Genomic DNA, 55,831 nt, shown 5'->3' with positions numbered 1-55,831 from the left:
GGCCTCGGCCCGCTCGCCGTCGGCCAGTTCGACGAGGAGGGCGTGCGCCCCGGCAGGCAGAACCCTCACCTCGCGCACCTCCATACCGTCGCCGTCCCCCTGGCTCACGTGAACGCCTCCACCCGCACGCCCGCCTCCTCCAGCGCGGCCCGTACCCGGCGCGCGAGGGCCGCCGCGCCCGGGGTGTCGCCGTGGACGCAGAGCGAGCGGGCCTCCACGGCTATCCGGCCGCCGTCCGCCCCGGTGACCGCGCGGTCGAGCGCCAGGCCGACACTCCGGCGTACGACCTCGTCGGCGTCGTGCACCACCGCACCCTCCTCGCCGCGCGGGACCAGCGTGCCCCGCGCGGTGTACGCGCGGTCGGCGAAGGCCTCCTCCACGGCGGGCAGCCCGGCGGCGGAGGCGTGCGCGAGGAGATGGGAGCCGGGCAGGCCGAGGACGGTGAGGCCGCCGCCCGCGAGCCGGACGCCCGCGACGACGGCGGCGGCCTGCTGCTCGTCGTGGACGGTCCGGTTGTAGAGGGCGCCGTGCGGTTTGACGTACGAGACGGCCGAGCCGGCCGCCTCCGCGAACACCCGCAAGGCGCCGATCTGGTACGCGACCTCGGCGGCCAGCTCGTCGGCCGGCACATCCATCGACCGCCGCCCGAACCCGGCCAGGTCCCGGTAGGAGACCTGCGCCCCGATCCGTACGCCGTTCGCCGCCGCCGCGTCGCAGACCCGCCGCATTATGGAGGCGTCGCCCGCGTGGAAGCCGCACGCCACGTTGGCGCTGGTGACACAGGCGAGCAGCGCCTCGTCGTCGGTCAGGGTCCAGCGGCCGAAGCCCTCGCCCAGGTCCGCGTTCAGGTCCATCTTCACCGGGCGCACGCTATTGACTGCGCCGGTGGTCGACAAGAGCCGGTCCGAGGAGCGGAAGGCCCGCCGCCGCTTCCGGTCATCGGCCGTCCGGCTTCGGCGGCCGGTCGAAGAGGTGCAGGTCCCCTTCCCGTACGCCGTGCAGCTCGTACCGCGTGCCGACCAGCGGGCGGTTCGCGTACAGGCGGATCAGCGTGGGCCCGTCGCCGTGGTACCGGCCCGCCGGCCGCCCGTCGGGTGCGGGCACACCGAGCGGGCGCGGCACTCCCCAGCCCTCCCCCTCCCCCTCCACGTCCGCGAAGATCCGCGGCATCTCCTTCCGGTACGCCGAGCCCTCCAGCAGGCCCAAGGCGTACGGCAGTCCGCGCCCGGCGTACGCCCCGTCGAGCCCCCACGCCTCGCGCACATCACCGGCGTGCACCCACTCGCCGAGCGCGACCCCGTCCAGCTTCCCGCCGGCGGCGGCGATCACCGGACCAGCCTCGGTCATCCCGCGCTCCAGCTCGTCGAGGAGCGCGGCCAGCGGCAGACCGGCCCGCTCCGCGATGTCCCGCTCGTTGGACTCGGGCGAGAACACGCCGTCCTCCAGCCGGTCCTCCACCACCCGGGTCAGCGCGGCGGCGCAGTGCGCGAGGACATGGCGGACGGTCCAGCCGGGACACGCGGTGCGGAGGTCGTACGCGGACTCAGGAGTGGCGCGCAGGAGCGGGAGGAGCTCGTCGCGCTCGGTGCGCAGGAGCAGGCCGGGAAGTTCGGGATCGCGTACGGGAGCGGCGGAGTCCATGGTCGTCATGGCTCTCAGCCAACCGCAGGGAGGCCGCCGGCCGGAGCGGGATGCCGGAATCCGTGCGGGAGTCAGCCTCTAAGGTCGTGCCATGACGGACAGCCCGCTCCCCCGCGACCCCCGTACCGCCCTGGTCGACCGCTGGCGGGACACGCTCCTCGCCGCCCGTTCGGGAGCGCCCGGCGACGGCCCCGGCGTCGGCCCCGGCCCCGACGCCGGCCCCGACGCCGGACCCGATCCGCTGCCGTACGCCGAGAACCTGCTGGACCGCTGGGACGAGCCGCAGCGGCGGTACCACACCACCGCCCATCTGACGGCGGTCCTGGACCGGATCGACACCCTCGCTCCGTACGCCGCCGATGTGCACGCGGTGCGGCTGGCCGCCTGGTTCCACGACGCGGTGTACCGGCCCGACCGCACGGAGAACGAGGAGCGCAGCGCCGCCCTCGCCGAGCGCGCGCTGCCCGAGGCGGGGGTGTCGGAGGCGGTGACGGCGGAGGTCGCGCGGCTGGTCCGGCTCACCGTGACGCACGACCCGGCCGACGGGGACCGGAACGGCGAGGTGCTGTGCGACGCGGACCTGGCGGTGCTGGCGGGCGGCCCGGAGGAGTACGCGGCGTACGCGGCGCAGGTACGGGAGGAGTACGGGTTCGTGCCGGACGAGGCGTTCCGGGCCGGGCGGGCCGGCGTACTGCGGCAACTCCTCGCGCTGCCGAGGCTGTTCCGTACGCCGCACGGGGCGGCCGCGTGGGAGGCGCGGGCCCGGCACAACCTGGCGACGGAGCTGGAGCTGCTGAGGTCGTCGTCCGATCCGCGGTGATCGTCAGGTGCGCGGCGATCGGCGAATGTTCCGGTTCCTTCACGGAGTTGTTCCGGTCATGATCCGCCCCGGCCTGGGGCATCTGACGACCGCTAACGTCTGACATCGCAGTTGCACACACTCTGATAACTCCACGGGGGGCGGCAGAATGTCCAAGGGATCCGCGGTATACGGCATGACGGCCGGCAGGACTTCACGGCGGCGAATACTGCGACTGGCCGGCGGCGGGCTCACGGCGGCGGCGCTCGGCGCCGGGCTGACCGGCTGCGAGGACCCGTCCGAGACCGGCGGCGAAGGCAGCATCCCGCCGCCGCGCACCGCCTCCCCGGAAGACGGCGGCAAGGCCCGCGAGGACGGCCGGGCTCCCGCGCCGCTGTGGACGCGGACGACCTCGGCGCAGACGTACGGGGACAACGACGAGCTGGTGGCCGTGGACGGTGTGGTGATCGCGAGCGGCGATCCGCTGGCCGCGCTCGACGGCGCGAGCGGCGAGGAGCGGTGGTCGCTGCCGGGCGGCGCGATCCCCGGCGCCCCGCTGCTGCTCGGCGCCGGCACCTTGTATCTGGCCAGCGGCAGGTACGACGGCGCCGTCATCGGGTACGCCCCGGCCGCCGGCAAGGAGACCTGGCGCAGCCACCTGGGCAAGGAGTACCGGCAGCCGAGGCCGGTCGCGGTGGACGAGACGCAGGTGTACGTCATCGCCGAGATCCTGGAGGCCGACGGCTCGTCCCGTACCAATGTGATCGCCGCCCTGAGCAGCGCCACGGGCAAGCTGGTCTGGAAGGAACAGCGCGACCTCGGCACCCAGCAGAACGGGGTCCACGCCGCCGTCCAGGGCCGCCACCTCGTCTACACCGACTTCAGGAAGAACCTCACCGTGCGCGACACCGCCACCGGCCGGCAGGTGTGGACGCAGAAGACGACGAAGACGAGTTACGGCCCCTTCGCGATCCACGAGGACCTGGTGATCGTCCCGCAGGGGCGGAAGCTCCAGGCCTTCGCGCTGGCGGACGGGTCCGAGAGGTGGTCCGTACAGGCCGAGCAGTTCACCACCTTCCGGGAGCCGGCCGTCCTGGACGGCGTCCTCCACATCGCGGACAGCGGCCGGACGCTGTGGGCCCTCGATCCGCGGACCGGAAAGAAAGTCTGGCAGTCCACGGCGCTCAAGGACGCGGGCGCGCAGGTGCCCCGGCAGTTCGTCAGGGTCGGCGGCACTGTTTACGGGGCGACCGACCTGGACGAGAAGGGCGGCGTCCACGCCATCGACGCGAGGACCGGCGCGCTGCGCTGGACGTTCAACGACGGGTCCGGCGACCACCACGCCTGGCTGGTGGCCACCGACGGCAAGCGCGTCTTCGCCCTGCACGGCAAGAAGCTGCACGCCCTGCCCGCGTAACGGCTGCCCACCGTGACGGTTGTCCACCGCCCTGACGGTTGTCCACCGTGACGGCCGTCCACGTACCGAGAGCCGGGAATGCGGATACGTTCTCCGGCGTTGGGACGAGTCATGCCCGACTCCACCTCCCGCCGCCGCACACCCATGCCGCTGGCCGTATACATCCTCGGCCTCTCGGTCTTCGCTCTCGGCACCAGCGAGTTCATGCTGTCGGGCCTGCTCCCGCCGATCGCCGACGATATGGACGTCTCGATCCCGCAGGCCGGCCTCCTCATATCCGCCTTCGCGATCGGCATGGTGGTCGGCGCCCCGCTGCTCGCCGTGGCCACGCTGCGGCTGCCGCGCCGGACGACCCTGATCGCGCTGATCTCCGTCTTCGGCCTCGGGCAGGTGGCGGGCGCGCTGGCGCCGACGTACGAGGTGCTCTTCGCCTCCCGGGTGGTGAGCGCGCTCGCCTGCGCGGGGTTCTGGGCGGTCGGGGCGGCGGTGGCCATCGCGATGGTCCCGGTGAACCAGCGGGCGCGGGCGATGGCCGTGATGATCGGCGGGCTGTCCATCGCCAACGTGCTGGGCGTGCCGATGGGGGCCTTCCTCGGCGAGCACCTCGGGTGGCGGTCGGCGTTCTGGGCGGTGGGCCTGGCGTCGGCGGTGGCGCTGGTGGGGGTCGTCACGCGCATCCCGTACATCCCGCTGCCGGAGAAGAAGCCGCAGCTGCGGCAGGAGCTGGCGATCTACCGGGACCGGCAGGTCTGGCTGGCGATCGTGATCACCGCGCTGGCGGCGGGCGGGGTGTTCTGCGCGTTCAGCTATCTGGCGCCGCTGCTGACGGACGTGGCGGGCCTGGACTCGGGGTGGGTGCCGTGGATCCTGGGCCTGTTCGGGGTCGGTGCGCTGATCGGTACCACGATCGGCGGCCGGGTCGCGGACGCGCACCTCTTCGGGGTGCTGCTGAGCGGAATCACGGCGTCCACGGTGTTCCTGGCGGCGCTGGCCCTGTTCGCCTCCAGCCAGGTCGCGGTGGTCGCGCTGGCGTTCCTGCTGGGCCTGTCGGCGTTCTTCACGGCCCCCGCGCTGAACGCCCGGATGTTCAACGTGGCCGGTGCGGCCCCGACGCTGGCCGGCGCCACGACGACGGCCGCGTTCAACCTGGGCAACACGAGCGGCCCGTGGCTCGGCGGCACGGTGATCGACGCGGACTTCGGCTTCGCCTCCACGGCGTGGGCGGGCGCGGCGATGACGGTCCTGGCGCTGGCGGCGGTGACGGTGTCGCTGCGGCTTCAGCGGGACGGCCGGGGCGGCGTCTCACGTTCGCGGCTGATCGCGAAGAGCGCTGCCACCGGTACGGGGAGCGCGTCGGGCGCGGACCGTGCGGTGCCGGCCCCCGCTCACGGTGAGGGGTCTTCGGCGCGGTCCGGTGGTTCGGCGGCCGGGTCGGCGTAGACACCGCGGAGCATGCCGGTGGCCTGTCCGACCTCGATCAGGTAGCCGTCCGGATCGCGCAGGTAGCAGCGGATCTCGGCCTTGCGGTCGATCGGTCCGGTGACGAATTGGGCGCCCTTGGCGCTCCAGTCGCGGTGAACGGCCTCGATGTCCGCCACCCGGATGTTGAGGAAACAGGACGCGCTGGAGACGTCCTCCGGTGGGCGCAGGGTGATGCCGGGTTTGTCGGGGGTGGGCCCCCCGCCGGGGTTCATGATGATCCAGCTGTTGGCCAGCCGGACCGTGCACGGGTTCTCGGCGAGAACGACCTCACCGCCGAGGACGTCCGTGTAGAAGGCACGCGAACGGGGCACGTCGGCGACGCTGAGGAAGTAGGTCAGGAGCATCCCCGACTCGGGTGCGGGAAAGCCTTCCATGGGCATGGTTCACATCCCTGCTTCGTAGTCGTCCGATCTGGTCGGCGGCCGGAGTCATGACCGTGGCCGACCGGAGTCATGACCGTGGCCGGCCGGTTTCCGGGTCATGTTCCCGGCCGGGGATGTGCCGTGGCCGGGGCCGCGGCCTGGGGGTCGGTCACTCCCCCCGGACAGAGCCGGTCGGTGTCCCAGCCCGCCAAGCGTGCGCCGGCCGCGTACGCGGAGTCGTAGAACCGGAGGATCTCGGCCGACGCGTCCGGCCGGGTGCGCACGTCGTCGTAGGGCAGCAGGGCCAGGTGCGAGCCGTTGCTCTCCGTCCACCGCGCGGCCGCCGGTTCCAACGGCTGCCGCCCCAGTCCGTCGGGTTCCGGCGCCGTGTACGAGTAGAAGGCGGGTTCCGGATAGGACCGTTCGTCGCCGAACCAGAAGCCGCTGCTGATCACCTCGCGCGAGTACGCCTCCCGGGTCACCGGATCGACGGACCGCCCCTGCTCCACGTGCCGGTCGGAGAACCGGGTGACGGCGATGTCGAAGGTGTGCCAGAAATGGTGGACCGGGCTGGTCTTCCCGGAGTACCCGGCCGCGTACCTCTCCAGAATCAGCATGACCTGGGTGAGGATCGTCCAGTAGCGGTTCACGGCGGCCGGGTCGTAGGTGGCGTGTTCGTCGTCCTCGGCGAACGGCCGGGTGGCGTCGGGCAGGTCGAAGGGGTACGGGTGCTCCGGAAGCACGCCGATGCGCAGGTGGGCCAGCGCGCCGGTGAACTCGCGGTAGAAGTCGCCGACCGACAGGCCCATCAGCGGGAACGACACCCGGCGCCCGTCGAGGGTCGACACGCGGAGTCGGTGGGCGATGAAGTCGAAGTCGGCGGTGAACACGGTGCCGTCGCCGAGCGGGCCGCTGGGCCGGGTGGTGATGCCGTCGCCGGTCAGGTGGAAGGGAACGTTCCACCAGTGGTTGCGCCGGACACCGGCCTCAAGCCGCACCTTCCCCACGATCTGGAGGAACCGGTGCAGCGTCTCCTTCGTCGGGTCCCAGGACTCCCTCGGCAGCGGGGGAAACAGATCCATCGGAGGCGCCTCCCGGAGGCCCGCCCCGGCCCGGACGGCCGAGGGCACATTGGTTCCACTCTCCCGCCCGGTGCCCCGGGCCGCATCCGCTGGGTACCGGGCGCTGAGCGCCGGGGTGACCGGGCGGGAGCGCCGGCGTGCCGGGGCGCGTACCGCGTTCGCCGCGCTGCGATGGCCCTTACCACTGCGGTCTTCCAAGCTCGTGGCATCAGCCACCGCGAAAGGACACGCACCCGTGCCGTCCACCACTGCGCCCCGTTACGACGACCTCAGCGCCCTCTACCTCAACTGCACCCTCAAGCCGTCACCGGAGACGAGCAATACCGAGGGACTGATCGTCCGCAGCACCGCCGTGATGCGCGCGGCCGGCGTGCGGACGCAGGTGATCCGCCCCGTCGACCGGGACCTCGCGGTCGGCGTCCAGCCCGACATGACCCAGCACGGCGCCGCCACCGATGCCTGGCCGGAGCTGTACGCCGAAGTGATGGCCGCCGACATCCTGGTGCTCTGCGGACCGATCTGGCTCGGTGACAACAGCTCGGTGATGAAGCACGTCATCGAACGGCTCTACTCCAACTCGGCCGACCTCAACGACGCGGGCCAGTCCGCCTACTACGGGCGGGTCGGCGGCTGTCTCATCACCGGCAACGAGGACGGCCTCAAGCACTGCGCCATGAACATCCTCTACAGCCTCCAGCACATCGGCTACGCCGTCCCCCCGCAGGCCGACGCGGGCTGGATCGGCGAGGCGGGCCCAGGCCCCAGCTACCTGGATCCCGGCTCCGGCGGCCCCGAGAACGACTTCACCAACCGGAACACCACCTTCGCGGCCTGGAACCTCATGCACCTCGCCGCACTCCTGAAACGCGCCGGAGGCGTCCCCGCGTACGGCAACCAGCGCCCCGAGTGGCAGGCCGGCTGCCGCTTCGACGCCCCCAACCCGGAGCACCGCAGCTGACGAACACCCGCCCGGGGCGACCGAGCCGCCGTGCTCCCCCGGCTGGCCTGCCACCAGGACCGGGCGCAGCCTGGAAGGGCCGGCCGTCCCGCACCGCGTGGGGCACCGCCCGGCGAGGAACCGAGCAAGGAGCACCTCCATGGCTGACCGAGCGATTCCCGGTATCGACCCGCAGGCCGCCCCGAGCGGCCCGGGCTGCGCCGACTGCCTGGCGGGGGACGGCCCCGGCTGGTGGTTCCACCTCCGCCGCTGCGCCGCCTGCGGCCGCATCGGCTGCTGCGACTCCTCCCCCTCCCAGCACGCCACCAGCCACTCCCGAACGGCCGGCCACCCCTTCATCACCAGCTACGAACCGGGCGAGGAGTGGTTCTACAACAACGAGACCCAGCAGTTCTCCGAGGGACCGCAGCTTGCCCCGCCCGCCTCCCACCCGGCCGACCAGCCCGTTCCCGGACCGGCCGGTGCGGTGCCCGAGGACTGGCAGCAGCGGTTGAAGTGAGCGCAAGCCCTCCAACGCCCACGCGACCCTTCAAGCCGTTGCGTGCCCCGTCAAGCTGTCGCGCGCCCTTTAAGCCGTCGAGTGCTCCTTACGCCGTCGCCCGCCCCTTAGGACGCCGGAGCCCCGCAGCCGTGAGCCGGCGGACCAGCTCCTTCGAGCCGATCTCCCGCGCTCCGGCCCGTACCGCGTCCGCGTAATACGCCTCCGGTACGTCGTAGTGGTCGCGCTCGAAGGCGCGTGGCGGGCAGCCGATCGCGGCGGCGAAGGCGTGCAGCTCCTCGAACGATTCGTCGCTGACCAGGTGCGACCAGAGGCGGCCGTGTCCGGGCCAGGTGGGCGGGTCGATGTAGAGGGTCACCGCCGCAGCGCCTCGCCGAGCGAACCCACCGGCGCCACGGCCACGGCCGCCTTGACGCACACCCAGTGCGGGTCGGGCCCGAGCTCCGGTTCGATGTCCAGCGCGTGCGGCTCCTCCTCGGCGCAGGCGGGGCAGAGCGGCCACCGCCCGTACTTCTCCAGCAGCGCGTCCTGCACGTCCTGGGCGACCAGCCCGGCGACGAACTCCGCGCCCTCCGGCCACTGCTCGACCCACCACCGGCGGTGCGTCACGGCGTCCTCGACGAGCGAGACGACATCCGCCTCGGCGACATCGCCCGCGACGAGATCGGCCATGACCAGCGCGCGGGCGGTGTGCAGTGCCTGCTCCAGGGGGTTCAGCTCCATGCCCCCATTGTGCGCCCGCGTATGTGCGGGGCGGCGCCAGAGGTAGGGACCACCGGGGGTCCACAGGGGGTTGACGGGGCCCCGGGTTGAAAATATCTTTCAGATGTGACCCAAGACGTGAAGGAAATTTTCAGCGGCGACTCCCCGCCCGCCCCCGCGGCCCTCGCCGCGAAGGTGCGGACGCTCGCGCCCTCCATGACCCGCTCCATGCAGCTGGTCGCCGAAGCCGTCGCGGGCGACCCGGCCGGATGTGCCGCCCTCACCGTCACCGGTCTCGCCGAACTGACCGGCACCAGTGAGGCGACCGTCGTCCGCACCGCCCGCCTCCTCGGCTACCCCGGCTACCGGGACCTGCGCCTCGCGCTGGCCGGGCTCGCCGCGCACCAGGAGTCGGGCCGCTCGCCCGCCGTCACGGCGGACATCGCGGTGGACGACCCGATCGCCGAGGTGGTCGCGAAGCTCGCCTTCGACGAGCAGCAGACCCTCGCGGACACGGCCGCCGGGCTCGACACCGTACAGCTGGGCGCCGCCGTGGCCGCCGCGTCGGCCGCCCGCCGCATCGACATCTACGGCGTCGGCGCCTCCTCCCTCGTCGGCCAGGACCTGGCGCAGAAGCTGCTCCGGATCGGCCTGATAGCCCACGCCCACACCGACCCGCACCTCGCGGTGACCAACGCCGTGCAGCTGCGCGCCGGTGACGTGGCCATAGCGATCACGCACTCGGGCTCGACCGGCGACGTCATCGAGCCGCTGCGGGTCGCGTTCGACCGGGGGGCGACGACGGTCGCGATCACCGGACGGCCCGACGGGCCCGTATCGCAGTACGCGGACCATGTGCTGACCACGTCCACCGCCCGCGAGAGCGAGCTGCGGCCCGCCGCCATGTCGAGCCGGACGAGCCAGCTGCTGGTCGTGGACTGCCTGTTCATAGGCGTGGCGCAGCGGACGTACGAGACGGCCGCGCCCGCCCTCGCCGCCTCCTACGAGGCGCTGGCCCACCGCCACAGCCCGCGCACCACCCGTTGATCCAGCACCACCCGTACGCGTACGAGCACGAGAAAGCAGAGCCGCCCTCCATGACCTCCACCACCGACACTCCCGCCTCCCCTGAGGGCTACGGCGAGCTCCGCGCCCAGCTGGCCACGCTCACCACCGAGGCGTTCCGTCCCGAGCTCGCCGAGATCGACCGGCTGGCCACGCCGGAGATCGCGCGGATCATGAACAGCGAGGACACCACCGTCCCCGCCGCCGTCGCCGAGCGGCTGCCGCAGATCGCCGCCGCCATCGACGCCGCCGCCGAGCGGATGGCCCGTGGCGGCCGGCTGATCTACGCGGGCGCGGGCACGGCGGGCCGGCTCGGGGTGCTGGACGCCAGCGAGTGCCCGCCCACCTTCAACACCGACCCGTCCGAGGTCGTCGGCCTGATCGCGGGCGGCCCGTCCGCCATGGTGAAGGCGGTGGAAGGGGCCGAGGACAGCAAGGAGCTGGCCGCCGCCGACCTGGACGCGCTGAAGCTGACGGCCGACGACACGGTGGTCGGCATCTCCGCCTCCGGCCGTACGCCGTACGCGATCGGCGCGGTCGAGCACGCGCGGGACCAGGGCGCCCTCACCATCGGCCTCTCCTGCAACGCGGGCTCGGCGCTCGCCGCCGCCGCCGAGCACGGCCTGGAGATCGTCACCGGCCCCGAGCTGCTCACCGGCTCGACCCGGCTGAAGGCGGGCACGGCGCAGAAGCTCGTGCTCAACATGATCTCGACGATCACCATGATCCGGCTCGGCAAGACGTACGGGAATCTCATGGTCGACGTCCGCGCTTCCAACGAGAAGCTGCGGGCCCGCTCCCGGCACATCGTCTCCCTCGCCACCGGCGCGTCCGACGCCGAGATCGAGGCCGCGCTCGCCGCCACCGACGGCGAGGTCAAGAACGCGATCCTCACCATCCTCGGCGGAGTCGACGGCCCCACCGCCGCCCGGCTCCTGACCGAGTCGGACGGCCACCTCCGCGCCGCGCTCGCGGCCGTACGCACCACCTGACCCACCCCTGGGCCCCCCACGCCCCGCACAGCAAGGCACCTCGCACCATGGCCACTGAAGACAAGAACCGCGCCACCGCCGCCGCGATCCTCCCGCTCGTCGGCGGCGCCGCGAACGTCAGCTCCATCGCCCACTGCATGACCCGGCTCCGCCTCGGTCTGCACGACCGGTCCCTCGTCGACGACGAGGCGCTGAAGGCCCTGCCCGCCGTGATGGGCGTGGTCGAGGACGACACGTACCAGATCGTGCTGGGTCCGGGCACGGTCGCGCGGGTCACGCCGGAGTTCGAGCGCCTGGTGGAGGAGGGCCGCGAGGCGGCACCGGCCCCCACGCAGGCCACCGTGTCGGCCGAGGAACTGGCGGCACAGGGCGCGGCGATCAAGGCGCAGCAGAAGGCGAAGAACGCCACCCCGTTCAAGCTGTTCCTGCGCAAGATCGCCAACATCTTCGTACCGCTGATCCCGGCGCTCATCGGCTGCGGCATCATCGCGGGCCTCAACGGGCTGCTGGTGAACCTGGGCTGGCTGCCCGCCGTGACACCCGCGCTGGCGGCGATGGCGTCCGGCTTCATGGCGCTGATCGCGGTGTTCGTCGGCTACAACACGGCGAAGGAGTTCGGCGGTACGCCGATCCTGGGCGGCGCGGTCGCGGCGATCATCGTCTTCCCGGGCGTCGCGAACATCGACGCCTTCGGCCAGACCCTCTCCCCCGGCCAGGGCGGTGTGCTCGGCGCGCTGGGGGCGGCGGTCCTCGCCGTGTACGTGGAGAAGTGGTGCCGCCGCTGGGTGCCGGAGGCGCTGGACGTGCTGGTCACGCCGACGCTGACGGTGCTGATCTCGGGCCTGGTGACGATCTTCGGCCTGATGTACGTGGCGGGGGAGATCTCCTCCGCGATCGGCACGTTCGCCGACTGGCTGCTCGCCACCGGCGGCGCGGGCGCGGGCTTCGTGCTCGGCGGCCTGTTCCTGCCGCTGGTGATGCTCGGCCTGCACCAGGCGCTGATCCCGATCCACACGACGCTGATCGAACAGCAGGGCTTCACGGTCCTGCTCCCGATCCTGGCGATGGCGGGCGCCGGCCAGGTCGGCGCGGCGATGGCCGTCTACTTCCGCCTCCCGCGCAACGAGTCGATCCGCCGCACCATCAAGTCCGCGCTCCCGGCCGGCCTGCTCGGCGTCGGCGAACCCCTGATCTACGGCGTCTCGCTGCCGCTGGGCCGCCCGTTCATCACGGCGTGCGTGGGCGGCGCGTTCGGCGGCGGCTTCGTCGGCCTGTTCAACCAGCTCGGCGACACGGTCGGCTCGACGGCCATCGGCCCGTCCGGCTGGGCCCTGTTCCCGCTCCTGGACGGCAACCACGGCCTGGGCTCGACGATCACGATCTACGCGGGCGGCCTGCTGGTCGGATACGTGGCGGGGTTCGTCGCCACGTACTTCTTCGGCTTCAGCAAGGACCTGCTGACGGAGTTCAACGTCTCCCAGGAGCCGCCGTCGTCGACGGTCGCGGCGACGGGAGGCCCGCACCCGGCGACGGACGCACCGGGCGCCGGCAGCCCCGGTTCCACGGACCCTGGCTCACCGGAGAAGGCACCGGCCGGGGTCTGAGGACCCGGGAAAGTGGAGGAGTACGCGGGCCTGCTCGCTTCGATGGGAACGAGCACTCCGATGCCGTTCAGCCGCCCTTTGCGGGACGGGGTGCACGAACTGCGGCCGACGCTGAACGGCGAGGCCACCAGGATCACGTACTGGTTCGCCCCGGATCGTCGCATCGTGCTCCTCACCGTCTTCCGCAAGACGCGGATGCGGGAGTCGGCGCAGGTGGATCGAGCCGTGCGGGCCCGTGCGCTGTGCGAGGCCGAGCACGGCCCGGCCCACGCGACGTACACACGTGGAGAGAGCAGGGAGGCACCATGAACCACAGCCGCTGGAAGCTGAAGCGCGAGCAGGGACTCGGCACCGACCACGGCGAGAGCGAGGAGACCCGCGCCGAGCGCGCGGAGATCCGGCTTGCCATGGCTTTCGCCAAGGCGGTGTACGACCGTCGCAAGGAGCTCGGCCTCTCCCAGAGCGACGTCGCCGAGCGGGCGGGGCTGACCCAGGCGAAGATCTCCCGTATCGAGGGAGCTGATGCCGTGCCCACGCTCCCCCTGCTCCGGCGACTGGCTCGCGCCTTGGACGCCTCCCTCAGCATCGCCCTGGACGAAGATCAGGAGAAGGTCGCCTTCGTAGCCCGCACAGCGGCCTGACCAGCACGGAGCCAGGCGCTCCAGGGTGGCTCGGCGGCCTGAGGACTACGCCTCAGGTCGCGTCCCGGTCCCGCCTCCCGACCGATCCGCCTCCTCGGCCCCGCTGGATAGCGTCGGGCCATGCGTATCGGACTGCTCGGCACCGGACATGTCGCCCGCTCCCTGGCCCACGGCTGGCGCGCCGCTGGACACGACGTCCTCCTCGGCTCACGCCACCCGGAGGAGCGCGCCGGCCTCGGACTCCCCGTCGCGGGTCTCGATGAGACGGCCGCGCACGCGGAGGTGCTGGTCAACGCCACGCCGGGGGGTGTCTCCGTGGAGTTGCTGCACTCCATCGGGGCTCCGGCGCTGGCCGGGATCCTGCTGATCGACGTCGGGGTCGGGCTCTCGGACGACTTCACCGAGCTCACCCACCCCAACAGCAGCCTGGGCGAGCTGATCCAGGAGGCCTTCCCGCTGACGCCCGTCGTCAAGACGCTCTGCACGATGGACTCCACCACCATGACCGCCCCGGGCGACCTGACCGAGCCGGGTACGGTCTTCCTCTCCGGCGACGACGCCGAGGCCAAGCGGACCACCGGCCGCCTGCTCACCGACCTCGGCTGGCCGGCCTCCTCGCAGCTGGACATCGGTTCCATCACCACCGCCCGCGGCCAGGAGCACTTCGCGTTCCTCTTCATGGGGATCGCGGGCGGGGTCGGGTCGCACACCTTCAACATCAAGGTGGTCACGTGTCCGGACACCCTCTAGACCCGGTGCCGGCCGTCCTTCACGCTGCCAGCGCCACCGGGGAGCCGACCTCCTGCCCCAACAGCATCGGCGCGACCTTCAGCACCGCGTCGAGCAGCGCCTGCGCACCCAGGACCAGCTGATCGTCCGGTGTGTGCTCCTTGTTGGAGTGGGAGAACCCGCCGGTGGAGGGCACGAACATCATCGCGGTGGGCAGGCGCGTGGAGATCACCGACGCGTCGTGCCCCGCATAGGAGAGCAGCTGATCCGTGCGGCCCTTCTCCAGGCAGGCCGCGTGGACGGCGTCCAGGACGCGTTGGTCGAAGTGTGCGGCGGGCTTGGCGGAGACACGTACCAGCTCGGCCGTGCAGTTCTCCTCCGCCGCGATACCGGCGAGGGTCCCGTCCAGGTCGGCCTCGATGGTGTCCAGGGCCGTTTCGGAGGAGGCGCGGATCTCCAGCTCGGCGCTCGCCGTACCCGGCACGACGTTGGCCGCTCCCGGGCCGAAGGTGATGACGCCGGCGTTGCCGATGCCCTTCGGGTCGACGGCCAGGATGAGGTCCTTCAGCCCGGCGACGATACGGGCCGCCACCCGCCCCGCGTCCTGCCGGTCCACCCACATCGTGGTGCCCGCGTGGTTCTCCTGCCCGGACACCGACACCTGGTAGCGGCGTACGCCCACGATGCCGGTGACCGGCGCCAGGTTCAGCCCCGCCTTCTCCATCCGGCGGCCCTGCTCGATGTGGATCTCCAGATAGCCGACGAGGTCGGCGACACGGTCGGAGCCCGCCAGCACGGTGGAGCCGACCAGACCGCCGGCCGACTCCGGACGTACGCCTTCCTCGTCGAACCAGGCCACGCTCTCCACATGGTCGGCCAGCGGATGCCCGGCCTCGTGCAGGGTGCGCACCACCTCCATGGCCGCGATGACTCCGTACGCCCCGTCCAGATGGCCGCCGGCCGGCACCGTATCGGCGTGCGATCCGATGAGCAGCCACGGGCCGGTGGTGTTCCCGCGGCGGGAGAAGACGTTGCCCGTCTCGTCGTAGTAGGTGTGCAGGCCCTCCACGCGCATGGTCTTGTCCAGCCAGTCCCGACCGGCCCGGTCGGCCTTCGTACCGGCGATACGCCACAGGGCGCCGTCCTGCCCGGCGCCGATCTGGGACAGGTGGGTGAGGTCGGTGAGCAGACGGTCGGCGTTGATACGGAGCGGTGTCATGGGTGGTTCCTCAGGTAGGCGGTACGGCGATGGAGTGCGGTGCAGAGATGGAGGGGGGTGGGGCCGGGCGTTTCAGCGTTTGGCGCCGACGGCCACGCCGGTGATGATCGCGCCCATGCAGAGGATCTGGATGAGCGTGATGTGCTCGCCGATCGCGACGTACGCCACGCAGGCGACGAACACGGGCTGGAGGTAGTAGACGATCCCGGCGCGGGTGGCGCCGATGAGGGAGACGGCCTTGTTCCAGGTGTAGAAGGCGATCGCGGACGAGGCGACGCCGATGTAGAGCAGCGGTCCGACGGTGGCGCCGCTGGGCGTGAACGCTCCTTGCACGGTGAGGGACACGACGTACACGGGGGCGAGCATCACGGTGCCCGCGGCGAAGGTGGCCAGGAGGAAGCTGGGCCCGGAGATCGTGGACGGCTTGCGCTTGAGGAGTGCGGAGTAGGCGGCGAACGTCGCCATCGCGGCGAGCATCCACAGGTCTCCGGCCCGGAAGTCCATCGAGAGCAGCGCGGTGATGCTGCCCTTGGAGATCAGGGTGACCACGCCGGCGAACGCGATGATCATGCCGGTGGCGCGGACGATGGTCATCCGTTCGCCGTCGAAGAAGGCGAACGCCGCGATCACCGCGGGTGAGGCGGCCGCGATCAGGGCCAGGTTCGTGGCCGACGTCGACTGGCCGGCGATGTAGATCAGCGTGTTGAACAGGGTCACGCCCAGCAGCGCGGAGACCACGATCAGGCCGGCGTGCCGACGTACCGCCGGCCAGTCGCGCAGGAGGCCTCGTGCGGCGAAGGGGGCGACGGCGAGGAGGGCGATGACCCACCGCCAGAAGGACGTCTGCACCGGGGGGATGACGTCGCCGAGGTGGCGGGCGACGACGAAGTTCCCGGACCAGATGGCGGTGGCGGCGAGTGCCAGGAGCGGGCCGAGCCATAGTCCTGGGCGGGAGACCAGGGGTGTGGTGGGGGGCGTGGAGGGGTCGGTGGTCGGGGCGGGTGCGGTGGTCGGGGTCAACGTGGTTCCTCAGCTGGGTCGTTGTGCGGTGGTCGGGTCCGGGCGGTCCCTATCCCCAGCCGGCGGAGTCCTGCGCGGCCTGGCTGCGGAGCTCCGCCCCGGACCCGGAGGGTCTGTCCAGGTCGAGTCCGGCGGCCAGGGACGTGACGAGTACGAGAGCGACGGCGGCGAGCAGGCGACGGGCGGCGGACATGGTGCTCCTTCGGAGGGAGAGGGGGTGCGCGGGGTGGATGAGCGGAGCTTCGGAAGGCGTCCGCTCGGCGTGGGATCAACACTGCTCGCCCGGCCACCCGAAAGGAAGAAGATCAACTTGGCAGGCGGCGGCCTGGCAGTCTCCTGCCTCACGGCCGAACCGGCACCACGTACCAGCCGTTCAGCACCGGTGAGTCCGCCAGCGCCCGGCGGGTGATCCCGCGCGCCAGCGCCACGGCCTTCTCCCGCGTCGGCGCTCTCACGAAGAACGTCAGATGGCCGGCCCCGCCGGCCTCGGGGCAGTCGGCGTGCAGGTGCTCCACTCCGGGTTCGAAAGAGGCCGCGACCCACAGGATGTCCAGCACATCGGCGGGCAAGGCAGCACGTTGCGGCCCCTTCAGGGGCACGGTCACCATCAGCATGCGCCGATCTTGAAATGCGAGACGGACATTGCCCAGGGTTTCGCCCAGGCAGGTGGTTTGCGGGCAGCAAGCTGCCTGGCCGCGGCTATCGTCACCAGCGGCGCGACGAGGAACCGAATGCTGGGGGACCCATGTCGCAGCTGCACACGCTCGGAATAGACCGCACCGCCGAGGCCGTCTACCGGCTCATGCTCGCCGAGCCGGAGCACGGCGTCGCCGAGCTCTCCGCGGCCCTGGCCCTGCCGGACAGCGACATTCGCACCGCCCTCGACCAACTCGCCGAACTGAACCTGCTGCACGCCTCCCCGCACCCGGAGGACGCCCTGCGCCCGGTCCCCCCGTCGGTCGGCATCCAGCTGCTCCTCTCCCTGCGGGAAGGTGAACTGCGGCGCTCCCAGCAGGAGTTCGCCGACGCCCAGGTCGCCGCTCTGACCCTGCTGCGCCAGCACGCCGTGGCCGCGTCGAGCCGCCACCACGTCGACGTCCTCACCGGCGTCGACGAGATCCGGATGCGCCTGGAGCAGCTGGCCCACGACGCCACGGCGCCCCTGATGTCCTTCATGCCCGGCGGCGCGCAGACCCGGGCCACCCTCGACGCCTCCCGCCCGCTGGACACCGCCCTGCTGGAGCGCGGCGTCCCCATGCGCACCCTGTACCAGGCGTCCGTACGCAACGACCCGGCAACCCTGAGCTACGCCCGGTGGCTCACCTCCCAGGGCGCCCACGTGCGCACCGCCGCGGTCCTGCCGCTGCGCATGGTCCTCTTCACCGGCCAGGCCGCCCTGCTGCCCATCGACCCCGAAGACACCGGCCGAGGCGCCCTCCAGCTCCAGGGCCCCGGCATCCTCACCGCACTCGCCGCGCTCTTCGAGGCCATCTGGGACCAGGCGGACGATTTCGGCACCGCCACCGACCGCGAACACGACGACAACGGCCTGACCGGCCAGGAACGGCAGCTGCTGCGCCTCCTCTCCCAGGGCCACACCGACACCGTCGCCGCCCGAAGACTCGGCCTGGGGGTGCGCACGACGCGTCGCATGATGGCCGAACTCATGACCCGCCTCAACGCCCACTCCCGCTTCGAGGCCGGCGCCGAGGCCGTACGCCTCGGCTGGCTCGACTGACCCCCTGGTGGGCGGGAGCGGGCCGGTGCGGCGGGACCCTCTCCGCCTCCGCCCCCGTGATCCCTCCCACGGCATGAATCCCGGGCCGCCGGTCATACTGGCCGAGTACCGGCGGGACCGCCGCGTACGGGAGAAGTCGTTGGCGACGCGTGGACGACCGGACGGGAGCGGAGGCGGGGACATGGTCGATGACACCTGGTCCGGTGCGCTGCACCGGCTCTGGCAGGCCGCTTCGCGGGCCGAGGAGGTCGCGGCGCTGGCGGACGACGTCTACGCGCCGCTCCTCGCCACCCCGGGCGTCCACCTCGTCGTCGGCACGCGGTGGGACGACCGGCAGGTCCTGCGGTACATGCGCGCCCTGAGCGCCAGGAGCGACGCCCCGGTGATCGTCGCCACCACGCGGGCGATGCCGGAGGCCGCCGTACGGGAGCCGGGCGGCGCGCCCGTGGTGACCCGGGACGCCGTGGGCGGGCTCGACGACGCGGTGTGGCCGGAGGCGGAGTTCCTGCGGCAGGCGCCGGGGGCCTCCGTGGTGGCCTGCACCTTCCGGTTGGACCACCGCGGCTGGGCGGCGCTGGCGCTCTCCGTGGACGGCTCGGCGGACCTGGCGGTCGTCGAGAGCCGGCTGACGCAGGCCGTCGACGTCATCGTGGCCTGCCACACCGGCATCCTCCAGCGCGGCCGGGAGGCCCGCCGGGGCGCGGACGACGCGCTGCTCGCCGAGGCCTCGCTCCAGATGGACTCGTCCCTGGACGTGGAGGACACCCTGCGCCGGGTGGCCCGGATCGCCGTTCCGGCCGTCGCCGACGGCGCTCTCGTCCATCTGCTGCGCGGCGAGGGTCCGGAGTTCGTCGCCGCCACGCACGTCGCCGTCCAGCAGCAGCGCGCCCTGGAGGCGGCCGGCCGCGACGATCCGTGGCTGGCGGCGCTGCTGGGGCGCCGGGGCGAGGACGAGGACACGGTGTTCCTGAGCGGCGCCGCGCTGGAGGGCTCACCCTTCGCCGCCCCCGATGACGCGGTGGCCGGCGACGGCCCCCACTCCACCGTCGTCAGCATCAGCACGCTCCGCGCCCGCGGCCGCGTCGTCGGCACCATCACCTTCGTCTACCAGCGGCCCGAGGCCCGGCTGCCGGACAGCGCCTTCCTCCGCAGCCTCGCCACCCGGGCCGCGCTCGCCATCGACAACGCCCTGCTCTACGAGCTCCGCCGCGCCGCCGTCCTCTCGCTCCAGGAGCACCTGCTCCCCTCGCAGCTCCCGGTCACCGACCAGTGGGACCTGTCGGCCAGTTACGAGGTCGGCGACCCCATGCTCGACGTCGGCGGCGACTTCTACGACGCCGTGCCCAGACCCGACGGCTCCCTCGCCCTCCTCATCGGCGACGTCTGCGGACGCGGCGCGGAGGCGGCGGCCCTCACCGGCCTGGCCCGCCACACCCTGCGCACCCTGCTGGAGGAAGGCACCGACCCGGGCACCGCCCTCAGCCGGCTCAACCGGGCCCTGCGCCAGGAGCGGGCCAGCCGCTTCCTCACCGCGGTCGTCGCCACGCTGACGCCGCAGCCCGACGGCACGGCCCTGCTCAGCACGTGCAGCGCCGGCCACCCCCCGCCCCTGGTGCTCCGCGGCGACGGCACGGTCTCCGAGGTGCTCTCCGGCGGGCTCCTCCTCGGCGTCCTGGACGACGTCTCGTACGACAGCCACGAGGAGCGGCTCGCCGCCGGCGACACCCTGGTGCTGTTCACCGACGGGCTCACCGAGTCGCGGGAGGCCGGCGGCGCGTTCTTCGAGAGCGTGCTGCCCGGGCGGCTCGCCGCGCTGCGCGGGTCCGACGCCGCCCACATCGCGGAGAGCCTGGCCCGGCAGGCCAAGGTGTTCCGCGACTCCGGCCAGGACGACATCGCCCTGCTCGTGGCCCGCTGGACCGGCGTCCAGCCGGGCGCGGGCCTGCTCCCCCACGACCTCCAGCTCGAACAGGCGGCCCTGCGATGACCAGCCGACCCGGTGGACAGCCGGAGCCGCCGATGACCATCCGACTCGGTGCACACCCGGAGCCGCCGATGACCACCCGACCCGGTGCACACCGGGAGCAGCCGATGACCACCCGACCCCGCGAACAGGCAGGTCCCCGATGAACAGCGACGGACTGATCCTCGTCGTGGAGGACTCGGAGGAGGACACCGAGGCCATCCAGCGAGCCCTTTCCCGCTCCCACCCGTCCCTGCACGTGGAGTTCGCCCCGCGCAGTGACGCCGTGGTGCCGCGCCTCCTCGATCCCGCCGCGCCCACCCCCGACCTGGTGCTGCTGGACCTCAACATGCCGGGCATGAACGGCCTGACGCTCCTGTCGAACCTGCGCGCGCAGGCCGCGTGCGCCTCGCTGACCGTGGTGGTCTTCACCTCGTCGACCTCCTCGGCGGAGGAGGACGCGTGCTACGCGGCGGGCGCGGACAGCTACATCTACAAGCCGGTCAACTTCGAGCTGTTCCAGACGGTTCTGCGCGGCGCGGTCGACTTCTGGATGGCCCAGAAAGCCTAGGACGACCAGCCTAGGAAGCGCCCAGCGTGAACCACACCGCCGTCCCCGGGCCGCCGCCCGCCTCCCGTTCTCCGTCCGGCGCCGCCGCCGGGCTCTCCAGCCAGAGCCGGCCCCCGTGGCGCTCCACGATCCGCTTGACCACGGCGAGGCCGACGCCCGAGCCGCCGCCGCGCTCCTCGCGGCGGTGCAGCCGGCGGAACAGCTGGAGGACGTCCTCCTGCTGGCCGGGCGGGATGCCGATGCCGTTGTCCCGTACGACGACGGCAACCTCCTCGCCTCCGCCCGGCTCCGCCACCGGCACCGCCTCCACCCAGACCCGCCGCTCTCCCGAAGCGCCCTCGTCCGCCGCGTACTTGGCCGCGTTGACGAACAGGTTCTCCAGCACCTCCCGCAGCCGCTCCCGGTCCGCCCGCAGGCGCGGCAGCGGCGCCGGGCGCACCACCGTCACGCCCTGCTCCGCCAGCCGGCCGCCGGCCACGAGCAGCGCGTCGTCCACCACCTCGTCCAGCGACAACTCCTGCCGCTCCAGGCCCACTTGGCCCAGCCGCGAGAAGTGCAGCAGCGAGTCGAGCAGGCCGTCCATGCGCTCGGCGAGCCGGCGTACGGTGGTCAGGCGGCGCAGCGAGGTGGCGTCCAGCACGTCACCGGCGTCCTCGACCATGAAGGCGGCCGCGTTCGAGATCCCGCGCAACGGCTCCTTCAGGTCGTGGGCCGCCGCGTGCGCGAAGGAGTCCAGGTCCTCGTTGGTCCGGGCGAGTTCGGTGTTCCGCGCCGCCAGCTCCGCCATCTGCCGGCTCAGCAGGCCCGACATCTCCCGCCACAGCTCCCCGGCCACGGCTCGCTGCGCCGGGGTCCACGGCGTGCTCCGTCCGCGTACGGTCGCCCGGTGGACGGCGGCGGAACCGCGCGGGGTCAGCCGCTCACCGCCCGGCCCCGTCCGCACCGGCCGCGCCGGATCGGCCGCCCACTCCCGGGGCGCGGGCTGCTCCCGGCGCCACCAGGCCAGCAGGTCGCCGTCCCGGTTGAAGGGCAGGAAGAGGAGGCCCGCGGGCAGCCCCTGCTCCTCGGCCTCCGCCGGGTCGAGCCCCAGCACCTCCGGCACCCGGTCGCTGCTCCACACCTCGCCCACCGGACTCGCGCCCGCCAGCCGCTCCAGCAGCCCGGGCAGCGCGGCCGGAACCGGGTCGCCCGTCGCCGACACCTCCGTACCGCCCCCTCGTACGAGCAACGCGCCGTCCGCGCAGAGGAGTTCGGCCAGTCCGGAGTCGGGTCGCAGCAACGCGTCCGGCTCCTGCGAGCTGAGCCGGGCCAGCAGCGTGGCCAGCGCCCGCCGGTAGCCGGACAGCTCGTCCGCCTGCTCGCGCTCGGCCACGGCCGCCAGTTGCAGGGACAGCGCGATCCCGAAGAACTCGCAGGCCGCCCGCACTTCGGGCGTCAGCCGGCGCGACTCGTCACCGTGGCAGGCGATCAGCCCCCACAACTCGCCGTCGTGCAGCAGCGATACGGACATGGACGAGGCCACGCCGATGTTGCGCAGGTACTCCAGGTGGTAGCCGGAGACGGTACGGAGTATCGAGCCCGACAGGTCCAGCGGCTCGTCCGCCCCCTCCCGCAGCTCCGGCAGCAGCCCCACCGTCGCGTCGTCCACGTCCCCGATGACCCGGATCCAGTTGCGGGCGTAGAGGCGGCGGGCCTGCGGCGGGATGTCGGTGGCCGGGAACCAGAGCCCGAGCCACGGCTCCCGGCCCTCGTTCCGCACCTCCGCGACGACCTGGCCGGGTCCGTCGGCGCCGTCGAACCGGTACGCCACCACCCGGTCGTAGCCGGTGAGCGCCTGGACCTCGCGGACGGCGGCCGCACAGCACTCGGTGACGCCGGTGGCGCCCTGGAGCCGGTGCAGGGCTCGCCGGACCCGGGGGTAGAAGTTCTGGAAGACGAACGGGGCCTCGGCGGACCGCGGTTCGAACTCCAGCACCAGCAGCTCCGCGACCCGGTGGACGGTCACGTCGAAGAGCCGCGCCCGCCCGTCGCCCGACTCCAGCGAGAGCGCCAGCACCCCGGAGGCAGCAGGCCCGCCGGCGCCCCGCTCCGAGCCCCCGTCGGCGACCCGCTCCGAAGCCGGCCCCGAGCCCCCGTCGGCGGCCTCCTCCCCGAGGCTTCCCGCCTCCATGCTCTCCCGCGCCAGCGCCCACTGCTCCTCACCGATCAGCTCCGTGACCGGCCGCCCCACCAGCTCCTCCGCCGCCCGGCCCAGCACATCGGCCGCGTTCCGGCTCACCGTGTCCACCACGGCGTCCTCCAGCCGCGCGGCGACCAGGGCCCCGTACGACTGGATGCCGCCGAGCAGATGGATCGGCTCCCGTACGCACTGGGAGAGGTCGAACTCCTGGCTCACACCGGCCTCGGCCGCCACCGCTTTCGGGGAGAGCCATCCCCGTACCTCGTCGGACACTGCCCTGCTCCTCCGTCCCGGCGCCGCTGCCGGCCGCCCGTCGCCCCCGCTCGCGCCTTCCTACCACCCTCACCCGCCCCGGCGTCGCGCACACCCGTGCCACGCGGCACGCCGCCCGGTGTGAAGAAAAAATAAAACTGATCACCGCCCATGGTGCGTAGGAAAGAAGAAGCCGGGAACCTGAATTTCCGGAGGTTGATAATCATGGTTCCCCTGCTTCTCGTTCTTCTGCTCGCCCTGGTTCTCTTCGGTGCCGGTTTCGCGGTCAAGGCCCTCTGGTGGATCGCCGTGATCGTGCTGGTGCTGTGGCTCGTGGGGTTCTTCGTCCGGCCTGCCGCCAGTGGTGGCCGACGGGGTCGCTGGTACCGCTGGTAAACGCGTCTGACCAGTGACAACGGGGCGGGGGCCAGGCTGATGCCTGGCCCCCGCCCCGTTGCGCGACCCCGGGAAGCCGCCAGGTGTACACCCGCTCCCGCCGGGCACACGCATATCTGCGGATCTAATCAATGAATTCATCGATGATGAGCTGAATTGACCTTCGCGAAAGGGGCCACAATGAACGACTCCCTGTGGGGCTACCAGCCGTCGAGCGGTCACACCGCGGGCGCCGATCTCTCCGGATATGCGGTGGAGGCGACCGACGGCAGTATCGGAAAGGTCGACAAGCACTCCGACGAGGTCGGCTCGGCCCACCTGCTCGTCGACACCGGGGTCTGGATCTTCGGCAAGGACGTCCTGCTCCCGGCGGGCACGGTCCGGCGCATCGACACGGAGGACCGCAAGGTCTACGTGGACCTCACCAAGGAACAGGTCAAGGAGTCGCCGGAGTTCGACCGCCACAGCCAGGCCGAGGACCCGGGCTACCACGCCCAGCTCTCCGCGTACTACATGGCTTTCCGCGTCATGTGATCCGGAGCCGCCCCCCTGTGATCCGGAGCCGCCCCCTGTGACCCGGAGCCGCCCCCTGTGACCCGGAGCCGTTTCGTGTGATTCCGGATCCGCGTACGGCCGCGCTCCGTCGACGCGCGCGTACGCCCCCGAACGGCGGCGGGCCCGGCCCCGAGGAGGGGTCGGCCCCGCCGCCTCCTCATGGGCGCCCGAAGGGTTCCGGAAGTCAACCCGTCGGCGGCTTCCCGGCCAGCGCCTCGCACAGCCGCAACGCGGTGTCGATGTTGCAGCGGCCCAGGTCGACCAAGGGCGTCGGCTCGTTGCCCGCGCACGAGACCGGGTCGACCCGCAGCGACGGCAGCGTCACGCCCAGCGCGGCGAGGTCCGCCTTCAGCCGGGCCACCGTCTCCTCCGCCGTCCGCACCCTCTCCGCCGCCGCCTTCTGCCGCTCCAGCGCCTCCGCACGCCGCTCGATCGTTTCCTCGCGTCGCTCCGTCGCTTCCATGCCGTACACCTTCCTACTCGGAGTAGGTCGACGCCTACCCGGAGTGTTCAACGCGCAGCGGGCCCGAAGGAGGCGCCCGGAGAGCGATCCGATGTCCGTCCCGCCGTTTGGAAGCGCTCTCATCCGCCCGTCCGGCCCGGCGCTAGGCTGTAGACGATCCGGCGACGGCACAGGTCCGCCACCCGAACCGCCCCGCGTGCCGCCGCCCCCGTCGACGAGGAGCGACCGCCTTGCCCGAGCAGTCCCCCGGGTCCCGGCCCACCCTGGAAGCCGTCGCGGCGCGTGCGGGGGTCTCCCGGGCCACCGCCTCGCGGGTCGTCAACGGCGGTGACGGAGTCCGCAAACCGCTGGTCGACAAGGTGCTCCAGGCGGTCGACGAGCTCGGCTACATCCCCAACCACGCGGCCCGGACGCTGGTCACCCGACGGACCGGCGCGGTGGCCGTCGTCATCGCCGAGCCGGAGATACGGATCTTCTCGGACCCCTTCTTCTCGCAACAGATCCGCGGCATCAGCAAGGAGCTGACCGCCCACGACACGCAGCTCGTCCTGCTGCTGGTGGAGGGGCCCGGCGACTTCGACCGGATCGCGCGCTACCTCTCCGGCGGCCACGTGGACGGCGCGCTCGCCTTCTCGCTCCACACCGACGACCCGCTGCCGGCGATCACCCGGCGGGCGGCGATCCCGACGGTGTACGGGGGCCGGCCGAGCTGGACCGCCGACCCAGGCGACCAGGCCGTTCCGTACGTGGACGCCGACAACCGGGGCGGGGCGCGGGTCGCCGTGCAGTATCTGCGGGACCTCGGGCGGGAGCGGATCGCGCACATCGGCGGGCCGCCCGACCAGACCTCCGCGATGGACCGCCTCGACGGCTACCGGGACGTCCTCATCGACGTGGACCCGACGCTGGTGGCCGAGGGCGGGTTCACCGTGGAGAGCGGGGCGCGGGCGATGGCGGAGCTGCTGGAGCGGCGGCCCGACCTGGACGCGGTGTTCGTCGCCAACGACCTGATGGCCTCGGGTGCGCTGCGGGTCCTGCGGGAGCGCGGGATCGCGGTGCCGGAGCAGGTGGCGATCGTCGGGTTCGACGACATGGCCGGCGTGGCCGAGGAGACCGACCCGCCGCTGACCACGGTCAACCAGGACATCGAGGGCCAGGGCCGGCTGATGGCCCGGCTGCTGCTGCGCGGCCTGGACCGCGACCGTACGGGGAACGGCTCGGCGCCGGACTCGGTGATCACCCCGACGACGCTGGTACGGCGCGCCTCCGCGTAGCACCGGGCGCATGAGTACGGCGGGCCTCCGCCCTGAGGAGCCGGAGACCCGCCGCACCGATCGTGCCCGTACATCAGCTGCTTACACGTACGGGGTCATGCGTCCTGCCTTACACGTACGGGATCCGCAGCACCGCCGCGTCCGTGCCCGTCTGCACCTGGGACGTGCCGTTGCCGAGCGCGTTCCAGATCTCCAGGCGGACCGTGCCGTTCTTCAGTTCGCCGAGGCTGCCGGTGGTCGCCCGTGCGCCGACCGCCTGCGTGTACTCCTCCCACCCGTTGACCGGGTCGGTGGCGAAGTAGCGGAAGGTCTCGGTGCGGTCGAAGGTGCCGTCGCCGGTCAGGTCGTAGCTGACCCGGACCTGCGGGGCGAGCCCGACCCTGGTGCCGGCGTCCACCCGGAGGCGGAACGCGGTGGCGGCTCCGGCGGAGACCTTGCCGTTGACGCGCTTCACCTCGTAGACGGTCGGGCGGTACGGGGTGCCGTCCCGGTTGACGCCGTCGGCCGAGGCGATGGTGTCCGCGCCCGCCGGGTCGGTGGTGGCGGTGGTGAGGACGCCGCCGGTCTTCAGACGGAAGGTGTTGCCGGTGGACGGGTTGCCCGGGTCGGGATCCGGGTCCGGGTCGGTGCCGCCGGGGCCGGTGCTGACGGCCTGCGAACGGGCCGGTACGGAGAGGGTCTTGCCGTCGGAGAAGGTCACCGTACGGGTGGCGGTGCCGTGGTTGTGGGCGGTGTAGGTGCGGGTGCCGTTCTTGGAGAAGACGGCGGAGGTCGGGATGTCACCGGTGACCGTCATGTCCGGGGCGCCGACCGTGTTGAGGGTGTTGATCCAGTGGTAGGTATGCGCCCTGGACTCACCCTGCTCCGGCTCGTAATTGCCGTTCACACCATCCCACTTGGCCTTCGCCGACGTCGGGTCGGAGAGGGCCTCGAACTCCCAGAGCAGGTCGCGCCACTCCTGGGCCGGTCCGCCGTTCTCGCGCTCCATCTCGGCGATGTTGCGCTTGATGGCCGCCTTCTCACGGGCCAGGTGGAGTGAACCACCCGTCACCGGGAGGACGTTGATGCCGTGGATCTCCTCCGGGTTGGCCGTCCACCAGGTGGAGTAGGAGGCACCGCTGCCCCAGACCATGCCGACCGTGCCGTACTTGTACGAGGCCGGGAAGACGGTGTCGTTGGCGTCGAACCAGTACTGCGTGATCGCCTCGGACTCGGTGGTCAGCAGGTAACTGCCGAGGTCACGCAGTGAGTTGTCGCCCATGGCCGAGCCCCAGAGCACCAGCCCGGCGCTGAGGTTGATGGACTCCGACGAGGACTCCTGGTTGTTGCCGGCCGCGAAGCCCTGGTGGCCCGACGCCCAGCTGTGGCCCGCGTAGACGTCGAAGCCGCGCAGGAAGGGGTAGGCCGCGTCGGTGCGGCTCGGGTTGGCGGTGTCGCGGATGAGGTGCTTGACCATCGTGCCCCAGGCCGAGTCGGCCGCCCAGGCCTGGTCGTACTGGGCGATGATCGCCGCCGCGTAGACGTAGTAGCTGTAGTGGAAGTGGTGGTCGTTGAGCTCGGTGTCGCTGCCGTACGAGGCCGGGTAGCCCGTGAGGGTCTTCCAGTCCTTGTCGTAGCTGAACTCACTGGCCCCGCCCGCCGTGAACCACTCCTGCATCCGGCCCTTCATCAGGCCGAGGAGCTTGTCGCGGACGGCGGTCTGGCCGATCTGGTCGGCGATGGGCACCAGTTGGGCCAGCTTTCCGAGCGCCTTGCCGGTCCAGTAGGTGTCCCGGGCCCCGGAGAACGGGTCCGAGGCGTTGGCGACCTCGTTGAGGTAGCCGGTCAGCCGGGCCCGGTCCACGCCGTTGGAGACGGGCAGCGCGGGCACCACGCCCTGGCTCTTCTGGCTGGTGGTGAAGGAGGCGGACTCGCGCACCTTCATCGTGCCGCGCGGTGAGACGTACGTGTACGGGGTCAGCGCGTCGGTGGTGTGCAGCCACTGGTGGCGGTAGAGCGCCTGGAGCGTCCCGCGCTCGGTGCCCTCGCGGGCCTCCGTGGTCAGGGAGTAGGTCGCCCGGACGTTGCCGCCGGTCGTCTGCCAGGCCACCTGGGAGCCGGTGACGAAGCTGAACGCGTACTTGCGGTAGGTCGCGAGCGCGTCCGTGGACGGCAGCACGGCGAGCGAGAAGTAGTCCTTGGAGCCCAGCCCGGCGGTGATCGTGGTGCCGGAGATGTTCCAGTCGGCGCCGGTCGGGGCGAAGAGCGCGTAGTGGTGCCCGGCGACCGTGATGCCGACGACGTTGCCCTGGTCGGAGAAGACCGTCGGCGTGGAGGCGGTCGTGATGCGGGCGTCGCCGCCGGACCCCTTGGCGTACACGAACGGCATGCCGTGGCCGATGGTGGCCCGGAAGGTGCGGGAGCCGTCCGCCCAGTACGGCGTGACCGTCCAGTCGGACCAGGCGTCGGCCTTGGTGTCCGGGGAGTTCAGGCCGGTGAGGCCGACGGTGAGGTCGGCCTTGTGGGCGTACTCGTACTGCCGGCCGTCGCCGACGATCGCGGGCGTGGTCGGGTAGCCGACCTCCAGGCCGGAGGCCTTGGCCTGGTACGTGAGCGGGTGCCCGTACATGGGGGTGGAGTACGGGTTGTCGCCGTAGCGCTGGAAGGCGAGCGAGGACCACCAGTCGTTGGTCGGGACCGGCTTGCTGCGCGCGGCGGTCGTCAGCTTCGGCGTGACGGGGGCGCCGGTGTTGGTGGTCGGGCCCTGGGTGCCGGCGGGGCGGGAGTCGGTGTAGCTGCCGGCGCCGGCGGGGATGGTGGCGGCGGCCGCGGGGGTGGCGGCGGGACCCAGCGTGACGGCGGCCAAAGCCACGGCCAGGAGCGTGGCCGCGGCGGGTCTGGCCCCTGCACGGGAGGCGAGTCTGGAGAGGGAGGCTTGCACGAGCAGCACCTCGATCATGTTCATCATGGGGGGGCAGAGCGCCTTCGAGAGCGCTCTCAAGTGCCAAGGAACGTAAAACTCCTGAAACCTGGGTGTCAAGAGAACGCACACAGAAGGCAGTTGGACGGCGGCCGGACGTAACACCAAGCCGTTATGTGTTCGAGTCTTGACGGGGCGGGGGTGGTGGGAGACGCTCCAGACGCAGGTTTTGAGAGCGCTCTCAAAGCGCTCGGTTCATCCCGAAGCCAAGGGAGGCTTCCCATGCCCATCGCCCGAGCCGCCAAGAGAGCCACCGTCCGCCTCGGCGCGGTCGTCCTCGCCGGGGCCCTCCTCGCCGCCTGTGGATCCGGATCCGGCGACTCGTCGGACACCTCCGACAGCGCGGGCGGGAAGGTCACGCTCACGGTCGACCTCTTCGGATCCTTCGGCTTCAAGGAGGCCGGGCTCTACGACGAGTACCAGAAGCTCCACCCGAACGTGACGATCAAGCAGAGCGACACCCAGGACGAGGTGGACTACTGGAAGTCGCTCCAGACCCGCCTCGCGGGCGGCGGCGGCCTCGCGGACGTGCAAGGCGTGGAGGTGGGCCGCATCGCGTCGGTCACCCAGCAGCAGTCCGACAAGTTCCAGGACCTGAAGGAGTTCGGCGCCGACAAGCTCAAGGGCGAGTTCGCCGAGGCCAAGTGGTCGGCGGCGACCACGAAGGACGGCAAGGTCCTCGGCCTCGGCACGGACGTCGGCCCCGAGGCGATGTGCTACCGCACCGACCTCTTCAAGCAGGCCGGCCTGCCCACCGACCGCGAGGAGCTCGCGAAGAAGTGGTCGACGTGGGACGGCTACCTGGAGCTCGGCGAGGAGTACAAGAAGAAGGCCCCCGCCAAGAGCGCCTGGATCGACAGCATCGGCTCGCTCTACGCGATCATGATCGGCCAGGAGGAGGAGCGGTATTACAACGCCTCCGGCGAGCTGATCTACGAGAAGAACCCGGCGGTCAAGACGGCCTGGGACACCTCCGTGAAGGCGGCCGAGGCGGGCCTGAGCGCCAAGCTCGACCAGTGGTCCCCGCAGTGGAACCAGGCGTTCGCGGCCGGTTCGTTCGCCACGATCCCGTGCCCGGCCTGGATGCTCGGCTACATCAAGGGCCAGGCCGGTGACGGCGGCCAGGGCAAGTGGGACATCGCGAAGCTGCCCGGCGGCGCCGGCAACTGGGGTGGCTCGTACCTCTCCATCCCGCGTGCGGCCAAGCACAAGAAGGAGGCGTACGAGCTGATCGAGTGGCTGACCGCCCCCGAGCAGCAGGCGAAGGTCTTCCAGAAGCAGGGCAACTTCCCGTCCTCGACGGGCGCCATCGAGAAGATCGCGGACGCCAAGGACGACTACTTCTCCGGCGCGCCGATCGGCCAGATCTTCGGTGACGCGGCCAAGGAGTCCCCGGTCCAGGTGCTGGGCGTGCACGACCAGAACGTGATGCAGCAGATCACAAACGCGCTGAGCGAGGTCGAGCGCAAGGGCGTCCCGTCGGAGAAGGCGTGGGGAACGGCGAAGAAGGGCGTGGCGAACGTGATCGGCTGACGCCGACGCGCTGCGCCTCCCTCTCCTCCCCTTCCTGCCTGGGGCCTCTGGGGCCGGTCACGGCCTGCCCCTCTCCTCCCCCTCCTCCCCCTTCTCCCTGGGGCCTCTGGGGCCGGTCCACCGGTGCGCACCACGGTGGCCCGGCCCCACCCCCGTACCCCCGCTCCCTGTTTTTCCGCTCCCGATCCCGAAGGGCCGCATCGTGTCCCTCACCGCCACCGCGAAGGCCGGGCCCCGCAGCCCCGCCGGAACCGGACCCGGGCCCGACGACGGTCGGGCAGCCGGCCTCCGGCGTACCTGGCGCAAGGCGTCCCCGTACGCCTACATCGCCCCCTTCTTCACCCTCTTCCTCGCCTTCGGCCTCTTCCCGCTCCTCTACACGGCGTTCGTCTCGCTCTACCGGGTCGAGCTCCAGACGAGCGGCGAGATGGAGTGGCGGGGCATCGCCAACTACACGGCGCTCTTCACCGACGAGTACTTCTGGATCTCGCTGCGCAACACGTTCACGATCGGCGTGCTGTCCACGGTCCCGCAGCTGGCGATGGCGCTCGGCCTCGCGCACCTGCTCAACTACAAGCTCCGCGGCCGGACGTTCATCCGGACGGCGATCCTGCTCCCGTACGCGACCTCCGTCGCCGCCGCCACGCTCGTCTTCGCGCAGCTCTTCGGCCGCGACTTCGGACTGATCAACTACGCGCTGGGGCTGGTCGGTTTCGACCCGGTGGACTGGCAGACCGGCACGGTCGCCTCGCAGATCGCGGTGTCGACCATCGTCATCTGGCGGTGGACGGGGTACAACGCGCTGATCTACCTGGCGGGCATGCAGTCGATCCCGCACGAGCTGTACGAGGCGGCGGAGATGGACGGGGCGTCGCGCTGGCGGCAGTTCATCCACGTCACGCTGCCCGGCCTGCGTCCCACCATCATCTTCACGGTCATCATCTCGACCATCGGAGCGACCCAGCTCTTCGGTGAGCCGCTGCTGTTCGAGGGCTCGATCTCCGGCGGCATCTCGCACCAGTACCAGACCCTCGGCCTGTACATGTACGAGCAGGGCTGGGGCTTCTTCCACCTGGGCCGGGCCGCGGCCATCGCCTGGGTGATGTTCGTCCTGATCGTGGTGCTCGTCGGGGTCAACGCCCTGATCGCGCGCCGCCGCGCACGCAAGGAGGCCGGCCGATGACCGCGCTCGCCGCACCGCCGACCGCCCCGGAGGCGGGCCGTCCGCCGCAGGACCCGCCGGCGAAGCGCGTACGCAAGGGAGGCGCGGGCCGGACGATGAAGGGCGGCTGGCTCTCGTACCTCATCCTCGGCTTCGCGCTGCTGATCTCGGCGTTCCCGTTCTACTGGACGATCGTGGCGGCCAGCCGGTCCAACGCGGACATGGCGCAGGTACCGCCGAGCCTGCTGCCGGGCCCGAACCTGATCAAGAACTTCGAGCAGGTCCTCGAAGAGGCGGACATCGGCAAGGCGCTGCTCAACTCGCTGATCGTGTCGTCGTCGATCACCATCGGCACGGTGCTCTGCTGCACGCTGGCCGGATTCGCCTTCGCCAAGCTGAAGTTCAAGGGCCGGAACGCGCTGCTGACGCTGACGATCGGGACGATGATGATCCCGCCGCAGCTCGGCGTGATCCCGCTCTTCATGCTGATCGCCGAGCTCCAGTGGGTGAACCAGCTCCAGGCGGTGATCCTGCCGGGCCTGGTGTCGGCGTTCGGTGTCTTCTTCATGCGCCAGTACCTGGTGCAGTCCCTGCCGGACGAGCTGATCGAGGCGGCCCGCGTGGACGGGGCGTCGACGGCCCGGATCTTCTGGTCGATCGTGATCCCGATCGCGCGGCCGGGCATGGCGGTGCTCGGGATGCTGACGTTCATGACGGCGTGGAACGACTTCTTCTGGCCGATCATCGCGCTCTCCTCGCAGGAGCCGACCGTGCAGGTCGCGCTGCGGCAGCTCGGCGGCGGCTATGTGAACGACCAGTCGGTGATCATGGCCGGCACGCTGCTCGGCACGCTGCCGGTGCTGATCGTCTTCGGCCTGCTCGGCCGGCAGATCGTCGGCGGCATCATGCAGGGCGCGGTGAAGGGCTGACCGCACCATCGCACCGAGCACGGTGATGGGGCTGACCGCACCATCGCGCCGAACGCGGTGAAGGCCTGCCCCGCGCCCCCGACCCTCCCCCTGTTCCTCCCTCCTCCCCTCACTTCTGGAGAGTCCGTCTCATGACAGCTGTCGATGCCCGCCCGGCGACCTCCACAGGCGCCCTCCCCGAGAGCGGTACGGGGCTCCGCTTCCCCGCCGGATTCCGGTGGGGCACGGCGACCGCCGCGTACCAGATCGAGGGCGGGGCCACGGAGGACGGCCGTACGCCGTCCATCTGGGACACGTTCAGCCGTACGCCCGGCAAGGTCCGCAACGGCGACACCGGTGACATCGCCGCCGACCACCTGCACCGGATGCCGGACGACGTGAAGCTGATGCGGGACCTCGGCGTCACCGACTACCGGTTCTCCGTCTCCTGGCCCCGGGTCCAGCCGACCGGCCGGGGCCCGGCGGTGGAGCGCGGCCTGGACTTCTACCGCCGGCTGGTGGACGAGCTGCTGGGCGCCGGCATCAGACCGGTCGCGACGCTCTACCACTGGGACCTGCCGCAGGAGTTGGAGGACGCGGGCGGCTGGCCGGAGCGGGACACGGCACACCGGTTCGCGGAGTACGCGGGCCTGGTGGCCGGCGCGCTGGGCGACCGGGTGTCGACGTGGACAACACTCAACGAGCCCTGGTGCGGGGCGTTTCTCGGGTACGGGAACGGGGTCCACGCCCCTGGCCGCACCAGCGACCTCGCCGCACTGCGCGCCGCGCACCACTTCAACCTGGCGCACGGCGCCGCGACCCGGGTCCTGCGGGACCGCCTCCCGTCCACGGCGGAGGTCTCCCTCACCCTCAACCTGCACGCCCTGCGCCCGCTGACGGACACCGACGCGGACCGGGACGCGGTGCGCCGGATCGACGCGGTGGCGAACCGGATCTTCCTGGACCCGGTCTTCCACGGGCGGCTGCCGGAGGACCTCGTGGCGGACACGGCGGCGGTGACGGACTGGTCGTTCGTGAAGGACGGCGACCTGGAGGTCACGTCGGCCCCGATCGACTCGCTGGGCATCAACTACTACTCGCCGAGCGTGGTTTCGGCCGGCACGTCGGAGTCCCCGTCGCCTTGGGCGGGCGCCGAGCAGCATGTGGCGTTCACTCCGGCGGAGGGCCCGCGCACGGCGATGGACTGGCCGGTGGACGCGAACGGCCTGTACGAGCTGCTGACCCGCCTGCGCGACGAACTCCCGGGCCTGCCGCTGCTGGTGACCGAGAACGGGGCGGCGTACGACGACTACGCGGACCCGGAGGGCCAGGTGCACGACCCGGAGCGGGTGGCGTACCTGGACGCGCATCTGGGCGCCGTGCACCGGGCGATCGGGGAAGGCGTCGACGTACGCGGGTACTTCCTGTGGTCGCTGCTGGACAACTTCGAGTGGGCGTACGGCTACAGCAAGCGGTTCGGCATCGTCCACGTGGACTTCGCGTCGCAGCGGCGGACGGTGAAGGACAGTGCGCGGTGGTACGCGGGGGTGATCGCGAGGGGCGGGCTGGAGCGGTGACGGCTTGAGCGGCCGGGGCAGGGAGTAGGGGCTGAGGGCTCGGGGCACACGCTCCGGGCCCTTCGGCGTGCCTGGGAACGGGTACGGGGGACGGGGGACGGGCGCGGCGACGGAGGCACCGGCGGCCGATGCCCGATGCATCCCGGAATGGGCCAGTGCACTTTCGGCCGTCTGAACCACCGGAGCCGCCCGCCGGACCGACGGGTAGCAACCCCCGTGGGCGACAGCGCGCCCCGGATGACCGGAAGACGACGGGCAGTTGGGGCCGGTACGCGGTCCAGGGGTCGCGGGCGGCCCGGCCTCGGCGTAACAGGGCTGCTCAGCGGCGGACCGGCCAGGAGCCCTGCCGGACCTGCGGGCCGGAGATCGGACCCCGCACCTTCCCCGTACGAAGACCCCGGCCACCGCATGAAGCGCACGTCCGGCGCCTCCGCCCGCAGCCCGATGCAAGATGGCGCGAATGTGCCGACTCCCGATGGCGCCGAGGAACACGACCCTTGACGGCCTCCCGACCCTCGTCCGTATGGTCTAGACCAAGCACCGAGGGGGCCTTCCCCTCCCCTCCTCCACCCGCCCCCAGGCCCCCACCGATCCGCGAGATGGCCCAGGTCGCCCGCCGAGCCGCGCGGGCCACCCGTGCACGTTTTCCCACCCCCACAGACACACCGGGAGATCGCACATGAGCAGCAGCACCGTAGAGCCGACCCTGCCCCCGTCCGACCGCACCCCCGAACCCCCGCCCCGCGAGGCCCACTTCACTCGCACCCGTCACGACCCCGCAGCCGGCCGACGGCCTTGGAGCCGACTCGCCGCCGACCTGGCCGGCATGGTCGACGCGCACGCCCTGGCCCTGCTGAGGGCGACGGTCGGCATCGTCTTCGTCGGCTTCGGCGTACTGAAACTGTTCCCCTCGGCCAGCCCGGCGGAGCAGCTGGCGGTCGACGCGGCGACGAAGATGACCCTGGGCCTGGTGCCGGAGACGGTGCTGTTGCTGTCCCTCGCGGCCCTGGAGACGGCCATCGGGATCGGGCTGATCGTCGGCCGCCGCCTGCTGCGCCCCGCGCTCGTCGTGTTCTTCCTCCACATGGGCGGCGTGTTCTCGACCCTCGTCCTCCTCCCCGACGCGATGTGGCAGCCGCACTCCCCCGCCCCGACCATGGAGGGGCAGTACGTCGTCAAGAACGTGGTCCTGGTGGCGGTGTGCCTGGTGGTGGCCGCCAACGAGTGGGGACGGCGATCCCGGCCACGGCGTACGGCAGGGTGAGCGGGCCGGGCCGCCGGAGCGCACGACCGCGCTCCAGCCGGCCGGTCGCCGGAGCGCACGACCGCGCTCCGGCGGGCCCGGGCCCGCTCCTCCCCCCGCCCGTACGCCCTAGTTGTTGCGCGCCCGGAGAGCCTGGATGGCGCCGATGAGGGCGCGGACCAGGATGTCCCTGCTGGCCTTCGCCGTCTCCACGACCCCGGTGTCCACCCCCTTGAGCGGATCCTTCCTGGCCGCACTGTCGATGGCCTTGGCTCCGATGGGGTTCGCGGACAGGGACACCTTGGACAGGTTGTCCACGGTGAGCCCGGCGAAGACGAGCTTCTCCAGGGCCCTGGAGACGGCGGCATCGCTGATGCCGAACGCCCTCTCGACGCGCTTCGTCCACTCCTGCGGCCTGGCGTGGGTCTGGGCGAGTGAGAACAGCTGCTGGATGGTGTCGTCGGTGACCGGCGTGCCGACGGGGTGCGATCCGACGTTCTGGCCCACGCGGCTCATGTCGGTGCCGACGGCGAACCGCGGGTCGAAGTCGCCCGCCACACCGCCGAACCGCTTCTGGGACAGCGAGTCCACGAGGTGCTGGCCCTCCTCCGCACCGCTGCCGAAGGTGACGCCGGGCTCCAGGTCGTCGTAGTCCTCGTGCACCTTCACGAAGGTGCTGGGCTCCGGGTAGTAGACCAGGTTGGGTTCCACCTGGGCCATGGCCTTGCGGACGGCGAGGTCCACCTGGCTGGCGTGCCAGATCAGGATGTCGTTGTCGCCGGTCCTGCTGCCGGCCGGCGAGGTGTAACCGCCGCTGAAGACGTCCAGCTCGCCTGATTCCAGGCGCTCGGCGGCGGCCGAGAACAGCGGTCCCGCCTCCGTGTCGAAGGAGGTGGTGTCGGAGTCGCTGGTGTGCAGGTAGACGTGCTGCCTCCCGGCCCCGCGCAGCCCGGCGATCATGGCGGTGGTCTCGGGCGAGCGCATGATCCGGTCCCTGATCTCGCCGTACGGGATGGTCCGCTGGTTCGTCTCCTGGGCGTCGGTGGCGTGGTTGGCCCAGGTGAACCCGATGACCGCGACCCTGAACCGGTTGGCGCCCCAGGCACCGAGGAAGGCGGCGGTCTTCTGGTTGAGCAGGGCCTGCGCGGTGGTCGCCTCCTGCTGGTTCCGGATCCGGATGTTGACGCCGATGACCAGCGCGAAGCGGTCGGCCGGTGCCGTCCCTCCGGTGAAGCCCTCCTCGTACTTCTGCGCCACGTCCATGAGGTTCAGGGTCGGGGTGAGGACGACCGGGACGATCGCGACGGTCCCCACGCCCTCGGGCTCGGCACCGGCGACGGCCTGCCCGAAGGTGCCGGTGGTGCCGCCTCCGTTCAGCCCGCTGAGCTCGGCGGCCCGCTGCACGGCCGCGACGCCGGAGGCCGGTGCGGCCGACCGGGCCCGCTGGACCGGCGCCGCCGCCTCGGGTACGGCGCTCCGCATGACCCGGGTCGCGTTGGCCTCGGCCTCGCGCTCGAACCGGTCGGAAGGGTCGGAGACCTTGAGACCGGCTCCGTTGACGGTCCCGGCGACGGGGCCCGAACGCTGCTGGATGACGTGGGTCAGCTCATGGGCCAGTGTGTGCTTGTCCGCCCCGCCGTCGCCGATGACGACGTGGCTGCCGCTGGTGTACGCGCGGGCGCCGACCTCGGCGGCGGAGGCCTTGGCCGCGCTGTCGTTGTGGATCCGTACATCGGAGAAGTCGGCGCCGAGCCGGGCCTCCATGTCGGCGCGGGTGGTGTCGTCGAGCGGCCGTCCAGGCGTACGCAGCACGTCGTGCACGGCGGACCGCTGCACGACCCCGTGCCCGCACCCGGCACCGTGCCGATGCTCTTCCCGGCCCTCGGCCTGCCGCAGCATCTGGACGACGGCCGCGTTGCCGACACTGGCCTGCAGCTCCATGAGTCCGTTCGGCGCCGATGCCCCGGCCTCCACCGCCGGGGTGCGGGAGGCGGCGGCCGTACGGGAGGGGTCGGCCCGGACGGTTCGGTCATTCTCCTGGGCGTGCACAGCGGGCCTTCCCTGCGTAGACGGAGCGATCAATCCTTCCTGGATACGCGGTGATCACGCGCGGGGCCAGGAACCTGAGGGCAGAGAGGGATGGCCGGACGGGCAGCAGGAGGTGACCGCAAGGGCCCGCCCTCCGGGCGCGAGGGCAGGCGGTTCCCGTGACCGGATTTCCGCACTGAGCGACTCTGTCGGGGATCTTGTGCGCGCGGCTCATTTGCCTTGTCGCCACCAGCATTCCCAGGTCATGCCTCGGGTATCGAGGTACTGCTGGAAGGTCGTGGGGTGTCGGGGGCGGTGGGGGTGGCGAGTGGTGCGTGAAGCGAGGCGTTCGACGTTGATGGCGATGCCGGTCAGAACGTGCTGCACGTATGTCTTGCGATGGCCGTGGTAGCGGCTGCGGCGGGCCCGGTGTCCGTTGATGAACTCGCAGATTGTGCCTTCGACTCCGGACCGGGTGGCGTAGAGCCGTCTCCATTGGGAGTCTTGCTGGTTCGCGCGGTTCCGGGCCTGGAGCTCATGCAGATGACCTGGCGCTGGTCGAAGTCGATGGTGAAGTGGTCCCGAGTGAAGCCGGTCTGTTCCTTGCTCTGCCATGCGCCGCTGGCCTTGACCGGGCCGACGAGTTCGACCTGGTGGTCGCGGAAGGAGCGGTGCAGCGGCGAGACCGAGAGGTAGCCGCCGTCGAGAAGGTGTTGCCGGGGCAGCAGCCCGCGGTCACGGAGCCGGGTATGGATGCCGGGGAGGGCCTCGGTGTCCCGGGTCGGCCCGGTGGTGGCGATGTCCGTGATCAGGTTGGCCTGAGGGCCGGTCTCGCAGGTCTCGGTGACATGGACCAGATAGCCGCTCCAGCGGGTATTGCCGCGGATGGCCCGGCGGGCTTCGCGGTCGTAGGGCGAGACGATCCGCACGGCTCCTTTGGGCTGTCCGTCCTTCTCGGCGCGAGGACGTAACCCGCCACGGGCGTCGAGGAGGAAGTTCTGCACGATGATCTGCCGCAACGCTTCCGCGCGAGGCCCACGCCGGTAGTGCGGAAGGCGCTCGAGGAGCCGACGGGCGTCCGCTCTCGCCTGCTTGAGCCGGGTGACAGGGTAACTCGGCTGACTGGGGAGTCGGACCGGACGCCCGTATCGGGTGGCCCACTCGGCATCCACCAAGCCGTCGAGGATCTCCGGTGCCCGCTGGGCAGCTTCTTCCAAGGCCGCGCGCACCGCTTCGAGGACCAGCTCCAGGCGGGTGAGGTCGCGCGCGGCGGCCAAGACTTGGGTGGAGTCGGTGCGCTGCCTCCCGCGTTCGGCGACCATGCCGGCTTCCCGCATCCGTGTCAGCGACAGGGAGAGCAACTGAGGCTTTTCAGCGTTCCCTCTCCAGGGTGAGGATCGCGACGGTGATCGTGCTGAGGCGGGTGGGGCTGCAGCGGGCGTGGCGGAACATTCGCCAGGACTTCAGGCGGCCGACTCCGCGTTCGACGGGGGCCCGGGCGGCGGCCAGGGCGCGGTTGACGGTCCGTTCGGTGGGGGTGAGTTCGCCGCCTGGCGGGCGGCGTTTGGCGGTGGTGGCCCAGTCGCCGGCACCGGTGTAGGCCCTGTCGGCGAGGAGGGGGACGCCTTGGCGTTCGCAGATCCGGATGATCCGGTGGGTGCGGGCGGCGGTCAGGTCGTGGGTCCGGCCCGGCAGCGCGGGTGACAGCCAGAGGATCTTTCCCACGGGGTCGGTGACGACCTGCACGTTCACGCCGTGCCGCTTGTGCTTCCCGGAGTAGTACGGGGTGTCGGCGGCGATGCGGTCGATCGGCAGCAGGGTGCCGTCGAGGATGATGAATGCCCTCTCCCGGATCGTCCGCATCGTCTCGTCCAGGGACGGGGCAAGGCTGGCCAGGACCTCGACGGCTTCACGTATGTAGCGGTAGACGGTCGCGATCCCGACGCCGAACCCGGCGGCCAGCTGGGCGTAGGTGTCGCCGCCTCGAAGATGGGCCAGGGTGAGCAGGGCCTGTCGCGAGGCAGGAAGGCGTCGCCAACGCGTCCCGATCTCCCGCCGCCTGTCCTTCAGCCGCCCGGTCAGGAACCGCAGGGTACGGCTGGACAGATCAATCGCCGACGGGTAGACAAGCACGCGAAGCTCCTGGCAGACACGGGTGATCTTGGTCGAGAACCCGTCTACCAGGAGTTTCGTCGTTGCGCAGACCCGTCCAACTCGCGGTCATTGTCACCAGCTTGGAAAGCGCTCACTGTAACGGCGACCTCCTGGATGGGGGTCGAGGAAACATATTCCTCGACCCCCATGCAAGATCGGGCAATTTAGCCGATTACCCACATGTGATAATCCTGGCGGCTTCCTGATGGTGCTAACCTGCGTCGACCCATTCGACGCATGACGGGCGTTTCCCGCCCGTTGCTACGAACTCCTTTACCGCTTCGCGTACCTTCTCAATGGAGATTTCCGAGGAGATCAGAAACTCAAAGGGACTACCGTTCTGCGAGTAGACCACTACGTCCCCTTCGGTTGCTGTTGCGAACGTAACCGTAGAAGCGCTGCCCCTGACACCCCTACTCACAGAACGAGCATCGGAGATCTCGCACGTACCGTCACCGGAATCCAGGACTCCTGCATTCCGATCTTTGCGCACACCGGCAAAGAGTCTGTGGTCCGGCATATCGAGAGGTCCCACGATAGGACGATCCAGCGAAAACATCTCCACCGAATCGCCACTCCCGTCACCCCTCAGGAGAGCATCGATCATATCGTCGACGTCGGCTGGCGTGAAGAGGACCCGCGGCTCCTCGTTATGCTCTGGTAGATAAACCGCTTGGATTCCCTGCGTCGTCATTCTAGACCTTTTTGCTTTCTGTTGGGCGATCCATTTCCATATGTGTGCACGTTACTAAATCCCCCCTCGCCGTCGGGCCAGTATACCGTAAGTGTCCTATTGCCAAGCAGGAGATTAAGCAGCTGATCGCACCCCTGCATCTCCAGGCAGGTTCCCTTCGGGTAATTGATCACAATGCTCGAATTGTCTATGCCACGTTCTACCATATCTGCGGCAAATTTCAACTCTGCGTGATCGGCGCGATTGATGTTGTAGCTGACGCCCAGCAACTTTTTCAGCTTCGCATTGGCGAGTTCGTACAAGCGATAGTTCTCGCCTGTTCTGCCACTTGAAATGGTCTGAGGCTGCCCACTCTCGTCGATGTATCGACCCATTGTAGGCTGCCCTTCCCTCCACCCAGGAAGGGTCTTTCCAAGTTCTTCTGCATCGAAGTCAAAACAGTTGTGGACGAGAACCGGGGTATTGCCTGCAAGTACGTAGTAGGTGTGGACTTCTGCCACGGACAGGTTGTATGTGGTTGCGGCGAGGCTGTAGGACCTGTTCGTCTGGACCTTGACAGGCTTGGCGTCATCGGGGGTGCGTAGGGTCATTCCCTTCTGAAGGTCTACAGCCTTGATCCAAGCATTTTCCGACGGTGACCAGAAGGGGTGTTCGTATGTCGGGTTCAGCGTCTCCGGGCCATTGAGGGTGGCGATGGTGAGTTCGTTGAACCATTTGTCATTCTTGGTGATGATCTGGCGGGTGACCTGCTGGAGGCTGGTGTCGCCGGTGGCGGGGTCGGTAGCTACAACCTGATCGCCGGGTTGGATGTTTTCGATGTTCTTGGCTTCCCCGCCTGCCATAAGGACTCTGGTGCCGGCAAGGAAGCAGGTGTCACAGGCTTTACGAAGACGTACCTTTTGTGCGACTTCTTCGAGCTTGTCCAGCTTGCGGAGCTTGAGGATTTTGCCTGCGGGGAGGACCTCGGCGAACGCTATGGCGCACTGAGTGAATGCAGGGGAATCGATGCAGTCGAGTACTGCCTGGATTCCGGAGATTTCGAGTGCGAGGTCCCGTAGGAATTGAGGCATCTCGATGCCTGCGATGATGGCCTCGTCCCCGTTCCGCTTCACGCAGTTCAGGAAGGCGGCATCTCCCCGTTCGGTGAGGGGTACGTGGCACGTACGCTTGCGCCGGTCCTCTTCTGCCTGCTGTTGACGCTTGAACTCTGCTTCGGCCTGGCGTTTGGCTTCCGCAAGTTCCGCTTTGAGTAGCTTCTCGGTTCTGTCCCATGCGGCCTTTTCGTCGGCTGCTGCCTCTTCTTTGCTCTTGTTGGCCGCAATAGCGCTGGCGTGGGCCTTGTCTGCGGACTTGCGGGCTTCGACGGCGGAGTTGCGGGCGTAGTCGGCGGAGAACTGGGCGCTGAAGGCGGAGGCTTCGGCGTTGGCGGCGTAGCGGTTGGCGTCGTCTGCGGCCTGGCGTGCGGTGGCGGCGGACTGGGCAGCCTTGACTGCGGAACCCTCGGCGGCTATGGCTGATTTGTTCGCGTCGGCTGCGAACTTGACCGCCTGGGTTTCTGATTCTGAGGCCTTGGCTGCGGCCTTGTTCGCTTCGTCTTCTGCCTTGCGGGCGCGGGCGGCCGCTTGTTGCGCTCTCCAGTCTTGGGCGCGGGCGTTGGCGGCGGAGCGTGCGGTTTCGGCGATGAGCTGGGTGGTCTGTGCGAGGTGGGTGGCCGTGAGCTGGTCCATGCTGTCGGCCTGGTACTGGCCGTGCTGGATGAAGGTGTGCAGTTCTTCTGCGGAGGCGGACAGGGCGATGCGGGCAGCGGCCTTCACTTCCGGTCCGCCGCTGGAGAGGAGTTGGCCTGCGTGGACGCGTTCGTCGGTGTTGCGTGCGATGTACTGGTCGGCCAGGAGGAACGTCGCGAGCTTCTTGGGATCGTTCTCCTGGAGCAGGGCCTTGGCGGCTTCCTTGACTCCCGGGCCGCCGGTGCTGTGCACCTTGCCGACCTGGATCCGGTATTCCGTGACCGCTGCCTCGAACTGTCCGCTCCGCAGGAACGTTTCGACGTCCTCGCTACTACCCAGGAGCGCCTGGTCAGCTCCGTCCCGGACAACCTGGTAGGGGCTGTCCGCAGCAAGCTGTTCGACTTGGAAACGCGTGTCGCGGGCGACAGCTTCGTCTCGCCCGGTGCGCAGGTAGAGCACGACAGCGGTGTCGTCGCCGGAAAGGGCAGCGGCAGCGGCTTCCTGGGTCCAGGGGCCGTGATCACCGTTCCGCATGGCCTTGACGGCCAGGGCGCGCCCCTTGGCCGCCAGCGCCTTGGAGTCGACGTCGGGCTCGGCCGCCTCCTCGCTGAGGCTGCCGGCTTCGTCGTCCAAGGCGTAGATCTGCTTGACGGACTGGGCGATTTTGGTGTTGAGGGCGTCGCGTTCCTTCTTGCGGGCCTCTGCGTTCTCCACTCCGACGGTGGTGCGGTCGGTAAGTTCTTGTTCCTCGGCTGCGCGGGCGAGCGCGAAGACCTGCTGAGCGGTGGTCAGTGCCTTCTCGGCCGTACCGGCGGCGTTGCTCGCTTCGGCGGCATGTTTCGCGGTCTCTGCTGCCGCCTTGGAGGCGTCCCCGGCATGATCGGCGGCGTTGTCCGCGGCGGTTGCAGCGTTGCGCGCGTGGGTGGCGGCGGAGCGGGCGGCATCACGGGACTGATAGGCCGCGGTGGCGGACTTCCGCGCCAGGGCGCTGGATGCGGTGGCGGCGCGTTCGGCCTCGTTGGCGTGCCGGCGTGCCTGGGCGGCGGCGTTACGTGCCTCGTCCGAGCTGGCTCCGGCCTGTGCGGCGTAGCCGTTCGCAGCGTCGGCGGCATCCGCGGCCGCCCGTGCGTTGCCTGCGGCGTTGCCGGCGGCGGTGGCTGCGGCGTCGGCGGCGTCGGAGGCCTTGCCGGCCTGGTCGGCTGCGGCGGCTGAGTCGTCGGCGAGGTCGGCGGCCTTGCGCGCCTCGGCCGCGAGCTTGCGGGCATCGTCGGCTTTGCCCGCGTCCGATGCTGCGGCAGCGGCAGCGAATCGCGCACGGGAAGCGGCATCGGCTGCCTTCGTCGCCGCCGATGCCGCTGCTGCGGCGGCGGAAGCGGCAATACGGGAGGCGGCGTTGGCAGCGCGGGCCGCTCCGATGGCGTTGCTGGCTTCAGCCGCCGCACCGCGGGCGGCCTGGGCCGCGCGAGCGGCGGCGTTGGCGGCGCGGACGGAGTCCTTACCCGCGGCCTTGGTCTCCTCCGCCGCCTTCGCGGCAGCCTGCTTGGCAAGCACGGAGGCGGCCTCAGCACGCTGAGCACCTTCGACGGCCTGATCGGATTCCTTCTGGGCCAGACGGCTGGCGTAGCTGGCCTGCTTTGCCAACTGGGCCAGTGTGGCCTGTTCGCCGTCACGGGCGCGGGCAACATGCTGGCCTGTGGCGAGGAACTCGGCGACGTCCTGCTCGGTACCCCTGAGAGCGAGTCTGGCGGCAGCCTTGGTGGCCGGCCCGCCGACGGACATGATCTGACCGACCTCGACACGCTGATCTGTGGCGCGCGCTTCATACTGGCCTTGGTCGAGGAACCTCTGTACGTCCGCCGGGGATCCGAGAAGAGCAGCCCTTCCCGCGTCACGGACCCCATTGCCGCCGACGCTCATGATCTGGCCGACACGGACACGCCTGTCCTGTTCCTGCGGCGCCTTCCAGCCGTCGATCAGGAACTGCTCAAGGTCGTCCCGCGCGCCGAGCAGGGCCTTCTTGGCCGCTTCCCTAACCCCGACACCGCCGGTGCTGGCTATCTGGCCCGCCGCGACACGCTCGTCGTGGTACTGGGCCAGATCCTCCTCGGTGGCAAGGAAGGTGAGGATGTCGTCATCGGCACCGACCAGGGCCGCTTCCGCCGCCTGCCTGACCCCCGGCCCGCCTTCCTTCCAGGCCCGGACGACGTAGTCACGGTCCCACTTGTCCACGCCGATAACGATCGGTTCCTCGGCGGTAGCAGGGCTGCTCCCCAGGAGGCCGCCGAGGACTGACGCCGAAAGGACGAAGGAGGCAAATCGGTAAGTCCTCCTGCCTGTCGGCGACTTCCTGTACCTCGTCCCCTTGAAAGGAGATCTGCGGGGATCTGGATGTTTCATGGTTCTCCTCCACCCCCGCAAGGCTCAGGCCTTACTCGCAAGGGTGGGGCAGCGCCCGCCCGGCTGCAGTCTGGCTGGCAGGAGCCCTCAACGGAGGTTCGAATCCTGTGTGGTTGCCAACGCGCACGCCTGGCGAACGCCCAGGCAGGCCGCCTGAACATATCTCAATCCTCATGTAGTACCTACTGGTAAGTTGTCCCGGCCTCACCTCGTGGGGTGAGGCCGGAAGACCAGGTTCGACCGAAAGGTTTGATGTGAGAACTCGATCGATAAAGGCAGCGCTGGCCGGAGGGCTCGGCTTTCTGGTACTGGGGGGAATGACTTCCTGGTTCGCCACCGCCGATGCCTCTGCCGCGCCAGCGGCTCCTAAGGCGGCCTCAGCAGCTGACATGACCTCTGCGGTGGAGGATTTCATCCACCCCAACGCAGAGCGGATCCTCCAGGACCGAAAGATCGTGCTGAAGCGCGGCGACGGCAACATCATGCTCAAACCCGGCAACGGCGAGGGAGGCATGAATGCTTGCCTCGGAGCCAAGGAAGTCTGGGTTGAATCCCGCCTGGACATAAATGGCTACTGCTTCGTAACCACGGGCACCACTGGCCACCTCGCCATGGAGATTCCCGACGCCTTCTTCCTGTGGACCCAGGATCGGGCCATGCAAGCCACGGTGACCTTCGAAGGAAAGGAAACCATTTACAAAGCCCCGAAGAACGACGTCACCGGGATCGGCGAGACGGACTCTCCCGGCGGCGAGAAGCGCTCCGTACTCGTAGAACTCCGTATCACCGGATAGCCGACGCCACCGGCCGCGTGGAGGGCGGCGGCGAAACTGAGGCGCTCACCGGCCAACGTCTTCAGCTGGCTTTGCCACCACGAACATCGTTCGCGGTGCAGCTCAATGCCATTGCTGACGCACCTCGCCGGATTTCGTAGCTCTCGGGCGAAGACATCTCTCTGTCATTTTTCATCCTGGCGCGGTATTCGAACTGCGCAGGATCAGACTGCAATTCTATAGTTCAAGGGAATCTCATGTCCGCGATACGTCCCCGCCTTCTATGGGGCACAAGCGCTCTCGCCATACTCGCGACGGTAGGTGCCACCGCATCGGCCAGTGCTCTGAACGGCACGCAGGCTCCCGCGCAGCTCAGCTTCGTTGCGAAGATCAACGTTGGGGAGCAGTCTGCCTGCACGGGGGCTCTTGTTGCCCCGCAGTGGGTGCTGACGGCGTCCTCGTGCTTCTCCTCCGACGGGGCACCGTCTTTCGGTAAGCCGACCGTCGCGACCACCGTCACCGTGGGCCGCGTCAATCTCACGCAGGCCGGCGGCAGTGTCCAGCAGGCCGTTGACCTCGTGCCGCACCCGGACCGTGACCTGACTCTGGTGCGGCTCGCGAAGGCCATCACCGACCCGGTGATAAGACCCGTCCGTATCTCCACCACCCCAGCTGCCCAGGGTGAGGAGTTGACGAAGGCGGGCTTCGGCCGGACCAAGACCGAGTGGGTACCCAAGAAACTCCACACCGGTGTCTTCACCGTGGCCTCCACCACCGACACCTCGGTCACCCTGACCGGCTCCGATACCGCCACCGTATGCAAGGGCGACGCGGGCGGTCCCGCCCTGCGCACCGTCAACGGCACGCCGGAACTGGTCGGGATCAATTCGCGGTCCGGGCAGGCGGGCTGCCTCGGCACCGACCCCACCCAGATGAGCACCAGTGCGCTCGACACCCGGGTGGACGACCTCGGACCGTGGATCGCCTTGGCCACGGGTGCTCGCTGGGGTCAAGCAGGTGAGAGCGCTGCCGCTTCTCAGGAGCTGTCGGGTGACTTCGACGGTGACGGTAAGGCTGACACCGCGGTCCTGCATGCCTACCCGCCGGTCACCGGTGGGGCGCGGCATGCGGCTCTGTGGAAGTTCACGAGTACGGCTGCGGGTAGCTACAATCCGGTGCGGGCGTGGGACAACCTGGCGGCTGGGCCGGGGTCGTGGGCCGGGGAGCGGTCCAAGGCTGTCGCCGGTGACTTCAACGGCGACGGCAAGGCCGACGTGGCTGTGTTGTACAACAACGGCCAGGGCACCGACGGTACCTTCCGTACCGCCCTGTGGACCTTCCTCAGCAACGGCACCGGGTTCGACGCCCCGGTGGTGAAGTGGACCTCCGGCACCACTTCGTGGGACTGGGACCGCATGGAGCCGTTCGCCGGCGACTTCAACGGTGACGGCAAGGCCGACGTCGGTGTCCTGTACGACATCGGCACGGCCGCCGACGGACGCAGTATCACACGGCTGTGGACGTTCACCAGCAACGGCGACGGATTTACCGCGCCTGCCGTGAAGTGGACCTCCAGCTTCTCCTGGGCCTGGGACCGGTCCCTGCCCGTGCCCGGCGACTACAACGGCGACGGCAAGACCGACGTCGCGGTCCTGTACAACAGCGGCCAGAGTGCCGAGGGACGCAACCAGACCAGGCTGTGGACCCTGAGCAGCAACGGCGCCGGGTTCAACGCGCCGGTCGAGCAGTGGTACTCCGGGACGATGTCATGGGACTGGGCCCGGTCCAAGCCGTTCGCCGGTGACTACAACGCCGACGGCAAGGCGGACATCGGCATCCTCTACAACAACGGCCAGCACGCCGACGGGCGCAACCAGACAACCCTGTGGACCAGCAACGGCGACAGCTTCGACGCCCCGGTCACCAAGTGGTCCTCCGGCACCGGCTCCTGGGACTGGAACCGCACCCAGCCCGTCACCGGCGACTTCAACGGCGACGGCAAGGCAGACATCCACGTCCTGTACGACTACGGCCAGCGCCCCGACAACACCTACCGCGCAGGCCTGTGGCGGTTCACCAGCACCGGCCCCACCTTCACCAACCCCCTCCTGATCTGGGACAGCAACAACATCGCCCCCTGAACACCCACACCACCCGCCGCCTGGTATCAACATCACGAGGCGGCGGGTGCCACACCCCCACCGGAGCTGCGGGCGACTTCGGCGCGCAGCAGGCCGGAGAGCGCTGAGCACCAACGCTGAAGTTCCCCAACCTTCCCCCTGGCAGGGGTGATTTCACCGATCCGCCCTTGCGCTCGGCGGCCAGGACATCGCGGTGACGGGCGTTGAAGTTGCGCACTCGGCCCGGAGCACGGGGCGAAACTGGGCCGGATCACCACACGCCCTCCGAGCCACCGCCACAGCCCCTCACCCCGCCCACCGCCCCGTGAGGAACGCCAGCGCCACCAGCGCGCTTACCGGCACCGTCACGCACAGGTACGCCGTCCGGAACCACGGCCGGCGCAGGCTCACCGCCGCCAGGCCGATCCACAGCGGCCACCACAGCAGCGTGGCGCGGGGCACCGACGTGTACCAGTACGACATTCCCAGCGCCCACAGGCTCAGCGCCACGTACACCGCCTCCGGCCAGCGGCGACGCCGTGCCAGCAGTGCGACCAGGGCCAGGCCCACCACCATCGCCGCCAACTCCGCCTGGAACATGGCCGCGTAGCCCGTCGTGTGTACGCCTCCGAAGGCCGCGTTCCACGTGTTCGTCCACGCCTCCCACGGGGTGTGGAACTCCCGGTACCAGCCGCGCTCCTGCGCGTGCTTCCACGCCATCCAGTCGCCCGTGTGCGCGTGCAGATACCAGCTGTACGCCAGTGGCGGCAGCGCGGGGAGCGCCAGCCAGGCCGCCCCGCGCCAGCCGCGCCAGTCGCGCCGGATCCTCACCGACAGCACGAACAGCACCGCTATCGCCGCCGCCAGGAACAGGCCGCTGACCCGGACCGTCGTCGCCAGAGCGGTCAACGTGCAGGCCCACGCCCACCGTTGCCCCTGGGCCGCCCGCCAGGCCGGGAGCGCGAACGCCAGGAACAGCGCCTCCGTGTAGCCGGCCGCCAGGAAGACCGCGCACGGGGAGAGCAGGAGGAACAGGACCGTACGGTGGCCGTCGGCGTCCTCGGGGACGTACGCGCGGGCTATGCGGGCCAGCGCCAGTACGGCGACCGCTCCCGCGACCAGCGAGATCAGCAGGCCCGCCGCCGTCCAGTCCGGGACGATGACGTGCACAGCCCGCAGGAGCAGCGGATAGCCGGGGAAGAAGGCCTCCCTGTTGTCCCAACCGGCCGTCCATGGGCCCGCGTCGGCCGGGAAGTAGCCGTCGCGCGCTATGTGGAGGTAGTGGTTCGCGTCCCACTGCTGGAACGGCGCGAGGACCGGCGCCGCCTCCCGTACGTCCGAGCCCCGGGGGAAGAGCCACCGGGCGCCGTGGGCCGTGATCCACAGGGATATGCGGGTCAGGAGGTAGAGCTGGAGCACTCGGCGGTCGGCGGGGGTGAGCCAGGACGGCCGGTTGCCGCGTCCGGCCGCCTTGGACCCGTACGGTACGGGCCTGGCCGGCCGGCCCGCCCACGGCCCGGAGGTGACACCGGACCGGGGCTCGGAGGTGGCGTCGAACCGGGGCTCGGCCGGTCGCAGGCCGGGGGGCGATAGGGACAACTCTGGCACCTTTCGGACGCGTCAAGGCGTGCGGGATCGCCCGGTGGAGCCGCCGGGGCACGGCACGGGGTGAAGCAGGGGCAGGGGACGGAGGGCGTACGGGAGTCGGGGCCGTCGCCCGCGATCACGGCATCGACGTCGCTCCGAGCGTCGAAGTCGAAGCAGACGTCGAAGTCGGTGCCGAAGTCGCCGTCGAGCCGGGCGCCCACGTGGACGTCGACGACGAAGCCATCGGTGCCCCCGTCGTCGGCATGCCCTCGGGCGCGGTCGACCCCGGACCGGAACCGGGCGGGTACGACCCCGCCGTCCCCGGCACCGTATGGCTGGGCGTCGGCGGCTCCGTAGGTGTCCCGGTCGGAGGCGAGGGCGCCGGGGACGGGTAGCTGGGTGATGGGGTCGTCGCCGGAGGTGCGGGCTTCGGTGTGACCGGGAGCAGGCCGATCGCCGCCGCGCCGCCCCCGCCGATGACCAGGCAGACCCCTACCGCGAGCGCCGCCATCCGGCGCCGCTGGGCCCGCATGCCGCGTTCGGTGATGTACGTGGCCGGCTCCGCGACCACGCGGCCCTGGCCGAAGTCTCCGGCCTGCCGGAACAGGGACCGCAGAGGGTCCTGCGCGCTCCGGGACTCCTCCGGGCCCGACGGGTCCCGTGGTTCAGACATCAGGAGCCTCCTCCATGCGGGGGTCCCGCAGACGGTGGGCGAGTGCCGCCCGGCCGCGGACCAGATGCGTCTTGATGGTGCTGGCGGAAAGCCCGGTCTCACCGGCGATCTGCTCCACCGTGAGGTCGCACAGGTAGTGCAGGGTCAGGGTCCGCCGCTGCTGCGCGGGCAGCTCCCGGAGCGCGTCGACCAGCACCACGTGGTCCGAGTCCGGCGGCGCCACGTGCTCCGCCGCACCGCTCCCCCGCCCCCACGCGTCCGCCGAACGCCGCCGGAACCGCCACCGGCTCACCGCCAGCCGCCACGCGACCGTACGGATCCACGCCTCGGGCTGCCCGTCCCGCTCCAGCCGGCCGCGCCGGACCCACGCCTTGACGAAGGCCTCCTGCACGACGTCCTGCGCCTCCTGGAGATCCCCCGTCATCACGTACAACTGGCCTGTGAGACGCGCGACCGCCCGGGCGTAGAACTCTTCGAACTCCTCGACGGTCAAAAGTTGCTCCCGGATCTTTCGCTTCACCGGGTATACGCCCGCCGCCGGGCATCCGGTCTACAGCCCCGGCGATCCATCGGAGTGATCGTCGTCACGTGACCGCAAGGGCGCCTGGCGTGGTCGGAAACTTCGGCAACCGTTGACCCGCCCCGCCCCCCTCGTCGTCCCACCACAGCTCCCAGGCCCCGGCGCTCGGGCCGTCGGGGCCGAGCGTGGCGAGCCAGACCTCGCCCTCGCGCAGCCGTCGCCGGAAGTGGTCCTCGTCCAGCTCTCCGGGCTGCCACTGCTCGACGCCGCGCTCGACCTGCCAGCGCGCTGCCGCGTCCCGCAGGCGTACGAGCTCGGTCAGGTCGCCGTCCGACTCGGCCCGCCGGAACGACAGCGGCGCCGACGCGGCGTGGGAACTGGTGTTCTTCATGCCGTGATCCTGCCGCACAACCGTTCCCACCTGCGCCGACCCTCTGCTCCTCCCGGGGCTCAAGCCGCGAGGTCCGAGCGTTCTTTACGGTGATGGGGTGGATGGGTCACTTTTCCCACCCACCCACCCTGCGACCGAAGTTGACCGTTTGCGACCGACTTGCGACGCACAGTCGCCGCGCTTTAGCGTGCGGAGAACGAGACCAGAAAAAAGCGACCCCTGCTGGTGCTGACACACCGAACAGGGGTCTGACCAACGAAGATCGAACTACCCTAAGGCGATCCCCATGGCTGCCAGCTACCCTAACGCTGCCTCGCGCTCCCAGCACGAGGCCCCACCCGCGACACCGCACCCGATGGCCAACCCCGGCTACGGCAAGCGCTCCGCGCCCGGCGAACGACCGCGCACCGAAAGCGACTTCGCCCACCTCCTCCCCCGTGACGCCGCCGTCGCCGCGTACATCGACCGGCTGGCCGACGGCTCCGACATCTCCGTGAAGACGCTGGCCAAGCACCTCCCGTACGGCCAGTGCGCGCTGCGCACCACCCTCAACCGGCTCCAGGCCGCCGGGCATCTGCGGCGCGGCAGGGAGTGCGTGGTCACCGAGGAGGTGATGTTCTGGGTGACCCGTACGTTCTTCTCGCGCACCGCACGCGTGGACGCCTGGTGGAACGCCTACATCCGAGGCGACGCGCCGCCGGACCAGCCCCAACGACCCACCCGCTCCCGGGCGTTCGTCCTGCTGGCCGCCCTCGGACGTATGGCTCCGGCGCTGTCGCTGTCCGCCGCCGACTGCGTACGGCTGGAACCGCAGGTCAGCGAGTGGTTCGCGCGGGGCGCGACGGAGGCCGAGCTGCTGCACGTCCTCACCGCGGGCCTCCCGTCCCCCGTCCACTGCGCCGCCCGCCTGGTCGAGCGACGCCTGCGCGACAAGCTGCCGCCCGAACGCATCACACCGGGGCCGGAGGCCGTCCTGCGCAGGCTGGAGTGCGGCGAGTGCGGAGTCCCGGGCAGCCCGGAAGCGCTCCTCGGCGGGCTGTGCCGGCCCTGCCGCGGACCGGTGCCCGAGCTGCCGGTGGGGCCGCCGGGGTCCGTGCAACCGCCTGGGGTGCGGGAGCGGATGGACGCGGTGCGGGCGGGGCTGGTTCCCCGGTCGGAGAGGCAGCACCGATGATGCCCGCCGAGGACTTCGAGGCACTGGCCCGCGTCTGCCCCGAGACGGTCACCCTTGAGCTGATCAGTGGAAAGCTGGAGGTCAAGCCCGTGCCGGACGGGGATCACGACGAGATCATCATGTGGGTCGCGATGCAGTGCGTGCAGCAGCGGCCGGAGCTGCGGCTGTACCGCGGACGCGGGCTGCGGATCGGCGGAGATCGCAACGACCGCGTCCGACCGGACGGCAGCCTGGCATGCGCGGGCCGCTTCGCCGGGGACGGCGCGTGGTCGAGCCCGGACCGCATCCTCATGACCGTGGACGTGACCTCGTACGACGAAGACCCTGTGAAGCCGTGCGGCTACGCGGCGGCGGGCATCCCGTTGCGCTTCCTCATCGACCACCGGTCCGGCACTTTCGCCGTCCGCAGCGAACCCGACCCGGTCCACTACCGGCATCAGCGCCATTGCGACATCGGCGAATCGGCCACCCTCCCCCACCCCGTCTCCATCACCCTGGACACCGAGGAGCTCAAGAACTACGCCCGCTGCCCCCTCACCGCACCGCCGCCGCGAGCTGCGTCGTCGCCAGTTCCCGGTAGAGGTCGTCCGAGGCGATCAGCTCCTCGTGTGTGCCCGCCGTGCGAACCCGGCCCTCCTCCAGGACCACGATGCGGTCGGCGTGGCGGACCGTGGAGAGGCGGTGGGCGATGACCAACACCGTTGCCTGCTCGGCCAGTTCGAGGATCACGTCACGCAGCGCCTGCTCGTTCACCGCGTCCAGCTGTGACGTCACCTCGTCCAGCAGGAGCAGGCGGGGGCGGCGCAGCAGGGCGCGGGCGATGGCGATGCGCTGGCGTTCGCCGCCGGAGAGGGTGACGCCCCGGTGGCCCACCGCCGTGTCCAGGCCGTCGGGCAGCCGGTCGACCAGCGCGTCCAGGCGGGTCCGGGCCACCGCCTCCGTCAGCCGGTCCTCCGGCGCGTCCGGGGCCGCGAAGAGCAGGTTCTCCCGCAGCGTCCCGGCCAGGACCGGGGCGTCCTGTTCCACGTACGCGAGCGAGGCCCGCAGCTCTGCCAGCGGCCAGTCCCTGATGTCCCGGCCGTCCAGCGCGATGGCTCCCGCGTCGTGATCGTAGAACCGCTCCAGCAGGCTGAACACCGTCGACTTCCCCGCACCCGACGGGCCCACCAGCGCCACCATCCCGCCGGCCGGGACCTCGAAGGTGACGCCCTTGTGGGCAGGGGCGCGCTCGTCCCCGTACCCGAAGGTCACGTCCTGGAAGGTGACCCGCAGCGGAGTCCCCTCACCCGGTACGCCGCCGGGCCGGCCGACAGGTTCGCCCGGCAGCGACTCCACCTCGTCGATCCTCCGTACGGCGGCCAGGCCGCTCTGCAGGCCCGTCCAGCCCTCCACCAGGCCGCCGATCGGGCCCATCAGGTAGAAGAGATAGAGCAGGAACGCGATCAGCGACGAGATCTCCAGCGAACCCGACGCGACCCTCGCTCCGCCCACTCCCAGCACGGCCAGGAAGGCGAGTTGGATGGACATCATCATCGTGACGTCGGAGACCGAGGACCACTTCGCCACCGACACACCCCGGTCGTGCGCGTGCCGTGCCGCCTGCGCGACAGCCGCCGTCTCGCGCTCCTCGGCGCCGCTCGCCTTGACCGTACGGAACGCCTGGAGCACCCGGTCCAGCGCAGCGCCCATCGCGCCGACCGACTCCTGCGCGCGGAGCTGCGCGCGCTGAATTCGGGGCATGAGCAGGGCGGTTACGGCTCCGATACCGACGATCACCACCAGCGTCACGCCCAGCAGCGTCACGTCCATGTACGCCATGAACGCGATCGTCCCGAGCAGCATCAGCACGCTGTTGAACGACTCGACCAGGCCGCTGGAGAGGACGGTCCGGAGGAGGGTCGTGTCGCTGGTGACGCGGGACTGGAGGTCGCCGGGGGTCAGGCGGTCCACCGCCGGGACCTTCAACCGCATGATGCGGCCCACGAGTTGGTCGCGCGCTCGGAGGACGACCCCTTCTCCCGTACGGGCCATGAGGTAACGCCCGTACGCGGAGAGGCAGGCGCCCGCGAGGACCAGTGCGGTGAGCGCGATGAGCGGGGTCACCGGCGAGCGGTCGGCGGCGAACGCGTCCACCGCGTACTTCGCCATCAGCGGCATCGCCAGACCGGCCGCGGAACCGGTGAGGGAGAGGACGCCCGCGCGGATCAGTACGCCGCGGTGGGGGCGGACCCGGGTCAGGAGCAGGCGGAGAGGGGTGGGGCCCGTGCCGTCTCGGACCGGCGTCCTCTCGCGCTGTACCTCCCGCGCCTCTTCAGGCAGCCTGTCCGGCCCCGCCCCCGTCGTCGTCCCCGCCACCGCGCTCACCCGGAACCCCCTCGCGTACCGTCACCACCATCAAAGGACGCAGATCGGCCGACTCCGCCTGCTCGCCGACCGTGCGGCCCTCCGCCTCCACCCAAGCATGCGGCGAGAACGGCGGTGCCGTCCGGACCCCCGCGCACCAGTCCGGCCAGCTCCCGGACATCCTGCACGCCAGCGCGATGGCCACCGAGCGGGGCAGGCAGCCGTAACGGCCCGCGCAGCGGCGGCTGGTGGCGGTGACCGCCTCGTACATCTCCAGCGTCTCGTCGTACGTCGCCGGGCGCGCGCCCCTGCTGCACCGGGCCAGCACCCGGCGCAGACGGCCCGGTTTGCAGCGGGCCAGGACGAACGCGGCGGCGATCGCGACGCGCAGCCGTACACCTCCCGGCCCGGCACCCCGGCGCGGCATCGTCATCTCGGTGGTCATGGGCGCAGGATCTTCGCCTCGACGAGCTGGCGGGTCAGCTCGGCCACGTCCGACTCGGCCTCCGCGCGCTCCACGTCGAACTCGGCGACGATGCGTTCGACGGCCGCCTCAGGGGCCTTCCCCGCCGCCAGGGTCTCGACCACGATCACGCTGGTGTCGTTCAACTGCCAGTAGCTGCCGTCCTTTTCGTCGAGCAGGACGCCTCCGTACTCGGTCGTCGTGACGGCTATGCCTCTTCTGAGCTTCATCGCGCTGCCTCGCTGGTCGTGGGGGTCCGGTCGGGTGGGGGCCAGGCGTTCTCGGCCGTGCGCAGCCAGGTCTCCCCGGCCACCGTCGAGCTGATGGAGTGCTCCACCAGGACGGGTGAGAAGGGTTCGGCCGCCAGTCGGAGGAGGTGGCGGGCGTCGACCAGGCCGCGTTCGCCGAGGCGCGACCCGGTCCACAAGTCGGCCAGTTCCGGGGCGTGTTCGCGGAGGCCCTGGTGTTCGTCGGAGGACATGTGGTCCTTCGTCGTGCGGGCCAGCAGCGCGTCCGGCACCACCCCGCGCATCGCCTCGACGAGCAGCGGCTTGTAGCGCCACGGGCTGATCCGGTCCGCCAGCCGTACGGCGAGGGTCGCCTCCAGGATCCGGTCGTCGTAGAAGGGCGCGGCGACGGGCAGCCCGATCGTCATGCCGATGTCCTCCATCGCCTGGAAGTGCCGGGCCCCCATCCGTACCGCGTCGATGTCCACATGCCGCCCCCGCCACCGGTCGATCGGCTCGGCCTGCCCGGCGGCGGCCGCCGTGAACTCCTCGGTGATCAGCGCGTTCGCGTGGTCGGTGAACCACGGGCGCAGGGACTGGCGTACGCCCCAGGAGAGGAGCGGGGTGCGGGTGACCGGCTGGGGTTCCGTGGTGACCGCGCCCGCGAGGTAGCGGGGGAAGGTGGAGCGGTTGAGGAGGGCCTTCAGGGTGGGGAACAGGGGCCAGCCGAGCTGGTGGCGCAGGCCGCCGAGGTGGTTCCAGGCGGTGAGGGGGTTGCCGTGGAAGAGGTCCTGGTAGGCGTGCGGCAGGCCGAGGAAGAGTTCGTCGCCGCCGTAGCCGGTGAGGTGGTAGCGGGAGCCGGTGGCGTGGGCGCGGCTGAGGAGCAGGTGCGCGCGGGCCCGGCCGGGGGCGACGGGGAGCGGTTCGTCGTTGAGCTCGGCGGAGGTGGCGGCCAAGTCGGCGTAGAAGTACGGGGCTTGGTCCGCGGGGATGATGTGGTGGGCCGGGGCGGGTGCGCTGTTACGGCTCCGCGCCTCCTCCACCGCTCGCCGCGCCCATGTCTCGTCCTCGCTGTAGCGGTCCCGGGCGGCCACGGTGAGCAGGGACAGCTCCGCCGGGCCGGTCGCGCGGGCGGCGAAGGTGAGGGCCGTGGAGTCCAGGCCGCCGGAGAGCTCGCAGCTGATCCGGTCCAGGCCGCCGATATGCGCTCGTACGGAGGCGGCGACGGCCTCTCCGAGTCTTCGGGCGCCCTCGGCCAGCGGCAGTTCGGGGGGCGGAGGCTCCCACCAGCGGTGCTCACGAGGGCCGGGGGCGGCGGCCGTGCCCGGCGCTGCGGCGGGCAGGGCCAGTCCGTACCCGGCCCCGGTCTCCTGCACGCCCCGCCACAGGACGCGCCGGCTCAGGGGGTGCGGCAGGAAGTCGAGCATGCGCAGCGCCAGTGCGCCGTCGTCCAGGGGCGCGCCGGTCAGGTGGGCGAGGACGGCCGGGCGGTCGGAGGCGATGGTTCCGGCCTCGGCGTGCCGCGCGTGGTAGATCCGGCGCAGGCCGGAGGCGGTGCCCCGGATCCAGGTCTCG

Annotated in this window: 52 protein-coding genes and 1 pseudogene (2 of these 53 cut by a window edge); 27 read left to right on the top strand and 26 right to left on the bottom strand. The window is 70.9% G+C overall.

The annotated features are described in order from the left end of the window. From ACQP09_RS19640 to ACQP09_RS19630, 3 genes are all read right to left on the bottom strand, one after another. Positions 1-84, bottom strand: the 5' end (the start) of a protein-coding gene (locus ACQP09_RS19640; RefSeq protein WP_433406668.1) for a 5-oxoprolinase subunit B family protein. 618 nt of this gene lie to the left of the window's left edge; the window shows 84 of its 702 coding nt (coding positions 1-84); its start codon is at positions 82-84; its stop codon lies beyond the left edge, outside the window. A gap of 20 nt (positions 85-104) precedes the next feature. Beyond that, positions 105-854 carry a LamB/YcsF family protein gene (locus ACQP09_RS19635; protein ID WP_433406667.1) on the bottom strand — a complete coding sequence of 250 codons (750 nt, stop codon included), beginning with the start codon at positions 852-854 and terminating at the stop codon, positions 105-107. Positions 855-936: 82 nt separating this feature from the next. After that, positions 937-1,650: a maleylpyruvate isomerase family mycothiol-dependent enzyme gene (locus ACQP09_RS19630; protein WP_433401502.1), complete on the bottom strand. Its 714-nt coding sequence runs from the start codon at positions 1,648-1,650 to the stop codon at positions 937-939. An 82-nt stretch (positions 1,651-1,732) separates the two neighbouring features. Here ACQP09_RS19630 and ACQP09_RS19625 point away from each other — a divergent pair, with 82 nt between their 5' ends. The 3 genes from ACQP09_RS19625 to ACQP09_RS19615 all read left to right on the top strand — a co-directional run bounded on the left by ACQP09_RS19625 (position 1,733) and on the right by ACQP09_RS19615 (position 5,297). Beyond that, a complete protein-coding gene (locus tag ACQP09_RS19625) occupies positions 1,733-2,461 on the top strand; it encodes an HD domain-containing protein (RefSeq protein ID WP_433401500.1) in 729 nt (242 codons plus the stop codon). 148 nt (positions 2,462-2,609) lie between these two features. Further along, on the top strand, positions 2,610-3,857 hold the full coding sequence (locus tag ACQP09_RS19620; protein ID WP_433401499.1) for a PQQ-binding-like beta-propeller repeat protein: 1,248 nt from the start codon (positions 2,610-2,612) through the stop codon (positions 3,855-3,857). A 144-nt stretch (positions 3,858-4,001) separates the two neighbouring features. After that, positions 4,002-5,297: a Cmx/CmrA family chloramphenicol efflux MFS transporter gene (locus ACQP09_RS19615; RefSeq protein WP_433406665.1), complete on the top strand. Its 1,296-nt coding sequence runs from the start codon at positions 4,002-4,004 to the stop codon at positions 5,295-5,297. Here ACQP09_RS19615 and ACQP09_RS19610 read toward each other — a convergent pair. Both ACQP09_RS19610 and ACQP09_RS19605 read right to left on the bottom strand, forming a co-directional pair. Further along, positions 5,243-5,719, bottom strand: coding sequence for a VOC family protein (locus tag ACQP09_RS19610; protein ID WP_433401497.1), 477 nt, complete (start codon positions 5,717-5,719; stop codon positions 5,243-5,245). The two genes, ACQP09_RS19615 and ACQP09_RS19610, sit on opposite strands and share 55 nt — an antisense overlap. A gap of 98 nt (positions 5,720-5,817) precedes the next feature. After that, positions 5,818-6,783 carry a DUF5996 family protein gene (locus ACQP09_RS19605; protein ID WP_433401495.1) on the bottom strand — a complete coding sequence of 322 codons (966 nt, stop codon included), beginning with the start codon at positions 6,781-6,783 and terminating at the stop codon, positions 5,818-5,820. 235 nt (positions 6,784-7,018) lie between these two features. Between ACQP09_RS19605 and ACQP09_RS19600 the strand changes: the two genes are divergently transcribed. Then, positions 7,019-7,741 carry a flavodoxin family protein gene (locus ACQP09_RS19600; protein ID WP_433401494.1) on the top strand — a complete coding sequence of 241 codons (723 nt, stop codon included), beginning with the start codon at positions 7,019-7,021 and terminating at the stop codon, positions 7,739-7,741. 139 nt (positions 7,742-7,880) lie between these two features. After that, complete coding sequence (locus tag ACQP09_RS19595) at positions 7,881-8,240, top strand: UBP-type zinc finger domain-containing protein (protein WP_433401492.1); 360 nt, start codon at positions 7,881-7,883, stop codon at positions 8,238-8,240. An 88-nt stretch (positions 8,241-8,328) separates the two neighbouring features. Here the strand turns inward: ACQP09_RS19595 and ACQP09_RS19590 are convergent, their stop codons facing one another. Both ACQP09_RS19590 and ACQP09_RS19585 read right to left on the bottom strand, forming a co-directional pair. Next, complete coding sequence (locus tag ACQP09_RS19590) at positions 8,329-8,598, bottom strand: DUF4031 domain-containing protein (RefSeq protein ID WP_380963548.1); 270 nt, start codon at positions 8,596-8,598, stop codon at positions 8,329-8,331. Then, a complete protein-coding gene (locus tag ACQP09_RS19585) occupies positions 8,595-8,963 on the bottom strand; it encodes a hypothetical protein (RefSeq protein ID WP_433401490.1) in 369 nt (122 codons plus the stop codon). Before ACQP09_RS19585 ends, ACQP09_RS19590 begins: the two co-directional genes overlap by 4 nt. 105 nt (positions 8,964-9,068) lie before the next feature. Between ACQP09_RS19585 and ACQP09_RS19580 the strand changes: the two genes are divergently transcribed. The 6 genes from ACQP09_RS19580 (at position 9,069) to ACQP09_RS19555 (ending at position 13,994) form a co-directional block, all read left to right on the top strand. Then, entirely contained in the window at positions 9,069-9,989 is a 921-nt protein-coding gene (locus tag ACQP09_RS19580; RefSeq protein WP_432147485.1) for a MurR/RpiR family transcriptional regulator, read from the top strand. A 50-nt stretch (positions 9,990-10,039) separates the two neighbouring features. After that, positions 10,040-10,999 (top strand): N-acetylmuramic acid 6-phosphate etherase, encoded by a 960-nt coding sequence (gene murQ / locus ACQP09_RS19575; protein ID WP_433401489.1) that lies wholly within the window; start codon positions 10,040-10,042, stop codon positions 10,997-10,999. 47 nt (positions 11,000-11,046) lie between these two features. Then, entirely contained in the window at positions 11,047-12,603 is a 1,557-nt protein-coding gene (locus ACQP09_RS19570) for a PTS transporter subunit EIIC (protein ID WP_433401487.1), read from the top strand. 12 nt (positions 12,604-12,615) lie between these two features. Continuing rightward, positions 12,616-12,912, top strand: a complete 297-nt coding sequence (locus ACQP09_RS19565) for a type II toxin-antitoxin system RelE/ParE family toxin (RefSeq protein WP_433401486.1) — start codon at positions 12,616-12,618, stop codon at positions 12,910-12,912. Then, positions 12,909-13,244, top strand: a complete 336-nt coding sequence (locus ACQP09_RS19560) for a helix-turn-helix domain-containing protein (RefSeq protein WP_433401484.1) — start codon at positions 12,909-12,911, stop codon at positions 13,242-13,244. Before ACQP09_RS19565 ends, ACQP09_RS19560 begins: the two co-directional genes overlap by 4 nt. 120 nt (positions 13,245-13,364) lie before the next feature. Further along, entirely contained in the window at positions 13,365-13,994 is a 630-nt protein-coding gene (locus tag ACQP09_RS19555) for an NADPH-dependent F420 reductase (protein WP_433401482.1), read from the top strand. Positions 13,995-14,013: 19 nt separating this feature from the next. Here ACQP09_RS19555 and ACQP09_RS19550 read toward each other — a convergent pair whose 3' ends face one another. From ACQP09_RS19550 to ACQP09_RS19535, 4 genes are all read right to left on the bottom strand, one after another. Then, positions 14,014-15,192, bottom strand: a complete 1,179-nt coding sequence (locus tag ACQP09_RS19550; protein ID WP_433401480.1) for a M20/M25/M40 family metallo-hydrolase — start codon at positions 15,190-15,192, stop codon at positions 14,014-14,016. A gap of 72 nt (positions 15,193-15,264) precedes the next feature. After that, on the bottom strand, positions 15,265-16,212 hold the full coding sequence (locus ACQP09_RS19545; RefSeq protein WP_433401478.1) for a DMT family transporter: 948 nt from the start codon (positions 16,210-16,212) through the stop codon (positions 15,265-15,267). Between the two features lie 49 nt (positions 16,213-16,261). Beyond that, positions 16,262-16,405: a hypothetical protein gene (locus ACQP09_RS19540; RefSeq protein WP_433401476.1), complete on the bottom strand. Its 144-nt coding sequence runs from the start codon at positions 16,403-16,405 to the stop codon at positions 16,262-16,264. A 148-nt stretch (positions 16,406-16,553) separates the two neighbouring features. Continuing rightward, positions 16,554-16,826 carry a hypothetical protein gene (locus tag ACQP09_RS19535; RefSeq protein ID WP_433401474.1) on the bottom strand — a complete coding sequence of 91 codons (273 nt, stop codon included), beginning with the start codon at positions 16,824-16,826 and terminating at the stop codon, positions 16,554-16,556. 131 nt (positions 16,827-16,957) lie between these two features. Between ACQP09_RS19535 and ACQP09_RS19530 the strand changes: the two genes are divergently transcribed. The 3 genes from ACQP09_RS19530 (at position 16,958) to ACQP09_RS19520 (ending at position 20,484) form a co-directional block, all read left to right on the top strand. Next, on the top strand, positions 16,958-17,950 hold the full coding sequence (locus tag ACQP09_RS19530) for a helix-turn-helix transcriptional regulator (RefSeq protein ID WP_433401473.1): 993 nt from the start codon (positions 16,958-16,960) through the stop codon (positions 17,948-17,950). Between the two features lie 181 nt (positions 17,951-18,131). Then, positions 18,132-19,937, top strand: coding sequence for a PP2C family protein-serine/threonine phosphatase (locus tag ACQP09_RS19525; RefSeq protein WP_433401471.1), 1,806 nt, complete (start codon positions 18,132-18,134; stop codon positions 19,935-19,937). 139 nt (positions 19,938-20,076) lie between these two features. Then, the gene (locus ACQP09_RS19520; protein WP_432147495.1) at positions 20,077-20,484 is read left to right on the top strand and encodes a response regulator; all 408 of its coding nucleotides are present in this window, start codon (positions 20,077-20,079) and stop codon (positions 20,482-20,484) included. Between the two features lie 10 nt (positions 20,485-20,494). On the opposite strand, the gene ACQP09_RS19515 is transcribed toward ACQP09_RS19520, so the two are convergent. Further along, positions 20,495-22,936: an ATP-binding protein gene (locus tag ACQP09_RS19515; protein ID WP_433401470.1), complete on the bottom strand. Its 2,442-nt coding sequence runs from the start codon at positions 22,934-22,936 to the stop codon at positions 20,495-20,497. A 204-nt stretch (positions 22,937-23,140) separates the two neighbouring features. Between ACQP09_RS19515 and ACQP09_RS19510 the strand changes: the two genes are divergently transcribed. Beyond that, positions 23,141-23,311, top strand: a complete 171-nt coding sequence (locus tag ACQP09_RS19510) for a DUF5670 family protein (RefSeq protein ID WP_030077531.1) — start codon at positions 23,141-23,143, stop codon at positions 23,309-23,311. Positions 23,312-23,491: 180 nt separating this feature from the next. Beyond that, complete coding sequence (locus tag ACQP09_RS19505) at positions 23,492-23,845, top strand: PRC-barrel domain-containing protein (RefSeq protein ID WP_433401468.1); 354 nt, start codon at positions 23,492-23,494, stop codon at positions 23,843-23,845. A gap of 205 nt (positions 23,846-24,050) precedes the next feature. On the opposite strand, the gene ACQP09_RS19500 is transcribed toward ACQP09_RS19505, so the two are convergent. Continuing rightward, complete coding sequence (locus ACQP09_RS19500; RefSeq protein WP_433401465.1) at positions 24,051-24,329, bottom strand: hypothetical protein; 279 nt, start codon at positions 24,327-24,329, stop codon at positions 24,051-24,053. A gap of 230 nt (positions 24,330-24,559) precedes the next feature. On the opposite strand from ACQP09_RS19500, the gene ACQP09_RS19495 reads away from it, so the two are divergent. Further along, complete coding sequence (locus tag ACQP09_RS19495; RefSeq protein WP_326704383.1) at positions 24,560-25,603, top strand: LacI family DNA-binding transcriptional regulator; 1,044 nt, start codon at positions 24,560-24,562, stop codon at positions 25,601-25,603. Between the two features lie 109 nt (positions 25,604-25,712). Here the strand turns inward: ACQP09_RS19495 and ACQP09_RS19490 are convergent, their stop codons facing one another. After that, positions 25,713-28,541, bottom strand: coding sequence for a glycosyl hydrolase (locus ACQP09_RS19490; RefSeq protein ID WP_433406663.1), 2,829 nt, complete (start codon positions 28,539-28,541; stop codon positions 25,713-25,715). A 243-nt stretch (positions 28,542-28,784) separates the two neighbouring features. On the opposite strand from ACQP09_RS19490, the gene ACQP09_RS19485 reads away from it, so the two are divergent. The 5 genes from ACQP09_RS19485 (at position 28,785) to ACQP09_RS19465 (ending at position 35,006) form a co-directional block, all read left to right on the top strand. Beyond that, the gene (locus tag ACQP09_RS19485; protein ID WP_433401461.1) at positions 28,785-30,095 is read left to right on the top strand and encodes an ABC transporter substrate-binding protein; all 1,311 of its coding nucleotides are present in this window, start codon (positions 28,785-28,787) and stop codon (positions 30,093-30,095) included. A 202-nt stretch (positions 30,096-30,297) separates the two neighbouring features. Further along, a complete protein-coding gene (locus tag ACQP09_RS19480; protein WP_433401458.1) occupies positions 30,298-31,278 on the top strand; it encodes a carbohydrate ABC transporter permease in 981 nt (326 codons plus the stop codon). Further along, positions 31,275-32,186 (top strand): carbohydrate ABC transporter permease, encoded by a 912-nt coding sequence (locus ACQP09_RS19475; protein WP_433401455.1) that lies wholly within the window; start codon positions 31,275-31,277, stop codon positions 32,184-32,186. Before ACQP09_RS19480 ends, ACQP09_RS19475 begins: the two co-directional genes overlap by 4 nt. Before the next feature lie 131 nt (positions 32,187-32,317). Beyond that, a complete protein-coding gene (locus ACQP09_RS19470; protein ID WP_433401453.1) occupies positions 32,318-33,742 on the top strand; it encodes a GH1 family beta-glucosidase in 1,425 nt (474 codons plus the stop codon). 679 nt (positions 33,743-34,421) lie between these two features. Further along, positions 34,422-35,006 carry a DUF417 family protein gene (locus ACQP09_RS19465; RefSeq protein WP_433401450.1) on the top strand — a complete coding sequence of 195 codons (585 nt, stop codon included), beginning with the start codon at positions 34,422-34,424 and terminating at the stop codon, positions 35,004-35,006. 108 nt (positions 35,007-35,114) lie between these two features. On the opposite strand, the gene ACQP09_RS19460 is transcribed toward ACQP09_RS19465, so the two are convergent. From ACQP09_RS19460 to ACQP09_RS19440, 5 genes are all read right to left on the bottom strand, one after another. Then, positions 35,115-37,034, bottom strand: coding sequence for an eCIS core domain-containing protein (locus tag ACQP09_RS19460; protein WP_433401448.1), 1,920 nt, complete (start codon positions 37,032-37,034; stop codon positions 35,115-35,117). A 210-nt stretch (positions 37,035-37,244) separates the two neighbouring features. Next, on the bottom strand, positions 37,245-37,628 hold the full coding sequence (locus tag ACQP09_RS19455) for a transposase (RefSeq protein WP_433401446.1): 384 nt from the start codon (positions 37,626-37,628) through the stop codon (positions 37,245-37,247). A gap of 756 nt (positions 37,629-38,384) precedes the next feature. Further along, on the bottom strand, positions 38,385-39,146 hold the full coding sequence (locus ACQP09_RS19450) for a transposase family protein (protein WP_433401444.1): 762 nt from the start codon (positions 39,144-39,146) through the stop codon (positions 38,385-38,387). 232 nt (positions 39,147-39,378) lie between these two features. Further along, positions 39,379-39,861 carry an Imm1 family immunity protein gene (locus tag ACQP09_RS19445; protein WP_433401441.1) on the bottom strand — a complete coding sequence of 161 codons (483 nt, stop codon included), beginning with the start codon at positions 39,859-39,861 and terminating at the stop codon, positions 39,379-39,381. Beyond that, entirely contained in the window at positions 39,858-43,817 is a 3,960-nt protein-coding gene (locus ACQP09_RS19440; RefSeq protein ID WP_433401438.1) for a polymorphic toxin-type HINT domain-containing protein, read from the bottom strand. The genes ACQP09_RS19445 and ACQP09_RS19440 overlap by 4 nt, the downstream gene beginning before the upstream one ends. A gap of 485 nt (positions 43,818-44,302) precedes the next feature. Between ACQP09_RS19440 and ACQP09_RS19435 the strand changes: the two genes are divergently transcribed. Then, positions 44,303-44,779, top strand: a complete 477-nt coding sequence (locus tag ACQP09_RS19435; protein ID WP_433401435.1) for a hypothetical protein — start codon at positions 44,303-44,305, stop codon at positions 44,777-44,779. Positions 44,780-45,015: 236 nt separating this feature from the next. Continuing rightward, a complete protein-coding gene (locus ACQP09_RS19430; protein ID WP_433401432.1) occupies positions 45,016-46,899 on the top strand; it encodes an FG-GAP-like repeat-containing protein in 1,884 nt (627 codons plus the stop codon). A 285-nt stretch (positions 46,900-47,184) separates the two neighbouring features. Here ACQP09_RS19430 and ACQP09_RS19425 read toward each other — a convergent pair whose 3' ends face one another. Then, complete coding sequence (locus ACQP09_RS19425; RefSeq protein ID WP_433401430.1) at positions 47,185-48,486, bottom strand: mannosyltransferase family protein; 1,302 nt, start codon at positions 48,484-48,486, stop codon at positions 47,185-47,187. Between the two features lie 200 nt (positions 48,487-48,686). Here ACQP09_RS19425 and ACQP09_RS19420 point away from each other — a divergent pair, with 200 nt between their 5' ends. Then, positions 48,687-48,860 carry a hypothetical protein gene (locus ACQP09_RS19420; RefSeq protein WP_433401427.1) on the top strand — a complete coding sequence of 58 codons (174 nt, stop codon included), beginning with the start codon at positions 48,687-48,689 and terminating at the stop codon, positions 48,858-48,860. Positions 48,861-49,130: 270 nt separating this feature from the next. Here the strand turns inward: ACQP09_RS19420 and ACQP09_RS19415 are convergent, their stop codons facing one another. Together ACQP09_RS19415 and ACQP09_RS19410 are read right to left on the bottom strand one after the other, a co-directional pair. Beyond that, a complete protein-coding gene (locus ACQP09_RS19415) occupies positions 49,131-49,631 on the bottom strand; it encodes a SigE family RNA polymerase sigma factor (RefSeq protein ID WP_433406661.1) in 501 nt (166 codons plus the stop codon). A gap of 91 nt (positions 49,632-49,722) precedes the next feature. Then, positions 49,723-50,049, bottom strand: a complete 327-nt coding sequence (locus ACQP09_RS19410; protein ID WP_433401424.1) for a hypothetical protein — start codon at positions 50,047-50,049, stop codon at positions 49,723-49,725. 355 nt (positions 50,050-50,404) lie between these two features. Here ACQP09_RS19410 and ACQP09_RS19405 point away from each other — a divergent pair, with 355 nt between their 5' ends. Beyond that, complete coding sequence (locus ACQP09_RS19405) at positions 50,405-51,223, top strand: hypothetical protein (protein WP_433406660.1); 819 nt, start codon at positions 50,405-50,407, stop codon at positions 51,221-51,223. After that, a pseudogene (locus ACQP09_RS19400) lies at positions 51,220-51,696 on the top strand (Uma2 family endonuclease); the annotation flags it as partial. The gene ACQP09_RS19405 and the pseudogene ACQP09_RS19400, both read left to right, overlap by 4 nt. 61 nt (positions 51,697-51,757) lie before the next feature. On the opposite strand, the gene ACQP09_RS19395 reads toward ACQP09_RS19400, so the two are convergent. The 4 genes in view from ACQP09_RS19395 to ACQP09_RS19380 are tightly spaced (each overlapping or abutting the next) and all read right to left on the bottom strand, a layout consistent with a single transcriptional unit that may run on beyond the window. Beyond that, positions 51,758-53,542, bottom strand: coding sequence for an ABC transporter ATP-binding protein (locus ACQP09_RS19395; RefSeq protein WP_433406659.1), 1,785 nt, complete (start codon positions 53,540-53,542; stop codon positions 51,758-51,760). Next, positions 53,535-54,011 (bottom strand): lasso peptide biosynthesis B2 protein, encoded by a 477-nt coding sequence (locus ACQP09_RS19390; RefSeq protein ID WP_433401421.1) that lies wholly within the window; start codon positions 54,009-54,011, stop codon positions 53,535-53,537. Before ACQP09_RS19390 ends, ACQP09_RS19395 begins: the two co-directional genes overlap by 8 nt. Beyond that, positions 54,008-54,259, bottom strand: a complete 252-nt coding sequence (locus ACQP09_RS19385; protein WP_433401418.1) for a lasso peptide biosynthesis PqqD family chaperone — start codon at positions 54,257-54,259, stop codon at positions 54,008-54,010. Before ACQP09_RS19385 ends, ACQP09_RS19390 begins: the two co-directional genes overlap by 4 nt. Further along, positions 54,256-55,831 carry the 3' portion of an asparagine synthase-related protein gene (locus ACQP09_RS19380; RefSeq protein WP_433406658.1) on the bottom strand. 347 nt of this gene lie beyond the right edge of the window, so the window shows 1,576 of its 1,923 coding nt (coding positions 348-1,923); the start codon falls outside the window, past its right edge — the gene reads right to left on this strand; its stop codon occupies positions 54,256-54,258. The genes ACQP09_RS19385 and ACQP09_RS19380 overlap by 4 nt, the downstream gene beginning before the upstream one ends.

The sequence above is a fragment of the Streptomyces sp. CA-146814 genome, assembly GCF_050942385.1.
In the GTDB taxonomy this organism is placed as follows: domain Bacteria; phylum Actinomycetota; class Actinomycetes; order Streptomycetales; family Streptomycetaceae; genus Streptomyces.
The sequence above is the reverse complement of the archived record's forward strand: the minus strand, read 5'-3'. Positions and strand labels throughout refer to the sequence as shown.

What these genes read in the sequence shown, in the direction of transcription:
- ACQP09_RS19605 (WP_433401495.1), bottom strand. Translation starts at nt 6,783, where the DNA reads ATGGATCTGTTTCCCCCGCTGCCGAGGGAGTCCTGGGACCCGACGAAG.
- ACQP09_RS19520 (WP_432147495.1), top strand. Translation starts at nt 20,077, where the DNA reads ATGAACAGCGACGGACTGATCCTCGTCGTGGAGGACTCGGAGGAGGAC.
- ACQP09_RS19385 (WP_433401418.1), bottom strand. Translation starts at nt 54,259, where the DNA reads ATGAAGCTCAGAAGAGGCATAGCCGTCACGACGACCGAGTACGGAGGC.
- ACQP09_RS19630 (WP_433401502.1), bottom strand. Translation starts at nt 1,650, where the DNA reads ATGACGACCATGGACTCCGCCGCTCCCGTACGCGATCCCGAACTTCCC.
- ACQP09_RS19535 (WP_433401474.1), bottom strand. Translation starts at nt 16,826, where the DNA reads ATGCTGATGGTGACCGTGCCCCTGAAGGGGCCGCAACGTGCTGCCTTG.
- ACQP09_RS19445 (WP_433401441.1), bottom strand. Translation starts at nt 39,861, where the DNA reads ATGACGACGCAGGGAATCCAAGCGGTTTATCTACCAGAGCATAACGAG.
- ACQP09_RS19635 (WP_433406667.1), bottom strand. Translation starts at nt 854, where the DNA reads ATGGACCTGAACGCGGACCTGGGCGAGGGCTTCGGCCGCTGGACCCTG.
- ACQP09_RS19435 (WP_433401435.1), top strand. Translation starts at nt 44,303, where the DNA reads ATGACTTCCTGGTTCGCCACCGCCGATGCCTCTGCCGCGCCAGCGGCT.
- ACQP09_RS19620 (WP_433401499.1), top strand. Translation starts at nt 2,610, where the DNA reads ATGTCCAAGGGATCCGCGGTATACGGCATGACGGCCGGCAGGACTTCA.
- ACQP09_RS19540 (WP_433401476.1), bottom strand. Translation starts at nt 16,405, where the DNA reads ATGTCCGCCGCCCGTCGCCTGCTCGCCGCCGTCGCTCTCGTACTCGTC.
- ACQP09_RS19500 (WP_433401465.1), bottom strand. Translation starts at nt 24,329, where the DNA reads ATGGAAGCGACGGAGCGACGCGAGGAAACGATCGAGCGGCGTGCGGAG.
- ACQP09_RS19610 (WP_433401497.1), bottom strand. Translation starts at nt 5,719, where the DNA reads ATGCCCATGGAAGGCTTTCCCGCACCCGAGTCGGGGATGCTCCTGACC.
- ACQP09_RS19470 (WP_433401453.1), top strand. Translation starts at nt 32,318, where the DNA reads ATGACAGCTGTCGATGCCCGCCCGGCGACCTCCACAGGCGCCCTCCCC.
- ACQP09_RS19550 (WP_433401480.1), bottom strand. Translation starts at nt 15,192, where the DNA reads ATGACACCGCTCCGTATCAACGCCGACCGTCTGCTCACCGACCTCACC.
- ACQP09_RS19490 (WP_433406663.1), bottom strand. Translation starts at nt 28,541, where the DNA reads ATGATCGAGGTGCTGCTCGTGCAAGCCTCCCTCTCCAGACTCGCCTCC.
- ACQP09_RS19625 (WP_433401500.1), top strand. Translation starts at nt 1,733, where the DNA reads ATGACGGACAGCCCGCTCCCCCGCGACCCCCGTACCGCCCTGGTCGAC.
- ACQP09_RS19510 (WP_030077531.1), top strand. Translation starts at nt 23,141, where the DNA reads ATGGTTCCCCTGCTTCTCGTTCTTCTGCTCGCCCTGGTTCTCTTCGGT.
- ACQP09_RS19560 (WP_433401484.1), top strand. Translation starts at nt 12,909, where the DNA reads ATGAACCACAGCCGCTGGAAGCTGAAGCGCGAGCAGGGACTCGGCACC.
- ACQP09_RS19465 (WP_433401450.1), top strand. Translation starts at nt 34,422, where the DNA reads ATGAGCAGCAGCACCGTAGAGCCGACCCTGCCCCCGTCCGACCGCACC.
- ACQP09_RS19615 (WP_433406665.1), top strand. Translation starts at nt 4,002, where the DNA reads ATGCCGCTGGCCGTATACATCCTCGGCCTCTCGGTCTTCGCTCTCGGC.
- ACQP09_RS19595 (WP_433401492.1), top strand. Translation starts at nt 7,881, where the DNA reads ATGGCTGACCGAGCGATTCCCGGTATCGACCCGCAGGCCGCCCCGAGC.
- ACQP09_RS19390 (WP_433401421.1), bottom strand. Translation starts at nt 54,011, where the DNA reads ATGACCACCGAGATGACGATGCCGCGCCGGGGTGCCGGGCCGGGAGGT.
- ACQP09_RS19585 (WP_433401490.1), bottom strand. Translation starts at nt 8,963, where the DNA reads ATGGAGCTGAACCCCCTGGAGCAGGCACTGCACACCGCCCGCGCGCTG.
- ACQP09_RS19525 (WP_433401471.1), top strand. Translation starts at nt 18,132, where the DNA reads ATGGTCGATGACACCTGGTCCGGTGCGCTGCACCGGCTCTGGCAGGCC.
- ACQP09_RS19475 (WP_433401455.1), top strand. Translation starts at nt 31,275, where the DNA reads ATGACCGCGCTCGCCGCACCGCCGACCGCCCCGGAGGCGGGCCGTCCG.
- ACQP09_RS19505 (WP_433401468.1), top strand. Translation starts at nt 23,492, where the DNA reads ATGAACGACTCCCTGTGGGGCTACCAGCCGTCGAGCGGTCACACCGCG.
- ACQP09_RS19430 (WP_433401432.1), top strand. Translation starts at nt 45,016, where the DNA reads ATGTCCGCGATACGTCCCCGCCTTCTATGGGGCACAAGCGCTCTCGCC.
- ACQP09_RS19530 (WP_433401473.1), top strand. Translation starts at nt 16,958, where the DNA reads ATGTCGCAGCTGCACACGCTCGGAATAGACCGCACCGCCGAGGCCGTC.
- ACQP09_RS19410 (WP_433401424.1), bottom strand. Translation starts at nt 50,049, where the DNA reads ATGAAGAACACCAGTTCCCACGCCGCGTCGGCGCCGCTGTCGTTCCGG.
- ACQP09_RS19570 (WP_433401487.1), top strand. Translation starts at nt 11,047, where the DNA reads ATGGCCACTGAAGACAAGAACCGCGCCACCGCCGCCGCGATCCTCCCG.
- ACQP09_RS19555 (WP_433401482.1), top strand. Translation starts at nt 13,365, where the DNA reads ATGCGTATCGGACTGCTCGGCACCGGACATGTCGCCCGCTCCCTGGCC.
- ACQP09_RS19405 (WP_433406660.1), top strand. Translation starts at nt 50,405, where the DNA reads ATGGCCAACCCCGGCTACGGCAAGCGCTCCGCGCCCGGCGAACGACCG.
- murQ (WP_433401489.1), top strand. Translation starts at nt 10,040, where the DNA reads ATGACCTCCACCACCGACACTCCCGCCTCCCCTGAGGGCTACGGCGAG.
- ACQP09_RS19455 (WP_433401446.1), bottom strand. Translation starts at nt 37,628, where the DNA reads ATGGCAGAGCAAGGAACAGACCGGCTTCACTCGGGACCACTTCACCAT.
- ACQP09_RS19485 (WP_433401461.1), top strand. Translation starts at nt 28,785, where the DNA reads ATGCCCATCGCCCGAGCCGCCAAGAGAGCCACCGTCCGCCTCGGCGCG.